A 57671-nucleotide genomic window follows, 5' to 3' on the forward strand; every position below is an offset into this window, starting at 1 on the left:
GGATACAATATCTGTATATGGAACTTTTATTGTTTTTGGACCTATTTTCTTTTCTGTTAAGCTACCAAATTTCTTTAGTTTTTGTGCCTGAGCGTTAAAAGAACTTCCAAAAGCTACTAGTACAATTGCAATTAAAATTTTTGTTTTCATTTTTATGTATTAATCGTTCTTTTTTTTAGGTGTTATATCATACCATTTATTCTAATGTAAATACTACTTTTACTAGATGTTTTTGTATTTCGTTTGGTCTATATGAGGCGATATGCTGGGTTTTTGTATCTGTATTTTCAATTGTTATGATCTTACCAAGCTTCTTACTAAGATGACTAGCGATCTTCTTTCCTTTTATTTTAGCATCTTGGATTGCAGCATTTGTTAAATTAGCCCACTCCTCATTAGTCAATTTTTTAGGAGAAGCCTCAGTTTGTATAACTGTTAGACCAGTAGACTTTTGTTTGATAACTTTTAAGATCTCTTCTTCAGAACTAGATGTGTAATTGTAATAGGCTACATCGCCTACTTCTGAATATGATGATGTATATACTTTATAAAGATTATTCTTGTTGAATTTGCCAAAATCAACTCCTATACCCTTTAATTTATCACTATATAGTTGTGTCACTTCTGATAAGCTTTTTGGTTCTGTTTGTTGATATCCGTTTGATACAATCTCTTTTAGTGCTATCGTAATTCTATAGTTGTTGATAACTATTTTTTTATCTGTTTCTCCTATTATAGACAGTGTACTATTGTTATTTTCTTGAGCGATAGCGGATGTAACTCTTAGAAGTATGAATGCTATAAAAATAATTTTTTTCATTTTCTTAAATATTTAATATGATTTGTTCTGCTCTTATTTGTGATACAAGATTTTTATAAATACAATGCCAGTTATTAAAATAATAAGCTCTATAAAATGATATCAAGGAGTTTTTTTTCTTTATTAAGGAGTTAATTCCCCGAGACTTACATAGAAATGAGTACGTTTTTTCTTCTTTTATGGTTTTGTCTCGAGGATATTATGATGTATAGTTCTATTATTATAGAGTTTCATCTCTTGTGGAGAAAGTTTATTTCTCCAGAGATTATTAATCTAATCATATCTTATACAAAGAATAAGAAAGATGCTACGATCATCCAGCATCCTACAATGATTCCTAAGACTCCTAATTTACCTTGTTTTGGAGCTAATTTTTCTCTTAATTGGTTTGCTTTTTCTTTGGCAGCTTCATTTTTGGACAAGAAAAACTTATTGATCAAACCAAAACCAAGCATAAAACCAAGTATAGCTTCTATAACGTTTCCTGCCAATAGTGTTACCCACCAAATAGGATATGATGTAAGCCAACCGAGGTTTAAGATAGCAGTTATCACTCCCCAAACTCCCCAGAAACAGAATACAAGTCCTATCCAACCTTGATACGGTTCAATTTTCTCCAAAAGTTCTTTGGCGTTAGGTTTTTTAGATAATAGTAATGATGGTACTGCGATAATACTTAATAAAATTAATGTGATTCCCCAAGTCATAATTTTTAGTTTTTAAAGGGTTAGTATTAGGTTGTTTAGTACATTCTTTTGGTTTACTTATAATACTTATACTGATATAAGATTCTATATTGTTATGTAAAGAATTACACTGCAAAGATGGGGAGGATGATAGTGTAGAAATACACCCTTTATAGTGAAAAAATATACCCTGAAAACAGGGGGGAGGAATAATATGGGAATAAAATATCGATTTGTACAGTACTATCTCTAATTTAGTAACATTACGATGTAGTATACCCAATCATGATTAGAAAATTACTAAGAAAGAAAAAAGACTATTTTATTATGATTACTTCAATGTATGGTACGCTATGTCTAGATATGTTGTTTAGTAGCGACATAATGCTCTTAGATTGTGTACAGATAGGCAATGACCTTAGACTTGCCTCGAGGTAGTTTACTCACTAAGTGAGATGTGTTAATGCCCCGAGGTAGTTAGTTTACAAAAAAGATATTGTTAATACTTTATGTATTTCATTTTTAAGGCATGTTTTGTTAATCCGGCAAGGTTTCTGACATTAAGTTTGGCGATAAGGTTTTTTCTATAACTCTCTATAGTGTGCTTGCTTAAAAATAGTTGATCTGCGATCTCCTGGGTGGTAAACTCTTGTGCAATTAGTGTGATGACATCGATTTCTCGTTGTGTTAATTTTACTTCTTCTTGTTGTTTCTTAGAGAACTTATTCTCTAGATAAATATCTTTTATTTCTTTAGAGAAATATTTTTCTCCTTTTAGGATTGTTGTTATCGCTTTTAGGAGTTCTTCTTTTTCGGCATTTTTTGGTACATACCCATCAGCACCATGTTCTATAAGGTTGTCAATCTTATCGGCATCGTTATGCATACTAACGATGAGTGTTTTTATATTTTTATTTTGCTCTTTTATAATTTTATTAAGAGCAATACCATCTAGCTCGGGCATAGATATATCTGTTATAATAAGATCTATCTTTTCATCGGGGTTAATTTGGAGATATTTAGCGATGTGTTTTCCATCTTTAGCAGTAAGTAAAATGTTGTACTCTTTTTCTGATTGAAGAATGCTTAATAAGCCGTCTAAAAACATTTTATGATCATCAACTATGATTAAATTATAAGCCATTAGGTGTGTGGTGTTATTGTTGATATTTCTATATTAATAATGGTACCTCTACTGATTCTAGAATCGATATGAAGAGTTCCAGATATTTTGTTTAATCTACTGATTATATTTTTAAATCCAATCCCTTTAGTAGTATCTTCTGTTTTAAAACCTACACCATCATCTTCGAATAGGATGCTTAGAGTGTTTTCTACCAGATTTAATTGCAATTCTGCTGTAGAGGCTTTAGCATGTTTAATGGTATTGGTGATTAATTCTTGGATGATTTTAAAAGTTTGGAGCTGTAATGTCTCATTTAAATCATCAATCTTAGTTCTGGGATATGCTATAAAAGACATTTGTAAACTACTGGCTTCTGCAATATTATTAAAATATTCTTCGAGAACATCAGAGAAATTGTTTTCACTAAATTTTTTAGGGATTAAATTATGGGATAAATTGCGTACCTGCTCATAGGTGTCATCTAATTGCTTATTAATTGTTTTTATGGATGGTGTATCTTCATTTACAGTAGTACTATTTAATTGTAGTTTTATAGCAGCAAGATTTCCTCCTATACTATCGTGTAACTCTAGAGCGATACGTTTTCGTTCCTTATCCTGTCCTTCTATAGAAGCTTTGATAAGTTTTAATTCTTGCTCTTTTAATAAAGAAGACATTTTTTGCTCATTTACTTCGTCTTGCTTTTTATTTAATTGACTTTGTGTTTGTAGTTTTTGATAATAGGTTATTAATAGTCCAATTACAGGAACAAGGAGAATTAAAAAAGAATATAGAATGATGTTTTTTGTGCTTTTTTCTCTGATGAGTTTAGCTTCTTGGAGCTCCTGATCTTTTTTTAATAGTGTAATTTCAGCAACTCTTTTTTCTGATGTGTTCTGAAAGGATAAGATTTTATTTTCAGCTTCTTTTTTTTCTACTTCTTGTTGTAGTGTAAGATTTTTAATAGCTTCTTCTTGATTTTTTACCTCTAGTTTTCGATTAGAATTTTCTACTTGTAGAAATCTTATTTCTTTTTCTTTTTGTAGTGTTTTATACTTTATTTCTAGCTCATTGATTTCTTTTTCTTTTTGTAATTTGCTTATTGAATCCTTAATACTAAGAGATCTGGTCGTAAATCCAAAAGCATTTTTATAATCGTTCTGAGCGATAGAAATATCTTTTAATCTATCATAAATAGCTTTTTGCTCGTTTAAAAAACCAAGCGCTATAGCATCATGAAGCCCCGAAGAATACATTACCTGAGCATTTTTATATTTCTTTAAATGAACATAAATATCTCCGATGCTGAGATACCCCGTGAGTGCAAGACGTTTATATCCATTTTCTCTAGCAATTTTGATACTTTCATTAAGTAAAGAAAGTGCTTTCTTTATATTGCCCTGTTGTTGATAGTTTGTAGCCATATTTTGTTTAATCACAGTAATGGCTGTACTGTTTTTGATGTTTTTATTTAATATTAATGCTTTTTCTAAGTATTGATTAGAAGTTTTATAATCTTTTAGACCAGAATAGATACTTCCTATATTGATATAACTCCCATAAGTAATTTCTGGATCACCTCTATAGGTTAAACATTCTTTAAATAGGTTTAATGCATTCTGATAATCTCCCATATCACTATAGGTTAGTGCAAGACCATGAGTATGGGTGTAATATAATCCTATTTCACCAAATTTTTGCGACGCCTCAATACCTTTTAGATGCCATTTTTTACTTTCTTCTAGTAATCCTTTATTTCTGTAGTTCTTTGCAAAAAGATAGTACACCAAGGTATGTCCTTTAGTTTTTAAGGAATCAGATATGTTTTTATTATGTTGTAAAGATTGATTCGTATAATATAGAGAAGAATCAATAGCTGTTTTCTTATTAAAATAATATGCCAGAAGTATATTAGTATTAAATTTTGATGTATTTAATGTTACTGTTTTTAGAAGTTGATGTGCCATTTTGTAGGCTTTTTCTTCTTCATTAGTATTAAAAAGAAAGAAAGCTTTATTAATTAACTTTTTTTCTTTTTCGGTTTTATTTTTTTGAGGGGGTGGAGGTAATGTAGTTCCATCTATCTGTGCTTGTATCAAAAATGATAGCATGAAAAAATTGAATAGTATAAAATTTTGTAAAAACCGTAACATATGCAAATGTATTAATTCTTAGAACTATTAATATCCCTGAAAACAGGGAGTAATGAGTATGGTTTTACTCGATAATCGAGATTTTAATGCTTCGAGACAAGCCCCGAGGTAGTGTACTCACTAAGTGAGATTGTAATACTCTAAGGCTTGCCTAGATACTAAAACTATTTTTTATACGAATGGCTTGTGGCGTGCCCCGAGGTAGTGTACTCACTAAGTGAGATTGTAATACTCTAAGGCTTGCCCAGATACTAAAACTATTTTTTATACAAATGCCTTGTGGCGTGCCCGAGGTAATGTACTATGGATATATTAGATATTTTTTTCTGATAGCTTTAAATTTTTGAAGATCCTTATTCCACGTATTTCTAATCTCTTGGGCAGTTAATCCATCTATGATTTGTTGTTGTAGTTTTTCTGTACCTGCATGAATGGTAAATGATTTAGTTTTGAAGAATTTTTCTTTAGTAGTAGAATTATGATATGCTTCGATTAACCATTCTAAGTTTATAGAGTCTAGAGATGTAATTGATCTTAGATCTTTTCCATAGCATAGTTTTCCTTGTTGTTTAGGGGTTTTAGATCCAAAATTAGGCTGCGGAGTATACGTATAGTTGTATTTTTCTTTAGCTAGATTAGGGGCTCCAAAAATCTGAAATTGCATTTCGGTACCCCGACCTGCATTTATGGTAGTGCCTTCAAAAAAACCGAGACTAGGATATAGGTTAATAGCTTTATCATTAGGTAGGTTAGGAGATGGGCGTATAGGTAAGCTATAAGAAGTATGGTGAGTATAATTCTTAATAGGAATAACAGTAATATCGCAGCTTAAATTTTCTCCAAGCCAGCCTTCTCCATTAATCATTTTGGCATATTCTCCTATAGTCATACCATGTACTAGTGGTATTGGGTGTACGCCTACAAAACTAGAATGTTCTGATTCTAAAGTAGGACCATCGATATAATGTGCATTAGGATTAGGGCGATCGAGGATTAAGATAGGGATTTTATATGTTGCGCAAGCTTGCATAACATAATGTAATGTAGAGATGTAGGTGTAAAAACGTACACCAACATCTTGTATGTCAAAAACAACAATATCAATGTTAGATAAGGATTCTTTAGATGGTTTTCTGTTTTTACCATGTAGTGATACGATAGGAAGCCCCGTTTTAAGATCCTTTCCATTAGCGACAAGCTCCCCAGGATCTGCCTTACCTCTAAATCCATGTTCTGGAGAGAAAATTTTTTGGATATCAATGTTTCTGGATAATAAGGAGTCTACAAGATGTGTATAATTCTTGTTCGTAATACCATCTCTAAAAATAACAGAGGTTTGATTTCCTACAAGGGCTACTTTTTTATGTTTTAGAATAGGGATATAAGTATCCATAAGATTAGCACCTATACGAATAGGTTTTTGTGCTTTTACGGTATCCTGAGTACTATGCAGCTCAGAAAAAGAGCCTTGAATCTCTGAAGAAGTAGATTTTCTTCCATTTACACAAGAAATAAAAATCAGGAAAAGGAATAAAAATGTATTTTTGAATGCATTTCTAATAAAAACCATAGTTAAGCTTGAATTTAGAATATTTTATTGCTAAGCGCCTGATCAAAGGTAAGGAACATAAGAGTAGTATTTCTACTCCAATTATAAAAATTGCAATTTTTGCTATTGCTATTGGGATGATTATGATGTTAATTACAATTGCTACGGGTATAGGCTTACAACGCAAAATAAGAGAAAAAGTAGCGGCATTTAATGGTCATGTACTTATTTCGAGTTTTGATAATAACAGTAGTGTAGAGTCGTTGGTTCCTATTACTAAGGATCAGAATTTTTATCCAGATTTCCCCGAGATTGAAGAGGTCGTACATGTACAAGGAGTGGCAACAAAAATGGGATTGATACGTACCGCAACAGATTTTGATGGAGTAGTTGTAAAAGGGATAGGAGAAGATTATAATTGGAATTATTTTGAAGAGTATCTTGTCGAAGGAAGGCTACCCGATTTTAAAAAAGAACTAAATGAAGAAATTTTATTGTCCTCACATATCGCTAATCGATTAGGTCTTACTATTGGAGATAAAGCAATTACATATTTTTTGAAAAAGAAAGTAAAATCTAATTCAAAACCTTTTATCAGAGCTTTTAAAATTGTAGGAATTTATAGTTCTGGATTTCAGGAGTTTGATGAAACTTTTTTGTTTGCAGATATACGTCATATTCAGAAAATGAATAAATGGAAAGCTAATGAAATAGGTCATTTTGAGGTGTTTATTAATGATTTTAATAAAATTGATCAAGTAGGACAAAAGATATATGAAACGGTACCATCGACTCTAGATAGTCAGACTATTACCTTAAAATATGCAACGATTTTCGAATGGCTAAAGTTATTTGACCTTAATATTATAGGGATTATAGGGATTATTATTTTGGTTGCAGGAATTAATATGATTACAGCGTTATTGGTTCTGATCTTAGAAAAAACACCTATGATAGGGATCTTAAAAGCATTAGGTACTAACGATTGGAGTATAAGAAAAGTGTTTTTGTATAACGCAGGCTATTTAATTCTAATAGGTTTGTTTTGGGGAAATCTTATCGGTATTGGAGTACTACTCCTACAAAAATATTATAGTATCGTAAGTCTTAATCCTGAAACATATTATGTAAGTACTGCACCAGTATACATTGATTTTAGCTATATCATACTACTTAATGTCGGTACTATGATATTATGCTTGTTGATGTTATTGATCCCTTCGTATATCATCGCTAAGATATCACCAACTAAATCAATACGTTTTCAATAAAAAAATAACGCAAAAAACAAACTATTCCTATCTTTATTAAGTGAAATAGTCATAATTTTAGGCTTAAAAATAGCAACAGTGAAGTACGCAAATAATATATTAGAGACAATAGGAAATACACCTTTGGTAAAAATGAATGCTTTGGTAGAAGAAGTTGATGCTTTAGTATTAGCAAAGTATGAAACCTTTAATCCCGGGAACTCTGTAAAAGATCGTATGGCTTTAAAAATGATAGAAGATGCAGAAGCAGATGGTAGATTACAACCAGGAGGAACTATCATAGAAGGTACATCAGGCAATACAGGCATGGGACTGGCCTTGGTAGCTATTGTAAAAGGATATAAATTGATCTGTGTAATGGCAGATAAACAATCTAAGGAAAAAATGGATATCCTTAGAGCAGTAGGAGCAAAAGTATTAGTCTGCCCAACTAATGTAGAACCAGATGATCCAAGATCATACTATTCAGTTTCTAAAAAATTAGCAGAAGAAACACCAAACTCCTGGTATGTAAACCAATATGATAACCCATCTAATGCACAAGCTCATTATGAGAGTACAGGACCTGAAATATGGGAACAAACTGATGGAAAAATAACTCATTTTATTGTCGGAGTAGGAACAGGAGGAACGATATCCGGAGTAGGTAAATATTTGAAAGAGAAAAATCCAGATGTTAAAATATGGGGTATAGATACCTATGGGTCTGTTTTTAAAAAATATCATGAGACTGGAGTTTTTGATGAAAATGAAATATATTCCTATATCACAGAAGGGATAGGAGAAGATATCTTACCAAAAAATGTAGATTTTTCTATTATCGATGGATTTACTAAAGTAACAGATAAAGATGCAGCTTTGTATACTCAGAGATTAGCTAAAGAAGAAGGAATGTTTCTAGGAAATAGTGCAGGGGCTGCTATAAAAGGATTACTGCAGTTAAAAGAACATTTTACAAAAGATGATGTTGTTGTTATTTTATATCATGATCATGGAAGTAGATATGTAGGAAAAATGTTTAATGATGATTGGATGCGAGAAAGAGGTTTTCTAGAAGAAGAAGTATATACTGCAGCAGATTTGGTAAAAAGTCATATCGGAAAATCTTTGATTACTGTAAAAACAGAAGAGTTGGTATCACATGCTATTGAACGCATGCGTAAGTTTCAGATCTCACAAATACCTGTTGTTGATAGCGAAGGATTTGTCGGTTCTGTAGATGAAAGTGCCCTTTTTACGGCATTTCTTGATGATAAAAATATGGATAGTACGCCTATAAAAGATGTTATGAAAAAACCTTTTCCGGTTGTAAATGCTAAAACTTCACTCGATGAAATTTCAAAACTTATAAAAAATGGTAGCGCCGCTGTTTTAGTTGCTTTAGAAAATGGTAAGCATCATATTGTAACAAAATATGATGTTATTAGCCATATAAAATAAATTCTTATCTTTATAAAATAATTTATCTCCCCTTTCTATCCGCATTGTACGCTTATAAAAGGGGTGTTTTTATACTTTATTATTTGTAGCATATTTTCATTAGGATACAATGAAAGCAACAAGTGTAAAATGGAATGATATGCTTAAGTACTCTTTTGACTTTTCTGATATTACGAAGCTAAAGAATTATTTTAAAGATCAATTTAATTCTGGGAACTCTTGTGATCGGATCTATTTTCCATCAGAAATAGCAGAAGGATATGTGTTGTATTATAAAATATCTCCAGAAGTTTTTCTTTTAATAAATAATTATAAAGCAAATACAGATATAAAATATATCAGAACCCCTATTGATGAGAAAGATATTATACTACATTTTAGAAAATATGCTTTAAATCATAGATTAGAAGAAGATCAAATTACTAGTACCTATTCAGATAGATATACTCCAGGCAATATGCGATGCATGGATGCTAGACAAGGAGAGCAAATTTATATAACTAAAGGAGCAGAGGTTAAATCTGCTATGATTGTATTAAAAAGCTCATATACTAAACCGTATTTTATAAAAAATGCAGGAATGGCCGAAAAAGTAGATAGCTATATTAGATATTCTCATCAAGACATTAATAAATTTTACCTTTCCTATAAACAATCAAAACTCTTTGATCAAATTGTAGAACCAGATACAGATAGAGTAGAAAATTATTTATATTTTGTTGCTAGAGGAGTTCGATTACTAGAAACTTTTTGGAAAGATGTTTTAAAATGGGATACAGAAAGTAATCCATTTAATATTAATAGTACACAAGTTGATAATATCTATAGAGTAAGTGATTATCTTAAAGGTAATCTTAAAGAACCTTTTGTAGGTGTCGATCAATTAGCAACTATGGCGAATATGAGTAGAACAAATTTCTTTAATATGTTTAAAGAAATTCATAACCAATCTCCATTAGAATTTTTTAATAATAAAAGGCTTGAAACTTCATATAATATGATAATTGGAGAAGGATTGTCTATAAAAGAAGTTATGAATATTCTTAATTATTCTAATTCTTCAAAATTTAAAAAAGCGTTTTTTAATAAATTTAATATTTATCCTGATATCATTATATAGAGAATAAAGAAAAAGTAAAGCGATAAAATTTACCTTTTAGAGTCTCTAAAAAAATAAAGATGGTCACCAAAAATGGCAACCATCAATAACCTAACACAAACTCAACTTAGCTTAGGGTTTTACTTTATAATCTTAAATATTTTTGAGTGAATTAATTTTCCCTTTAATTCGATACAACAAATAAAAGAAATGAAATTGTTGTTAAGTTTTCCATTAATACATAATATCTTACCATTAGTACATTTTTAAGTGTATTTAACTTATTTTTAAGAATTTTATTAAGAAATCATACTATACCAAGAGGGTTAGTTTGTTATTTAAATGTTAATTTTTGTTTAAGAAAAGAGTTTGTAATTGTTTTTAAAAAAACACGGGGTAAAAAAACAAGTAGGATAGAAAATCAAATAAAATTTTAGTACTTTGATCAGCTATGACAGAAGATTTTATTCAATACTTATGGAAACATAAAAAACTAATACCAAATATTCTTAAAACTACTAGAGATGAAAATCTAATCATCCAACAAGTAGGAAATCATAATACAGATAATTCAGGACCAGATTTTTTTAATGCAAGACTTATTATAGAAAACCAGAAATGGGCAGGAAATGTAGAAGTCCATATCAAGTCAAGTGATTGGTATGTTCATAATCACGAGAATGATCCTGCATATGATAATGTAATTCTTCATGTAGTTTGGGAAGATGATATGGATATTTTTAGAAAAGACAATTCGGTAATACCAACACTACAGTTAAAAGATTATATCCCTCAGGGAATATTGATTCGGTATCAAAATCTTTTTGAGAAAAGAACTAGAGACTGGATCAGTTGTGAAAAACAATTACCCGAAGTCTCAAGCTTTATAATTTCTAATTGGCAAGAAAGATTATATTTAGAAAGATTAGAGCAAAAATCAAATATGATACTAGAACTTCTAAAGGATTCTTCGAATAATTGGGAGGCAGTATTATTTAAACTTCTGGCAAAGAACTTTGGTTTAAAAATAAATGGAGATGCTTTTTTAAGCTTAGCAAATTCAATAGACTTTTCAATAATAAGAAAATGTACAAACCAACTAAATCAATTAGAAGCATTGTTTTTTGGACAGGCAGGATTTTTAGAAAAAGATATAGAAAATGAGTATACAAAGACGCTAAAGAAAGAATATCAATTCTTACAACATAAATTTCAATTAAATACTCGGGGAGTGTTAAGTTTCCAATTTTTTAGATTAAGACCTCCCAATTTTCCTACGATACGCTTAGCACAATTTGCAATGTTATATTTTAGAAATCATCAACTTTTTAATGAAGTCATTAGCATCAATACAGTAGAAGGTTTTTATAGTTTTTTTATGGTCGAAGCAAGTGATTTTTGGAAGAACCACTATACTTTTGAAAAAGAATCAAAAACTAGTAAAAAGAGAATAACAAAACCATTTATTGATTTATTACTTATTAATACGATTATCCCTATAAAATTTATGTATGCCAGAAGCCTAGGGAAAAATATAGAAGAAGAAATTTTTGATTTAATTTGTCAATTAGTTTATGAAAAAAATAGTATTGTCGATAATTTTAAAAAATTAAAAGTCCCAGTAAAGAATGCACTACATTCTCAGGCTGTGATTCAGCTAAAGAATACATATTGTGATCAAAAAGCATGTTTAAAATGCGCAATAGGAAATTATTTATTGCAAGGATAATGGAATCTAGGATAATATAATTATTTTGCAGAATGCTTTATAACCTAAGACATTTTTTAGAACGCAATGGATTTTATGTTTCTTCCAGATTAGCCGATAGGTTAGGGATGCGAGCTAAAAATGTGCGTTTATTTTTTATTTATCTAACTTTTGCTACCGTAGGTTTAGGTTTTGTGATCTACCTTAATATGGCATTTTGGCTGAAGTTAAAAGATTTGATTTATACTAAACGGACTTCTGTATTTGATTTATGATAAGGATGTATAACTGGGGTAGGTCAAAAATATATATAGCTTTAATTTTGATGATAACAGTAATTGTTATTGGAGTATTAGGATTTCGCTTTTTTTCTGATTATTCTTGGGTAGATGCTTTGTATATGACCGTAATTACAATGTCTACTGTAGGTTTTGGAGAAGTACAACCTTTAGATGATAATGCAAAGTTATTTACTGTATTTCTGATTACGATTAGTGTAACCATATTTGCATATGCAGTATCTGTTATAACAGAATATATTGTAAGTAAGAGTGACCCTAAAAGAGTTCAATATCGAAAAACCCAGAAAATGATACACCAGATAGAGAATCATACTATTATTATTGGTTATGGACGTAATGGTAGGCAAGCAGCAATAAAGCTATTAGCATATGATAAACCTTTCGTTATAGTTGAAAAAGAAGATGAGGTTATAGAAAAATATCAGAATGAAAAACTGTTTTTTCTAAAAGGTAATGCTACTGAAGATGAGGTTTTGATAGAAGCAGGTATAAGAAATGCATCTTGTTTAATATGTACATTGCCAGAAGATGCTGATAATTTATTTATAGTGCTTTCTTCAAGACAGATTAATAAAGACCTTAAAATAATAAGTAGAGCCTCCCAAGATACTTCTTATAAGAAAATACGATTAGCAGGTGCTGATAATGTGATTATGCCAGATCGCATAGGAGGAGATCATATGGCTTCATTAGTCGTAGTACCTGATCTAATAGAATTTTTAGACAACCTTTCTATTGTAGGAAAAAGATCAATAAATATAGAAGAGATCTCTTTTGAAGATATGTTTGAAGATCAAAAAGAAAGGACGATATTAAATATAAATATGAGATCTAGAACAGGATGTACTATTATTGGATATAAATCTCCAGATGGAGAGTATGTTGTAAATCCCGAAGCAAATACTGTTCTAAAACCAGGTTCTAAAATAGTGGTTCTTGGTCGTCCAGAACAAATTAATCTCTTAAATAAGGAGTTTGGTATTTAATGATAAGAAAACATTTAACCTAAAAAAAATTGTAAACAACCGTTTTTTTTAGGATCTTGCTCGCATCTAAACAATTAAATTTAATTAACTCATAATACTATGAAGAGAATTCTTCTTTCGTTCTTAGCTCTTACTATTCCATTTTTAACATTTGCACAAGAGACCGTAGAAAAAGGTCTAGATAAAAAAATTGATGAGGCTTTTAAGCCTATTTCTGATTTTTTTTCCAACGTAATCTTTTTTGAAGTTTTTGAAGGAGCTCCTTTTGTTATAGTATTATTAGTATTAAGTGCATTGTTTTTTACACTTTATTTTGGTTTCCCTAATATTCGATATTTTGGAAGAGCAATAAATGTGGTAAGAGGTAAATATGATGATGTAGAAGGGCATGGTTTAGGAGACTCTGCCGCTGCTGTAGATGGAGACATTAGAGATACCATAAGAGATGAATCTAAAGAAGGAGAAGTTTCACATTTTCAGGCATTAGCGACAGCGGTTTCAGGAACAGTAGGAAATGGAAATATTGCAGGTGTAGCCTTAGCAATAGCCTTAGGAGGACCAGGAGCAACATTCTGGATGATTATTTGTGGATTATTAGGAATGTCTACAAAATTTGTAGAATGTACCCTTGGAGTTCAGTATAGAGATGTAGGAGAAGATGGTACTGTATATGGAGGACCAATGTATTACCTAAGTAAAGGACTTAAGGAAAAAGGATTTAAGGTACTAGGAAAAATTACAGCAGTTATATTTGCTATATTTTGTATCGGAGGTTCTTTTGGTGGAGGTAATGCCGCTCAGTCTAATCAAGCTACAGTTGTTTTAAAAGAGCTTTTAGAACTTCAAAGTACAGGAGCAGGTTTTTGGATAGGAATAATATTAGCAGTTCTTGTAGGGATTATTATCATCGGAGGGATTAAACGTATCGCTTCGGTAACAGAAAAAGTAGTTCCTTTTATGGCTGTATTGTATATTATTGCATGTTTATACATCATTTTTGGAAATATTTCATTAGTAGATGATGCCATAGCATTAATCATTAGCGAAGCTTTTAATCCCACTGCAATAGGAGTAGGAAGTATTATAGGAGTTTTATTAGTAGGCTTTAAAAGAGCAGCATTTTCTAATGAAGCAGGAGCAGGATCAGCATCTATTGCACACTCAGCAGTAAAAACAAAATACTCAGCCAGTGAAGGACTAGTAGCATTACTAGAGCCATTTATTGATACGGTGGTTATTTGTACGATGACTGCATTGGTAATTGTTATTTTTAATTTTGGAGGCTTCTTTGATTATGGAGGGATTCCAGGTGCTATTGAACAAGCAGATGGAACTTTTAATGTTCTAATTGATGGAGTAAACTATATAGATGTTAAAGGGAAGGTGCTTATAGATGGAGAATTAAAAGAAGGAGCTGGTATAACAGCTTCAGCTTTTGCAAAATATATACCATATTCTAATATTTTCTTAACTATAGCAGTAGTGTTATTTGCAGTATCTACAATGATATCATGGTCATATTATGGTTTACAATCATGGAAGTTTTTATTCGGTAGAGGTAAAGCAGCAGATTTAACATATAAATTATTATTTTTAACATTTGTGATTATCGGAGCAGCAGCAAGTATGGGGTCAATATGGGCATTCTCAGATGCTATGATATTTGCAATGGTATTTCCTAATATGGTAGGGTTGTTCTTCCTGTTTCCAACAGTGAAAAAGGAATTGATACGATATTTTGATGCGATAAAAGGAGCAAACAAATAATAAGTAGCTTTTTATTTTATAATGAATTATAAAAAATCCCATCTTGAAATACATTCACGTTTTCGGAATGGGATTTTTGTTTTATCACTTATAATAGTGGTACTAGTTCTGGGATATTGTTTTTACCCAATTCCTGTTGCAGTAAAAAAACATAATTTTGTAGCGCTACAATCATTTCAGCAACAAGTAGATTCTCTTAAAGAAATTTCAGCCAAACAAAGAAAAATATATCGGATACAACCTTTTAATCCTAATTTTATTTCAGATCATAAAGGATATATGTTAGGGTTTTCTTCAGAAGAATTGGATAGACTTTATGCTTATAGAAAAGAAGGGAAATGGATCCGTTCGATTACCGATTTTAAAAAAGTTACAAAGATTTCAGACTCACTTCTCACAATAGTAGCCCCACTATTTAAATTTCCAGATTGGACAAAAAATAAAACGACAACTAGGAAATACAAGAAAAAAGTATTTCCTATTAAATCATATGCTCAGAAAGCAGATTTAAATACAGTCTCCGTAGAACAACTTAAGAAGAGCGTTGGTCTACCTGATTTTATAGCAATTAAAATAATTAAATATAGGAATCGTATAGGAGGTTTTGTAAACGATATACAATTAGGAGATCTAAATCTGTATGAATATCAAAAAAATAAAACGCTATCGATGTTTACCGTTAAAACTTCTAAGAAAATAAAAAGAGTCAATATAAATAAAGCGTCTGTTGAAGAATTAATTGAAGTACCATATATTGATTTTGAAACCGCTTTAGATATTAGAGATTATATTGATCATAATGGGCAAGTTTCAAGTTTTGATGAATTAGGAAAAATCAAGAGTTTTTCTTTAGAAAATAAAGATAAAATAGCATTATATTTGACAATAAAATAAGAATTATTGAAAAATGCTGTAAAATTTGATAAATCGTTAATTTGTGATTTTTGAAATCTAGATAGGTTTTGATAGATGAATAAGTACGACAAATCATATATATGCACAGTAATAAGTTAATTTAAAAAATAAAGTTATCATATGAATAACATGTATTTTACAGAAGAGCACGAATTATTTAGGCAAAGCCTTAGGGAGTTTTTAAAGAAAGAAGTTGCGCCAAATATAGAAAAGTGGGAAAAAACAGGAAGTATAGATCGATTTATTTGGGAGAAATTTGGAGAAATGGGATACTTTGGTATAGCATATCCAGAAAAATATGGAGGGTTAGATCTTGATCTTTTTTATACAGTTATATTCTTAGAAGAATTACAAAAAATTAACTCAGGTGGCTTTGCAGCTGCAATGTGGGCTCATGCATATCTCGCAATGACACATATTAATAAAGAAGGCGATCACAATATAAAAGAAACATATTTACGCCCAAGTATATCTGGAGAAAAAATAGGATGTTTGTGTATAACAGAGCCTTTTGGAGGATCTGATGTTGCAGGAATGAGAACAACAGCAGTTAAAGACGGAGATCATTATATTATTAATGGATCTAAAACATTTATTACTAATGGAGTTTACAGTGATTACCTTGTAGTTGCTGCAAAAACAAAACCAGAATTAGGTAATAAGGGAATAAGTATCTTTGTAATCGATAGAGAAACAGCAGGAGTCTCAGCAACTAAATTAGATAAATTAGGTTGGAGAGCTTCTGATACAGGAGAAATAGCCTTTGATAATGTGAGAATTCCTGTTAGTAATTTGATGGGAGAAGAAAATAAAGGGTTTTCATATATAATGCAGCATTTTGCATTAGAAAGATTGATTATGGGAGTTAATGCACATGCACGAGCAGAATATGCATTAGAGTATACCATAAGATATATGTCAGAAAGAGAAGCCTTTGGAAGAACGATAGATAAATTTCAGGCCTTAAGACATACTATAGCAGATATAGCAAGTGAAGTAGAAATGTGTAAAGAATTTAATTACTCCATAGCTAAAAGGCTTAATGATGGTCAATATGTAGTTAAAGAAGCCAGTATGTCTAAATTGCTTTCTACAAAAATGGCAGATGAATCCATATATAAATGTCTACAATTATTAGGAGGATATGGATATATGGAAGAGTATCCTCTAGCAAGACTATCTAGAGATAGTAGGTTAGGACCTATAGGAGGAGGAACCTCAGAGATTCTAAGAGAAATTATAGCTAAAATTGTTATTGATAAAAAAGAATACAAAGCGGCAACATAAAGATCTGTAACCATTCAGTAAATAGAATTAAATACTGATAAAGTCATCTAATAAAGTTTTAGATGGCTTTTGTTTTGATGTAAAGTTAAGAATAGAGTAGATGAAGATTAATTATATCAGTTGCACCTTGAATTTACTGTAAAAGAAAATCAGCTATTTTTTATTTTAAAGCATAAGCGAAAAAGAGAATTTTATTGCGGTAAATCCAAAGTATACAATACAACTTCGTTATAAAATTTGAAAAAGCAATAAAGAAAGATATTTTCTTGATGTTAACATAGCACCACATGATGAAATTAAAAAACTCAGCGGAGAGATAATGTTTACAGCAGTTTTAAGAAGGGATGGGTTTTCTATGACATAATTCGGGTTAAAGATCCTAGGTTTCTATTAAGGTTTAAAAAAAAATATTAAATTATTTATTTAATAACGTTTTGTGGGTAATAGTTTTATGTTATATTTGCGCCCTAATTATTTCTAAAGAAAGGAGGTGCCACTATGTTAATTATACCAGTTAAAGACGGAGAAAATATAGATAGAGCGTTAAAGCGTTTTAAAAGAAAATTTGATCGAACAGGAACAATGCGTCAGCTTCGTAAGCGTCAAGCGTTTTCAAAGCCTTCTATAGAAAGAAGAGCACAGATCCAAAAAGCGCAATATATTCAGCACTTAAGAGATCAAGAAGAGATTTAAATGTTAATAGCGTCGCTATTTTGAGTTCTTTGGGAGCAAAGAATAGACTTCGTTTTTCGTTATAAATTTTAACCGTTAGAAGAGTAAAAGTTTCATACTTTTGTTTTCTAACGGTTTTTTTTATGTTTATTTCAGAGTTTATAGACTACTTATTTCTTGAAAAAAAATATTCTAAGCATACAGTAACAGCTTATAAAGCAGATTTATTGTCTTTTTTTGAATTTTATGAGATAGAGTATGAAGGTGCAAAAGTGATAGAGGCTAATTACTCGCAAATCCGATTTTGGATAGTGAACTTGGTTGATGATGGGGTTTCTAATAGAACGGTTAATAGAAAAGTGTCTTCTCTTAAAGCATATTATCGATTTTTGCTTAAAGTAGGGCAGATAGACAAGACGCCTTTACTGAAACATAGAGCTTTAAAAGAGTCTAAAAAACTTCAAGTACCCTTTTCTTTGCAAGAAGTTCAAGATGTTTTGAGTATTCTTACGGATAAGGAAGATTATGAAAGTGTTCGAGATAGATTGATTGTAGAGCTTTTTTATGCAACAGGGATCCGAAGAATAGAATTGGTAGATCTTAAGATTTCTGATATTGATTTAGCTAATAAGCAGATTAAGGTTTTAGGTAAGCGAAATAAGGAAAGATACCTGCCGCTTCTTTCGTCGGTCTGTGAGACTATAAAAACGTATTTAGTTTTAAGATCTGATTTGGTTATAGAGTCAGAAGTTTCTTTTTTGTTTTTGACAAAAAAAGGAGTTAAAATCTACGAAACACTTGTGTATCGTGTCATAAATAGCTATTTTAGTAAGGCATCTTCAAAAGTAAAAAAAAGTCCGCATATCTTAAGACATTCTTTTGCGACACATTTGCTAAATGAAGGAGCAAACCTAAATGCTGTAAAAGAATTGCTTGGTCATTCCAGTTTAGCTGCTACTCAGGTGTATACGCATCATAGTGTGTCTCAGTTATCGAAAGTGTATAAACAATCTCATCCTAGGAATAAAAAGTAAAGGACAAGTTGTTGGCTTGTCAATCTTTTTGGCTTATTAAAAATTTCGTTCAACCAATTAAATCAAGTAAGTATGAAAGTGAACTTGCAATCCGTAAATTTTAATGTAGATCAAAAATTGGTGGATTTTCTCCAGACTAAGTTAGATAAATTAGAAACTCATTTTAATCGAATAATTTATGCAGATGTTTTTTTGAAAGTTATGAATACAAGTAGTAAGGAAAATAAAATTACTGAAATTTTATTAAGTGTTCCTGGAGATGAGTTTATGACTAAAAAGATTAATAAAACCTTTGAAGAAGGTGTGGATGAGTGTGTTAGTTCACTTGAAAGGCAGTTAAAAAAACGTAAAGAAAAATTAAATGCACATTTTTGATTATTTTTCTCGAAAATTATTTTGTGAAAGTAATAAAATAGTATACATTTGCAGTCCGTTAGAAATAGCGGACTTTTTTATGTTCTAAAACATAGTGAAAAGCCGATGTAGCTCAGCTGGCTAGAGCAGCTGATTTGTAATCAGCAGGTCGTGGGTTCGAGTCCCTCCATCGGCTCTAAAAAACTTAAATATTTAATAAATAAATAAGTTTTTTAATTAGAGTTTTGAATTGTGAAATAAATTACTATTTTTGCGCACTCAAAATTCATAAGTTCATTAATAAAATATTGATTTTTTTCAATTGGGGAGATACTCAAGCGGCCAACGAGGGCAGACTGTAAATCTGCTGACTACGTCTTCGCAGGTTCGAATCCTGCTCTCCCCACTTAATTTAGAATATTTTTAGGTACTTGATTTAAAGTAGTAAGAAAGCTTCTGTAAAGTAATTCTAATGTGAAAATAAAGTTTTGAAATAATTTTTTAAATATTATTTTGAAATTTACAAGCGGGAGTAGCTCAGTTGGTAGAGCGTCAGCCTTCCAAGCTGAATGTCGCCAGTTCGAACCTGGTCTCCCGCTCTATTTTCATAATTAATTAAATTTTTATAATTAATTAATGAAAAACAGGTTGAAAAACTTGTACTGAGTAGAGTCTGATTAAGCCTCAGTTTCTAGCTCTAAAATTAGAGCAAATCTTGATTTACTAGTTAATTTAAGATTGGATTTTTAATATAAATGTAATGATTGATTGGATTTCTTTCTAATAGTAATGAAAGTGCTCTGGTTTTTCATTATATCTGTTAAAAAGCCGGTGTAGCTCAGGGGTAGAGCGTTTCCTTGGTAAGGAAGAGGTCACGAGTTCAAATCTCGTCATTGGCTCTAGGTTCAGAATTTTATAATTGAACACTAATATATAACTAAGATTAAATAAATTAATTATGGCAAAGGAAACTTTTGATCGTTCCAAACCACACTTAAATATTGGTACTATTGGACACGTTGATCACGGTAAAACGACTTTAACTGCTGCGATTACTAAGGTATTAGCTGATGCAGGTCTTTCTGAAGCAAGAGATTTCGATCAAATCGATAATGCTCCTGAAGAAAAAGAAAGAGGTATTACTATCAATACATCTCACGTAGAGTACCAAACACAAAATCGTCATTACGCACACGTAGATTGTCCAGGTCACGCCGATTATGTAAAGAACATGGTTACTGGTGCTGCTCAGATGGATGGAGCGATTTTAGTAGTTGCTGCTACTGATGGTCCTATGCCGCAAACTCGTGAGCACATACTTTTAGGACGTCAGGTAGGTATTCCTAGAATCGTTGTATTCCTTAATAAAGTGGATATGGTTGATGATGAGGAATTATTAGAGCTTGTAGAGATGGAAGTTAGAGATCTTCTTTCTTTCTATGAATATGATGGTGATAACGGTCCTGTAATTTCAGGTTCTGCACTAGGAGCTCTTAATGGTGAGAAAAAATGGGTTGATACAGTAATGGAGCTTATGGCTGCTGTAGATGCTTGGATTGAACTTCCTGAAAGAGATGTAGATAAGCCTTTCTTAATGCCGATAGAAGATGTATTTTCTATTACAGGTCGTGGTACTGTAGCAACAGGACGTATCGAAACTGGAATCGCTAATACAGGAGATCCTGTTGAGATCATTGGTATGGGTGCTGAGAAATTAACATCTACAATTACAGGTATCGAAATGTTCCGCCAAATCCTTGATAGAGGAGAAGCAGGAGATAATGCAGGTATCTTATTAAGAGGTATTGAAAAAACTCAGATATCAAGAGGAATGGTAATCGTTAAGCCGGGTACTGTAACTCCACACCAAAAGTTTAAAGCAGAGGTGTATATCCTTAAAAAAGAAGAAGGTGGACGTCATACTCCATTCCATAATAACTACCGTCCTCAGTTCTATGTACGTACTACTGATGTAACAGGAAATATTGCACTTCCTGAAGGAGTTGAAATGGTAATGCCTGGAGATAACTTAACAATCACTGTTGAGCTAATTCAGACAATTGCTATGAATGTAGGACTACGTTTTGCTATCCGTGAAGGAGGAAGAACAGTAGGTGCAGGTCAGGTAACTGAAATTTTAGACTAATTACAATATATTGTAAATAAAAGTTGAGGTATTCGTCAATACGAATACCTTGACTTATGTTACGGGTTTAGCTCAGTTGGTAGAGCACTGGTCTCCAAAACCAGGTGTCGTGAGTTCGAGTCTCTCAACCCGTGCTAAGTCAATCAACATTTTTACTTAAAGTTGATTGTAATAATGAAGTTTTATAGCGAAATTAGGGTTTATCTAATTTTGTTTAAAAAATAAATAAGAAGATGGCTGGATTAATAAATTATATTACAGAATCATATAGCGAGCTAAAGAATCATGTAACGTGGACTCCGTGGGCGGAAGCACAAAAACTTACTTTAGTTGTAATCATTTTTTCGGTTATTTTCTCTTTGGCTATATGGGGTATTGATACTACGTTTAGTAATGTAATAGAATACTACTTTACTTTGGTTAAATCTTAAATAGTTAAAATGGCTGAAGTAGATAACTCCAAGAAATGGTACGTGGTAAGGGCAGTAAGTGGTCAAGAAAATAAAGTTAAAGACTATATTGAGCGCGAGATAGCTCATATGGGACTTGAAGATTATATTTCTCAGATTCTTGTTCCTACGGAAAAAGTAGTGCAAATCCGTAATGGAAAAAAAATAAATAAAGAAAGAGTATATTTTCCAGGTTATGTTATGATAGAAGCAAACCTTTCTGGAGAAGTACCTCACATAATTAAATCTATTAATGGTGTGATTGGATTTCTAGGCGAAGTAAAAGGAGGAGATCCTGTGCCATTAAGAAAATCTGAAATTAATAGAATGTTAGGTAAAGTTGATGAACTAGCAGTTAAAACTGATAACGTAGCAATTCCTTATACTGTTGGAGAAACAGTAAAGGTAATTGATGGTCCGTTTAATGGATTTAATGGTACAGTTGAAAAAGTAAACGAAGAAAAGCGTAAACTAGAAGTAATGGTTAAGATTTTTGGAAGAAAAACACCACTAGAGCTAAGTTATATGCAAGTAGAAAAAATATAATAATTGTTACATTATAGATCCAGAGTTGTTCTTTTGCTTCCACTTATAGAACAATTCTAATTTAAAATTAGAAAAATGGCTAAAGAGATAGGTAAAGTAGTAAAATTACAAGTGCGTGGAGGTGCAGCAAACCCATCCCCACCAGTTGGACCTGCTTTAGGTGCTGCCGGAGTAAATATCATGGAATTCTGTAAGCAATTCAATGGTAGAACACAAGATAAAGCTGGTAAGGTATTACCAGTTGTAATTAATGTGTATACAGACAAGTCTTTTGACTTTGTTATAAAAACTCCACCAGCAGCTGTTCAGATACTGGAAGCAGCAAAACAGAAAAAAGGTTCTGGAGAGCCTAACCGTAAAAAAGTAGCAAGTGTTACTTGGGATCAAGTTCGTACAATAGCAGAAGATAAAATGCAAGATTTAAATGCATTTACTGTAGAGTCTGCTATGAAAATGATCGCTGGTACTGCTCGCTCAATGGGTGTAACTGTAAAAGGAGAAGCTCCTTTTTAATCCAAAAACGTTTACAAAATGGCAAAAGTAACTAAAAAGCAAAAAGAAGCACACGCTAAGATTGATAATAATAAAGCGTATTCATTAGATGAAGCTTCTGCTTTAGTAAAAGAAATAACAAGCGTAAATTTTGATGCTTCTGTAGATCTTGCTGTTCGTTTGAACGTAGATCCACGTAAAGCGAATCAGATGGTACGTGGTGTGGTAACATTACCTCACGGAACAGGAAAAGATGTTAAAGTATTAGCATTAGTAACACCAGATAAAGAAGCCGAAGCTAAAGAAGCAGGAGCTGATTTTATAGGTTTAGATGAATACCTTGAAAAAATTAAAGGTGGTTGGACAGATGTCGATGTAATCATCACCATGCCTAGTGTTATGGGTAAATTAGGACCATTAGGAAGAATATTAGGACCTCGTGGATTAATGCCTAACCCAAAAACAGGGACAGTAACTATGGATGTTGCAAAAGCAGTATCTGATGTTAAAGCTGGTAAAATTGATTTTAAAGTTGATAAAACTGGTATTGTTCATGCAGCAATAGGAAAAGCATCTTTTGATGCAGATAAACTAGAAGGAAATGCTAAAGAATTAATAACAACATTAGTAAAGTTAAAACCACAGACTGCAAAAGGAGTATATATTAAATCTATATATATGTCTTCTACAATGAGTCCAGGTATAGAAGTTGATTCTAAAAACTTTGCTGGGTAATTAAGATAAACGATTATGACAAGAGAAGAAAAATCACTAGTAATTGAAGACTTAACTGCTCAGTTAGCTGAAAATGCTGTTATATATTTAGCTGATATTTCAGGATTAGATGCAGGAACAACTTCAAATTTACGTAGAGCTTGTTTTAAAGCCGACGTATCATTAAAAGTAGTAAAGAATACACTCCTTGCAAAAGCGATGGAGAATTCTGATAAGGATTTTGGAGATTTACCAACCACATTAAAAGGTAATACTTCAATATTATTTTCTGAAACCAGTAATGCACCAGCAAAGGTTATCAAAGAATTTCGTAAGAAATCAGAGAAACCACTATTAAAAGGAGCATTTGTAGAAGAAGCAGTATATGTAGGTGATGAAAACTTAGATGCTTTAGTTAATATTAAGTCTAAGGAAGAAGTTATCGGAGATATTATCGGTCTATTACAGTCTCCTGCTAAAAACGTAGTTTCTGCGTTAAAATCAAGTGGAGGTAAAATAGCTGGTATCCTTAAAACATTATCCGAAAAAGAAGGATAATAACAGTAGTGTACGCACTTTTTAACAATTATATTTCAATTACAAAAAAAATTATTTAAAACGATAGAAAATGGCAGATTTAAAAGATTTCGCAGAACAATTAGTTAACTTAACAGTAAAAGAAGTTAATGAGTTAGCTGATATATTAAAAGAAGAATATGGTATCGAACCTGCTGCTGCTGCAGTAGCTGTTGCTGGTGGTGCTGCCGCTGGTGGTGATGCTGCTGAAGAAAAAACAGAATTTGATGTAATCCTTAAGGCTGCAGGAGGTGCTAAATTAGCAGTTGTAAAACTTGTAAAAGAACTTACAGGTCTTGGTCTTAAAGATGCTAAAGGGTTAGTTGATGAAGCTCCTAAAGCAATCAAAGAAGGAATATCTAAAGATGAAGCAGAAGCTCTTAAAGCTCAATTAGAAGAGGCTGGAGCTGAGGTTGAGCTTAAATAAGCTTACCATTATTGACATATAGGTTTAGACCCAGAGAATGTTCTCTGTGGTCTAAACCATTTTGCGTATATAAACATTAAGTGTTAAAATACGCACCTTTTTTAAAATTTTAATTTAATTCCGTCCATTGATGTTAGCAACGCAAACTGAAAGATTGAATTTCTCTTCTGTAAAGAATAGACCTGATTATCCAGATTTCCTAGATATTCAGATTAAATCCTTCCAGGATTTCTTTCAATTAGAAACAAAATCTGAAGAAAGAGGAAACGAAGGTCTATATAATACCTTCATGGAAAACTTCCCGATTACAGACACACGTAATCAATTTGTACTAGAATTTTTAGATTATTTTGTAGATCCTCCAAGATACGATCTTCAAGAATGTATCGAAAGAGGTCTTACGTATAGTGTACCTTTAAAAGCACGACTTAAACTATTCTGTACAGATCCAGAACACGAAGATTTTGAGACTATTGTTCAGGACGTTTATTTGGGTACCATACCTTATATGACACCTAGTGGTACTTTTTGTATTAATGGTGCCGAGAGAGTTGTCGTATCTCAATTACACCGTTCACCTGGAGTATTCTTTGGACAATCATTTCATGCAAATGGAACTAAATTGTATTCTGCAAGAGTCATCCCTTTTAAAGGATCTTGGATAGAATTTGCTACCGATATTAATAGTGTAATGTACGCTTATATCGATAGAAAGAAAAAATTACCAGTAACTACACTTTTCCGCGCAATAGGATTTGAGCGTGATAAAGATATTTTAGAAATATTTGATCTTGCAGAAGAAGTAAAAGTTTCTAAATCTGGATTAAAAAAAGTATTAGGGCGTAAGTTAGCTGCTCGTGTATTAAATACATGGCATGAAGACTTCGTGGATGAAGATACAGGAGAAGTAGTATCTATAGAACGTAATGAGATTGTTTTAGATCGAGATACGATTTTAGATAAAGATCATCTTGAAGAGATTATAGAATCTGGAGCAAAAGCAATTTTACTTCATAAAGAAGATAATCAAAAAGGTGATTATGCAATTATTCATAACACATTACAGAAAGACCCTACGAACTCTGAAAAAGAAGCAGTAGAGCATATATACCGTCAATTGCGTAATGCAGAACCGCCTGATGAAGAGACAGCAAGAGGTATTATTGATAAATTATTCTTTTCTGATCAACGATACAACTTAGGTGAAGTAGGTCGTTATAGAATGAATAAAAAATTAGGGCTTAATATCGAAATGGATAAGCAAGTGCTTACCAAAGAAGATATTATTACCATCATAAAATATTTGATAGAATTAATTAATTCTAAAGCTGAGATAGATGATATTGACCACCTTTCTAATCGTCGTGTTAGAACTGTAGGAGAACAATTATCACAGCAGTTTGGCGTTGGTTTAGCTCGTATGGCTCGTACCATTAGAGAACGAATGAATGTTAGAGATAATGAAGTGTTTACGCCAATTGACTTGATCAATGCAAAGACCTTATCATCTGTAATTAATTCATTCTTTGGGACCAATCAGTTATCTCAATTTATGGATCAAACGAATCCATTAGCAGAGATTACACATAAACGTAGACTTTCTGCACTAGGGCCAGGTGGTTTATCTCGTGAGCGTGCAGGGTTTGAAGTACGTGATGTACACTATACACATTATGGACGTTTATGTCCTATTGAAACTCCTGAAGGACCAAATATTGGATTGATATCTTCTTTAGCCGTTTTTGCTAAGGTAAACTCAATGGGATTCTTAGAAACCCCTTATCGTAAAGTAACTGATGGTAAGGTGGATATTGCTGAATATAGATACTTAAGTGCAGAAGAAGAAGAAGAAAAACTGATAGCACAAGCTAATATCCCTATGACGGATGAAGGTAATGTTACTGCAGAAAAGGTAATTGCACGTATGGAAGGAGATTTCCCTGTGATTGATCCTACTAATGTAAATTATGCCGATGTTGCTCCTAATCAAATTGCTTCTATTTCTGCATCGTTAATTCCATTCTTAGAACATGATGATGCAAACCGTGCTTTGATGGGATCCAATATGATGCGTCAGGCAGTACCATTATTAAGAGTAGATGCACCTATTGTAGGAACAGGACTAGAACGTCAGGTAGCTTCAGACTCTAGGGTATTGATTAATTCAGAAGGAAACGGAGTTGTTGAATATGTAGATGCTCAGAAGGTCACTATCAAGTATGATAGAACTGAAGAACAAAGAATGGTAAGTTTTGAAAGTGATTCTAAAACATATGAATTAATAAAATTCAGAAAAACCAATCAAGGAACTAATATTAACTTGAAACCTATAGTAAATGTAGGAGATCGTGTTAAGAAAGGAGAGGTTTTATGTCAGGGATACGCTACAGAAAAAGGAGAATTAGCTCTTGGTAGAAATATGAAAGTAGCCTTTATGCCTTGGAAAGGGTATAACTTTGAGGATGCGATTGTAATTTCTGAAAAAGTAGTAAGAGAAGATATTTTTACTTCTATTCATATTGATGAGTATTCTCTTGAAGTTAGAGATACTAAACTAGGAAATGAAGAATTAACGAATGACATTCCTAATGTTTCAGAAGAGGCTACCAAAGACCTTGATGAAAACGGAATGATAAGAGTTGGTGCTGAAATTAAACCAGGTGATATTCTTATTGGAAAAATTACTCCAAAAGGAGAAAGTGATCCTACTCCTGAAGAGAAGTTATTAAGAGCAATCTTTGGAGATAAAGCAGGTGATGTTAAAGATGCTTCATTAAAAGCTTCTCCATCATTGCATGGTGTAGTAATTGATAAAAAATTATTTGCTCGTGCGATAAAAGATAAAAGAAAACGATCTCAGGATAAGGAAGATATAGAGATTTTAGAAAGATCATATGATACTAAATTCGAATTATTAAAAACCGAATTAGTTGATAAATTATTCCTTATTGTTGGAGGTAAAACTTCTCAAGGAGTTATGAACGATCTTGGAGAAGAAGTACTTCCAAAAGGGAAGAAGTATACTCAAAAAATGCTGAATAGTGTTGATGATTATGCGCATCTTACCAGAGGAATGTGGACTACTGATGATGATTTAAACCGTATGGTTGCGGATCTTATTCATAATTATAAGATTAAAGAAAATGATTTACAAGGTAATCTACGTAGAGAGAAATTTACAATTTCTGTAGGAGATGAATTACCTTCTGGAATTATAAAACTAGCAAAAGTTTATATTGCCAAGAAACGTAAACTTAAGGTAGGAGATAAGATGGCAGGTCGTCACGGTAACAAAGGTATTGTTGCCCGTATCGTAAGAGAAGAAGATATGCCGTTCTTAGAAGATGGAACACCAGTTGATATTGTATTAAACCCATTAGGTGTACCTTCTCGTATGAATATTGGTCAGATTTATGAAACAGTATTAGGATGGGCAGGACAAAAGTTGCATAGAAAATTTGCTACGCCAATTTTTGATGGAGCAACATTAGATCAAATAAATGGATTTACAGATGAAGCAGGAATTCCAAGATTTGGACATACTTACTTATATGATGGAGGAACAGGAGACCGTTTTGATCAACCAGCAACTGTTGGAGTGATTTATATGCTTAAACTTGGGCATATGGTAGATGATAAAATGCACGCTCGTTCAATAGGTCCTTACTCGTTGATTACTCAACAACCGCTTGGAGGTAAGGCTCAGTTTGGAGGGCAACGTTTTGGAGAAATGGAAGTTTGGGCGTTAGAAGCTTATGGTGCTTCTGCAACCTTACGAGAGATATTGACAGTAAAATCTGATGATGTTATAGGAAGAGCTAAAACATACGAAAGTATTGTTAAAGGTGAACCTATGCCAGAACCTGGATTACCAGAATCATTTAATGTATTAATGCATGAATTAAAAGGTCTGGGTCTAGATATTAGATTAGAAGAATAATAATAAAATAATCAAACTGTCACCTGAGCTTGTCGAAGGAGACAGTTTGTATATCAAATTATTATTCAATTTTAAATTACAATAATTCTTTAGCAACCATATATTATGGCAAGAAATAATGATAAGAATACAGTAAAGAGATTTAATAAAATCTCTATAGGTTTAGCATCTCCTGAGTCGATTTTAGCAGCATCTAAGGGAGAAGTATTAAAACCCGAAACTATCAATTATCGTACTCACAAACCTGAGCGTGATGGTTTGTTCTGCGAGCGTATTTTTGGACCTGTAAAGGACTTTGAATGTGCTTGTGGTAAATATAAAAGAATTCGCTACAAAGGTATCGTATGTGATCGATGTGGAGTAGAGGTTACCGAGAAAAAAGTACGAAGAGACCGTGTAGGTCATATAAACCTTGTTGTTCCTGTAGCACATATTTGGTATTTTCGTTCTTTACCAAATAAAATAGGATATTTATTAGGCCTTCCTTCTAAGAAGTTGGATATGATTATTTACTACGAACGTTATGTAGTGATCCAACCAGGTATTGCGAAAAATGAAGAAGGAGAAGCCGTACAGAAAATGGATTTCCTTACTGAAGAAGAATATTTAAACATATTAGATAGTCTTCCTCAAGAGAATCTTTATCTTGATGATACAGATCCTAATAAATTTATAGCTAAGATGGGGGCAGAATGCCTTATCGAAATTCTTAGAAGAATTGACCTTGATGAATTATCTTATGAATTAAGGCATAAAGCGAATAATGAAACATCTAAGCAACGTAAAACTGAGGCCTTAAAACGTCTTCAGGTTGTAGAATCATTACGTGATGCTAATAAAAATAGAGAGAATAATCCAGAGTGGATGATTCTTAAAGTTGTACCAGTAATTCCACCAGAATTGCGCCCGTTGGTACCATTAGATGGAGGTCGTTTCGCGACATCAGATTTAAATGATTTATATCGACGTGTAATTATTCGTAACAACCGTTTAAAACGTTTGATGGAAATTAAAGCTCCAGAAGTTATTTTACGTAATGAAAAACGTATGCTTCAGGAATCTGTTGATTCATTATTTGATAATACACGAAAAGCTTCTGCTGTTAAAACAGACTCTAACAGACCACTGAAATCGTTATCTGATTCTTTAAAAGGTAAGCAAGGACGTTTTCGTCAGAACTTACTTGGTAAACGTGTAGATTATTCAGCACGTTCTGTAATTGTTGTAGGACCAGAATTAAAATTATTTGAGTGTGGTCTTCCAAAAAATATGGCTGCGGAACTTTATAAACCATTTGTAATCAGAAAATTGATTGAACGTGGTATTGTAAAAACAGTAAAATCTGCTAAGAAAATTATAGACAGAAAAGAACCTGTTGTTTGGGATATATTAGAAAATGTTTTAAAAGGACACCCTGTATTACTAAACCGTGCTCCAACACTTCACCGTTTGGGTATTCAGGCATTTCAGCCTAAACTAATTGAAGGTAAAGCAATACAATTACACCCATTGGTTTGTACTGCATTTAATGCCGATTTTGATGGAGATCAAATGGCAGTACATTTACCTCTTGGACCTGAAGCAATTTTAGAAGCTCAGCTATTGATGCTAGCATCACATAATATTCTTAATCCAGCTAATGGGTCTCCAGTGACTGTACCTTCTCAGGATATGGTACTAGGACTTTATTATATGACTAAGCCTCGTAGATCTACTCCAGAATTAAAAATAGAAGGAGAAGATTTAACTTTTTATTCTCCAGAAGAAGTAGTGATTGCTTATAATGAGAAACGACTTAATATTAATGCTAATATTAAAGTACGTACTAAGGATATTGATGAAAATGGAGAACTGGTTACTAAAATTATAGAAACTACTACAGGTAGAGTTTTATTTAATGATAAGGTTCCTGAAAAAGCTGGATATATTAATGAGGTACTAACGAAAAAATCTCTTAGAGATATTATCGGAGGTATATTAAAAGTAACCAGTGTTCCCGAAACAGCAGCATTCTTAGATGAAATCAAAACTTTAGGATACAACTTTGCATTCCAAGGAGGATTATCATTTAGTTTAGGAGATATTATTATTCCAAAAGAGAAGCATACTATGATTGCTAGTGCTAACACTCAGGTTGATAATATTGTTGCTAACTATAATATGGGATTGATTACTAATAACGAACGTTATAATCAGGTAATTGATATATGGACATCTACAAACGCGGAATTGACAGAATTATCGATGAAGCGTATTCGAGAAGACCAACAAGGGTTTAACTCGGTATATATGATGCTTGATTCTGGAGCAAGGGGATCTAAAGAGCAAATTAGACAGCTAACGGGGATGCGTGGATTGATGGCAAAACCTAAGAAAGCTAGTTCTGCTGGAGGTGAAATTATTGAAAATCCAATTCTTTCTAACTTTAAAGAAGGACTTTCTATTTTAGAATACTTTATCTCTACTCACGGTGCTCGTAAAGGTCTTGCAGATACGGCTCTTAAAACTGCGGATGCTGGGTATTTAACACGTCGTTTAGTTGATGTAGCACAGGATGTAATCGTTAATATAGAGGATTGTGGTACACTTAGAGGAGTAGAAGTATCTCCATTAAAGAAGAATGAAGAAATTATAGAAGGATTAGCTGCTAGAATAGTAGGTAGAACTTCATTAATAGATGTTATTAATCCTTTAACAGAAGAAGTATTAGTAGAAGCAGGAGTAGAAATTGATGATGCTACAGCTAAAATTATAGAGAATTCTCCTGTAGAATCTGTAGAAGTTCGTTCAGCATTAACTTGTGAAGCTAAAAAAGGAATCTGTGTAAAATGTTATGGACGTAACCTAGCAACTGGTAAAACTGTTCAGAGAGGAGAAGCTGTAGGAGTTGTAGCTGCTCAATCTATTGGAGAACCAGGTACTCAGCTTACCTTACGTACATTCCACGTGGGAGGTATTGCAGGTAACATTTCTGAAGAAAATCAATTGAAATCTAAGTTTGGTGGAAAAGCTGAAATAGAAGAACTGAAAACAGTAAAAGGAGAAGATAACGAAGGTAATGAAATTGATGTAGTAATTTCTCGTACCTCAGAAGTTAAGATTATCGACCCAAAAACTAAAATTGTTTTAAGTACAAACTTAATCCCTTATGGTTCTCAATTATTTATTAAAGATGGGGATGTGCTTGCAGCAGAGCAAGTTATATGTCAGTGGGATCCATATAATGGGGTAATTATTTCTGAGTTTGCTGGTCGAGTAAGATACGAGAATATAGAGCAAGGAATTACATATCAAGTGGAGATTGATGAACAAACTGGTTTCCAAGAAAAGGTGATTTCTGAATCTCGTGATAAGAAAAAAATACCTACGTTACATGTACTAGGAAAAGGAGATGAAGTATTACGTTCTTATAACCTTCCGGTTGGGGCTCACCTTATGGTAGATGATGAGGATAAGATTAAGGTAGGTAAGATTTTGGTTAAGATTCCACGTAAGTCTGCTAAGGCAGGGGATATTACTGGAGGTCTTCCAAGGGTAACAGAATTATTTGAGGCACGTAACCCTTCTAATCCTGCAGTGGTTAGTGAGATAGATGGTGTAGTATCATTTGGAAAAATTAAACGTGGTAATAGAGAGATTATAGTAGAATCTAGAATAGGAGAAATTAAAAAGTATCTTGTTAAACTTTCTAATCAAATTCTGGTTCAGGAAAATGATTATGTACGTGCAGGAATGCCATTATCAGATGGTTCTACTACTCCAGAAGATATTCTTAAAATTAAAGGACCTTCTGCAGTGCAACAATACTTGGTTAATGAGGTACAAGAAGTATACCGTCTACAAGGGGTGAAAATTAATGATAAGCACTTTGAAGTGGTAGTACGACAGATGATGCGTAAAGTAAGAATTCAGGATCCAGGAGATACTATTTTCTTAGAGAATCAATTAGTGCATAAATCTGATTTTATAGAAGAAAATGATGGAATGTTTGGGATGAAAGTTGTTGAAGATGAGGGGGAAAGTGAGAGACTTAAACCAGGACAGATTATTTCTCTTCGCGAATTGAGAGATGAAAATTCTTCTTTACGTAGAGATGATAAAAATTTAGTCACTGCAAGAGATGTGTCTCCTGCTACAGCAACTCCAATACTGCAAGGTATTACTAGAGCTTCGCTACAGACTAAATCATTTATCTCTGCAGCATCATTCCAAGAAACAACAAAAGTATTAAATGAAGCTGCAGTAAGCGGTAAAGTTGATACACTTGAAGGTCTTAAAGAGAATGTAATTGTTGGACATAGAATTCCAGCAGGGACAGGAATGAGAGATTATGAAAGTATTATTGTTGGTTCAAATGATGAGTTTGAAGAGCGAATGGAACAGCGACAAGAAGTTAATTATAACTAATATGAATGAATAGCCTGCCTTTTTAGGCAGGCTTTCTTTTTTTTTGACCAAAGCATTTTTTAAAAATAAATAAGAGATATGGTAGATAATGAGAATCAAAATCAGTTAAATATTGAATTAGATGAGGCTACAGCAGATGGAGTGTATAGTAATCTTGCAATTATTAATCATTCAGTTTCAGAATTTGTAGTTGATTTTGTAAATATTATGCCAGGTAGACCTAAGAGTAAAGTAAAGAGTAGGATTATCTTAACTCCACAACATGCAAAAAGATTATTAAAAGCTCTTCATGATAATATAAACAGATTCGAAGCAGCACACGGAGAAATTAAAGACTACGAGCAACCACCAATTCCGATGAACTTTGGTCCTACGGGAGAAGCATAGATGAATTATAATATTAGATTTTTTTATTATATGTATAATTTAATTTCATTCATTATTATAATGAATGAAATTTATTTGTTTTAGGATATGAAGTTAGATCTTCTTTTCGCTTTTCATCCAAAAAATATGTACATACAAAAAAATAATTTTGATTAGTAATTTTATTTTATAAGGGTACTATTTATCACTTAGAATATCTACCCAATTGTCAAGTAGCTCATTAGAAATCTTGTTAAACTCTTTTTTCATAAAAGGATGAATTATAATGTTGTGAATTTTCTTTTTATAAGCAAAGTCAAACATCATTATGATTTTTGTTTTGTTTTCAGAAATCTCTACAACTTTCCAGGTTCCTTTTAATAATTTTAAAGGATAGGGGTAATCCTTAGCATTTGTATGCACTCGAAAAGAGTATTGCTCTCCTTCTTCCCATAAAATAGCAGTTTCTGTCCAACTGTCAGCTTTATGTGAACAGCTTCTAACCATACCTTCTCCTTTACCAGATATAATCTCTACACGATCAATATTAGGAGCAACTTTGTGATAATTTGCAACATCCGAAATTACCTCCCAAGTACTTTTTTTTGAAGCGTTCACAATTCTTTTATATTCTAGATGTTTAACTTTTTTTTGACTTACATTATCTATTTGAGCAAGCCCTATAGTTTGTCCAATACCAAACAACAGAATTATAAAAGCAATAATAGAAATAGTTTGATATCCTATAGTTGAAATATTAAATGGTTTTATTATCACTATAACTACACTGACCAATACCCATATTATATCTTGGGTTATAATATAAAAGACTGCATCAGGTTTAGGATTTTTAATTTGAATATATACAGAATACGAAAAATAGAGAAGTCCTATCCCAATTACCCAAAAAATAACTGAATTTTGCTTGTTAAACCAACTTGCTATTGTTTTATTAAATAGTATAAGAGAAATACCTGTTATAAATGAAAAAATAGTATTGCATAGTAATACAGTTTGTAAAAAGCTCATGATGTATTATGTTTTTGTTTCTACAAATGTCCTATAGTATGTATTATTTCCTCTTGATAAATGTTAAGAAATTGACTGCGTCCAATTTTTTCTTAATCTACTTAATGATTCTGGAGTAATCCCAAGCATAGAAGCGATATACTGAAGCGGAACATTATTAAACAGAGTAGGTTCATCATTAAGTAAAGATTCAAACCTTTGTTTTGCAGTTGTATGCAATTGCGCAAACATACTACGTTCTAATAATGCAAAAGAATGTGCGAGTAATAAATTATCAAACTCAAGCCATTTAGGTTGTTGTTTACAGATACTAAAATGATTATCTCTACTAATAACGCATAATGTACAATCAGTCAATGCTTGAATATTCCAATAATTTTCGGATTTGAAAATAAAACTAGAAAGTGAAGTAATAAATTTTCCGCTACTACCAATCCAAAAAGTAATTTCTTTTCCTTCTACTATATCATACATTCTTAAATACCCTGATTCGATAAATGCCATTTTTCGGCAGATTTTTCCTGATTCAAGAAAAAAATCTCCTTTTTTTATTTTTTTAATTTCAAAAGAAGAGATTATAGAGTTTAAAGAGTTGTTATCAATATAGATTTTATCTAGGATACATTTTTTTAGCAGTTCCATTGACTAGTGTTTTAAAAATATGAGTATTTAAATATTGGTATCTTTATGTTTGATTCTAAGTCTATTGATTTGTTTTTCATTTTTGATTTTATTTAAAACTATGGATTTTTAAATCTATAGTGGTTTATTTTATAAAAAGGCTATTTTTTTTCTTCAAGATGTTTCAATAAAAATAGGGACTTAATTACGGTTTAATTTTGTTTTTTAGCTTTAATTTTTTTTAAAGAACACATTTAACTTTTTCTATTTTATAAAAAATATCGTATAAATGTTTTTATAATTTACAAGTAATTATATGAAATATTATTTTGGGCTTAAAAATAGATAATTAACTGTTTAGTAACTTCTTATCATAAACTTTGTCTTTCAATTTGTTAAAAAGAAGTACGGTTTATTACCTCTTGAAGATCTGTAAAAACCTTATTTTAAAACACTCTTTTTGTGGGTTTAATATATTGATAATCAGTTGATTTTTTGAGGAAAAACAGTATCTGATTTACATTAAAATCTATTAAATTTACAAAGAAGAGGTACATGATAGATTTGAAAAATTATACTTCATAGTTTATTTTATATTTCGAAACCCACATTTGTCAAATAATTTGTTGTTCATTAATTAGAGTGTTTTAATCAGTTGTAATCCCAGATTGATTAATTAACTAGATAAGAGACATGAACTTATATGGCTTTGACACGATTTTTATTTGTAGTAGTGTTTGTTATAAAAGCACCTTTTACTTATTCACAAGAGAATGATCCTTGGGTACTAGGTATAGGTGTAAATGTGGTGGATAACTCTGGTAGTCGTTTTGGAGAGTTACTTGATATAGAGAATAACTGGAATTTTTCTCGTTTGATTAAGACAACTATAGAAAAAAGATTTGAGTATGATTATGGAGCAGAGCTATCACTATCTCTTAATGAGTTTAGTAAGGGTAAAAAAGTGAATGATAATTATAATACAGAGGCAATTAATTATTTCGCAATTGATTTTATGCTAAAGAATTATACGTCTAATTATTGGCAAGATGCAAGGCATGCTAATTATACTGGTTATTTTATTGGTGGATGGGGAGGTAATTTTTTTGATAGTGTTATTAATAACAGCATCAATTTTGGATTTGGTATAAATATAAAATTAGGCATGTATTTATGGCTTAATTTTCAAACATTAGGGAAATTCTCAATAGATAATAATACTCCTGGAAATGCGAATCATTTACAGCATTCTGTTTCTATGATATTCTGGTTGTGAATAGTATTAAAATAATATAAATTAATTAATTAGATATATGGAACCCAATTATTTTGTGCATAGAACTGCTGAAATAGATGAAAGATGCACGATAGGAAATGATACTAAAATATGGCATTTCTCGCATATTATGACAGACTGTATTATTGGTGACCATTGTAATATTGGTCAAAATGTAGTCATCTCTCCAAAAGTTATTTTGGGTAACAATGTAAAAATACAAAATAACGTATCTGTTTATACAGGGGTTATCTGTGATGATGATGTATTTCTTGGTCCTTCTTGTGTATTTACAAATGTAATTAACCCTAGAAGTAGTGTTAATAGGAGGGGGCAGTATAGTAAAACTCATATAGGAAAAGGCGCAACGATAGGAGCTAATGCGACTATAATATGTGGTAATAATATAGGGACATATGCTTTTGTAGGTGCAGGTGCTGTAGTTACTAAAGACGTAAAACCATATGCGTTGGTTGTAGGAAATCCAGCTAAACAAATAGGATGGATGAGTGAATATGGACACCGATTGGAGTTTAACTTAGAGGGAATAGCAACCTGTTCCGAAAGTGAAGAAATATATAATTTAAAAGATCAACAAGTTTTTAAAACATATTTTGTCAAAAAAGAAGTATGATTTCTGTTCTACCCCTTTTTTAATAAGTACAGATAAAGAATATAAAGTGTTAAAAAACAAATAATTATTTATATGATGATGAAAAAAAACTTTGCATTGATTGGAGCAGCAGGTTATGTAGCACCTAAACATCTTAAGGCAATTAAGGATACAGACAATAACCTTTTAGCAGCACTTGATAAATTTGACAGCGTAGGGATATTAGATAGTTATTTTCCTAATACTGATTTTTTTGTAGAGTTCGAGCGTTTTGATAGGCATATTGAAAAACTAAAAAGAAGAAAAGGTGTCCTTTTAGACTATGTAAGTATATGTACTCCAAATTATTTACATGATGCTCATATAAGAATGGCACTTCGTAGAGGAGCAAATGCAATATGCGAAAAACCTCTTGTTTTAAATCCCTGGAACATACAACCTCTTATAGAAATAGAAAAGGAGTCAGGAAAAAGAGTACATACAATCTTACAATTACGATTACATCATAGCATTATGGCACTAAAAAAGATGGTAGATGAGGGGCCTAAAGATAAAATATACGATGTTGATCTTACTTATATAACTTCTAGAGGTAGTTGGTATACTAATTCTTGGAAAGGAGAAATAGGTAAGTCGGGAGGAGTTGCAACTAATATTGGGGTCCATTTTTTTGATATGTTACATTGGATATTTGGAGGGGTTACAGAAAATATAGTGCATAAGAGAGATGAACATAATGCATCAGGATATATGGAACTAGAAAGAGCTAGAGTAAGATGGTTTCTTTCTATTGATTATAAAAATATACCAGAGTCTATTAAAATGAGAAATCAAAGAACTTATCGTTCTATAGAGATTGATGGAAATGAAATTGAATTTAGTTCAGGTTTTACGGAATTGCACACTAAAAGTTATGAAGAAATTTTAAAAGGAAATGGGTTTGGATTAATTGATGCCAGACCTTCAATACAAATAGTGCATGATATAAGAGAAGCAGAATTAAGCCCTCTAAAGAATGATTATCACCCTTTATTGATCAGTAATGCTAAGAAAGTACAGTATGTGTAATTTTTACAGAAATTATTTAGATCGGCATATTTAGGTTTAATCAATAGTGTTTTATGAATTAGTAATAGTATATGACGATGATAAAAAATTTAATTGTTTTTGGGACAAGACCGGAGGCTATAAAAATGATCCCATTAATAAAAGAGTTTTCAAAGCATAGAGGTATTTTTGAGACTAAAGTTTGTAGTACTGCTCAGCATAGAGAAATGCTAGATCAAGTGTTATCATTTTTTGAAATTACACCAGATTATGATATGGATGTAATGACGCCAAATCAAACGTTATATACTTTAACTGCTAGAATAATAATAGGATTAAAACCTATTTTAGAAGAATTTAAACCCGATTATGTATATGTACATGGTGATACAACTACCACTATGTCTTCTAGTATAGCAGCATTTTATTCAGGAACAAAGGTATGTCATATAGAGGCTGGATTGAGAACTTTTAATAAAAAGTCTCCTTTTCCAGAAGAGATGAATAGATCCATTACTGGGCGTATTTCTGACTATCATTTTGCGCCAACAGTAAAATCAAAAGAAAACCTACTAAAGGAGAATATCTCTGATGAAAGAATTATTGTTACAGGAAACACAGTTATCGATGCTTTAGAATATAGTGTAAATAAGGTAAGATCTTCTAGATATAAAGATGCAGAGATTGAAAATCTAAAACAAATAATAGATCCGGATAAGGACTTAATATTGGTAACGGGTCATAGAAGAGAAAATTATGGACAGGGTATTCATAATATATGTATGGCTTTACAGAAAATAGCTTTACAGAATGAAAATGTACAAATTATATATCCTGTACACTTAAATCCTAAAATACAAAAACCTGTTTATCAGTTATTATCTAATGTACAAGGGATAGAACTAATCATACCATTGAGCTATCCAGCTTTTATATGGTTAATGGATAAAGCATATTTGATTATCACAGATAGTGGAGGGATACAAGAAGAAGCGCCAAGCTTAGGAAAACCTGTTTTAGTAATGCGTGATACAACCGAAAGACCAGAAGCGGTAGAATCAGGTACAGTTGTATTAGTAGGTACAGAGGTAGAAAAAATTGTATCAGAAACAGAAAGTCTATTAAGAAATAAAAATAGATATACTAAAATGAGCTTGTTACATAATCCATATGGTAATGGAGATGCTAGTCATAAAATTGTAGGTTTTATAAAGGATATACACGCTAAGGATGAAACAAAACTAATTCTTAAGTAGATAAATGATACTACATATACTTTTAATGAGAAATATTAATTAACCATTAGTAAATGAATAATGTAATATCAAGAGTAGTTGCAAATGACTTATGTATTGGATGTGGGATGTGTGCTGCTGTTTGTCCTTCTCATAATTTAGGAATTAGATTAAACCAGCAAGGTACTTATGAGCCTTTTTTAGAAAAAGATCAATGTGATGATAAAGGAAATTGTCTAAAGGTGTGTCCTTTTAATCCATTTCCAGAAAAAAAAGTAGCCACAGAAGATGCTATACTGTCTACAATAACAAAAGAAAATGATTCGCCTAATTATTCTAAGTCTTTTGGGGGGTATAATTCTTTATATGTAGGATATGCAAAAGAGTATAGAAGAGAGGCTTCTTCTGGGGGAATTGCTACTTGGTTGCTTAAACAATTACTGAAACATAAAATAGTGGATAAAATTATTGCTACTATAGAAAATGATAAGGACGATTCAGTATTTTATAAATACACAATAATTGATACTATAGAGGATATTAACCTTACTTCAAAAACAAAATATTATCCAATGCATATTGGTGATATAGCAAGATTAATCAAGGGAACAAACGAGTCATATGCTATAATAGGGTTGCCGTGCACTATAAAAGCTATTCGATTGGCACAAGTATCAGAACCAGAAAACTGGAAGACAATAAAGTTTTGTATCAGTATTTTCTGCGGTGGGTTAAAGAGTACATTTTTTACGGAATACTTAGCTTCTAAGATTGATGTTAGGTATGATGAGATTATAAAGCCTGAGTATAGGGTGAAAAATATAAATTCTACTGCAGGAGATTATTCATTCTCGTGTAGTAAAAAAGGGGATGATAATACTCCTTTATTATTGCCTATGAAAAAAGTAGGGGATATGTGGGGTACAGGATATTTTAAACCTAATCCATGTGATTTTTGTGAAGATCTTTCTGGAGAATTAGCAGATATCTCTTTAGGAGATGCATGGATTCCTCCTTATAATAAAGATGGAGCAGGGCATAGCCTTATTATCACCAGAACTCAATTTGCAGAACAGTTAATAAGCACTGGTATGAGTGCTCAGCAATTGATATGTGATGGTATTCATCAAAAACAAGCATCTCTTTCGCAAGAGGGGAATTATAATCATAGAAGAGTAGGGTTGTCTTATAGATTAAAATGGGCAAAAAAAAGGGGAGATATTATTCCTCCTAAGAGAACTAGAAGAATATGGATTGAGAATCCCTTAAAATCAAAAATCTTTAAACTTAGACAGAAACTTCAAAAAGAGAGTACCATTTTTTGGATTGAAGAGAGAATTGAAAAAGGGAAAAACTTTGAAGAAAAAATATCAAAAACCAAAGCAGAGTTAGCGTATTATACTAAAATAGAGCATTTGTTTAGAAAAAAATATTGGATAAGAAAATTAATCAGAAAATGAAAAGAATCTTATTATATGGCATATTAGGAGTCTACAATTATGGATGCGAAGCAATTGTAAGAGGGACAGTAGATAACTTAAAGAAAGCTTTCCCTAAAGCCTCAATAACATATGCATCTATTAATGTAGAAGAAGATAAAAAACGGTTAAAAGGCTGTGATGTAGAAATTATAGAAAGACCTGTAAAAGGAGCTATAAAAAGAAGAATAATCAGAAAATTAGTATCATACATAGGTATTGATTATAAGGTGTATTATGATTCTTTTAAAATCATTGATGATTATGATATTATTGTATCTATTGGTGGAGATATGTATACCCTAAGTGCTAAGGGAGTGTATCCATATTCTTTAATGAAACTAGGAGACATTGCAATAAAGAAAGGTAAAAAATATATCATATGGGGAGCCTCAATAGGTCCTTTTGATAGCTATCCTAAAATTTTAAAAAAGATTCAAAAACATCTTAGAAATGTATCATTAATCATTAGTAGAGAGCATGAAACCATTAATTATTTAAAAAGTATAGGTATTCATGAAAATGTTATTTTTTTACCAGATCCTGCTTTTTATGTAGCTACAGCAAATGAAAAATTGATAACAGAAACTCGAACAAAAAAGAATACGATAGGAATAAACTTAAGTCCATTATCGACGTTTTATTTTACAGATGATCTCCAAAAGATGATTGCTCAGCAAGTGGATACTATTCTAAAAATAATAAGAACGTTTAATTGTGATATCGTTTTATTACCTCATGTAATATCAGAAGATATTAATGATGATGATTATCGGTATCTTTTAAAAATAAAAGATATGGTATCAAGAATATATCCTCAAAATATAAGAATTGTAGAAGATGACCCTGGTTTTATAGGAATTAAGGAAGAATTAAAAAAGTGTGATATTGTTATAGCTGCCAGAATGCATTGTGCTGTAAATGCCGTAGCCACAAAAATCCCTGCAATATTCTTATCATATAGTAGAAAATCTTTTGGAATGGCTAATCTGATATATAAAAACAATGATTATGTCGTCGGATTAGAAACATTTAGTGATGCAAATAGTATTATTGATAAAATTAAAGAAATCTCTAAATTAGAAATCTCAAATTTTCAATCTAATGTTGATCAGTTAAAAAAGATAGAGCAGATAGATAAGGTCAAAGAATATATATAAAAATTCAGTATAGAACTATGATAATTAACTATATAAACCCTATTTGAAAACAGTTGTACAAAAAATAAAGAACTTTCAGTTTTCTAATGATCTAAAAGAGTTAATACGCAATTCATTTTGGTCGTTATTAGGCGGAATTATTTCTAAAGTAACTTTATTTATAGCATGGGTAATGGTTGCTAAAATATTGGGTAAAGAGGGTAATGGGCAAGTGGGTATTGTAAAATCTACCATCAATATGTTTGTACTATTTGTAGGCTCAGGTATAGGATTAACCGTAACTAAATATATACCGCAATTATTATCAGAGAATCTTCATCGGATTAATAAAATTATAAGCCTTTCATTTGTTGTATCTATTATTGTAGGATTGTTTCTTAGTAGCGTACTTTTTTTTGGAGCTGAATTTTTATCGACTACTATATTAAACTCTCCAAGTTTAGTAATTACATTAAAAATCAGCGCTTTCTTATTATTTTTAAATGCTATAAATGGAGTTCTTTCAGGAAGTCTACAGGGATTTAAAGGTTTTAAAGATTTAATGATTATTAATAGCATTTATGGGGTAGTACTTTTTGGGTTACTCTATTATGGAGCATTATTGTATGGTATAGAGGGGACTTTTTTAGGATTTGTTCTAGGAACATTTTTTCAGGTGATCTTAAGCTTTTATTTTTTGAGAAAGCATATGCATAAGAATACAATCAAATTTACATTTGCTTTTAAAGAAGAGTATAGGGTTTTAAAAAAATTTACATTACCAGCAATCTTAACTGGATTAATGGTTATTCCGTTTAAATGGTTAGTAGATACAATTATGGTCAACTCAGATAATGGCTATGCATATTTAGGTTTATATGCAGCTATTGTACTATTTCAGACCTTATTATTGATGATTACCAATACTATAAATGCTCCTTTGATAACTATAATGACAAAAAAAAATAGTTCGGGTAGTATTGATAGAATAAATGTTGTACTCCCATGGGCTATAGGGATATTGGTATCATTACCTATTTTGTTTTTCTCATACTTTTTTGGTAGTATTTTTGGAAAAGAATATGTGTTAGATGATAACTATAGGGTAACTCTTTTTTTAGTAGTATTTACTACAGTGGTGATGTTGTATAAACAGGGACTTGCCAGAATTATGATTGTAAACAATCTAATGTGGTTTAGTTTTTTAAGTAATATGATATGGGGAGTTGCCTTACTTGTTAGTTTTTATTGTTTTTCTGATAAAACTCCTAAAAGTCTAGCTATAAGTTATCTGATAGCATATAGTATTAATACGATTATTGTTTTTCCTATTTATATCAAAAGAAAAATTATTCCGATACATTTAATAAAATCTACAGATTCATTCATTATCTGGATCCTTTTTATAACAATAGTAGTAAGTGTTTATTATTATCCGGATATGAGTATTGGTCTAAGGTTAATTAGTATGATTGGTAGTATGCTCGTATTTTCATTCTTTTTTTACCGTTTAATTATGATTAAAAAGAAGACTGTCTGACCAAACTATAAGCAAGTATTAAAGAAATGAATGTTATATTTTATATCTCTAGATCAAGTCCTGTAAGCGATGCTACAAAAGTGTATTTAAAAACGCTTCATATGGCATTATCGGAAGAAGCAGAGATCGTAATTACTTCTTCTCTTGGAGATTTAGTAAAAGATACTTTAGTAGTAACGTATACTGCCAGAAGTTTTTTAGAGGTTAAACTTTATAAACCAGGATTAACTGTTTTTAATTGGTATCAGGGGATTAGCCCAGAAGAATCTCTAAGTCTAGGAGGAAAGAAAAGAGGATATATAAAACATTCTTTTTTAGAAAAAATAGCTTTGATGTTCTCTGCATTTAATTTTTTTGTCTCAGAAGCAATGAGATCGCATTATAAAAAGAAGTACTATTATAAAAAAAGTAATTATAGTATAATGCCATGTTTTAATAGCAATCTACTTCCTGAGATTATTAAAAAGAATTATAAAGAACCTTCTTTTGTCTATATTGGTTCGATGTCTAGTTGGCAATGCATTGATGAAACATTAAGTGTGTTTAAAAATATTAGCTCACGGATACCTAATGCAACATTAACATTATTAACTGCTCAGAAAGATATTGCGTATAATAAGCTAAAAATACTGGATATTGATGATGTCGTACGTGTAAAATATGTGCCGTTACAGGATATTGCTAAAGAGTTGTTAGCTTATAAGTATGGGTTTCTATTACGAGAAAACCTTAAACTGAATAATGTGTCAACACCTACCAAGATGAGTACGTATATGGGGAGTGGTGTTATTCCTATTTTTTCGGATACGATAGATGATTTTAGACATAGATTTTCTAGTTTAGAATATACAATAATGATAACCTCTTCTTCTATTAATGATATTGTAGATCAGATCATAGATTTCGAAAAAAATGTGATCATAGATATAGAACAGATTTATAAAGAATACGAATCTGTATTTGATACTTATTATAATAGAGAAAAGTATATCACTGCTATTAGAGAAAAAATACCATACATTCTCGGTAATAGGTAGTGTATATTCTGCTTGCATGATGATCTGCTAATTGCAGCTATACCGGAATCCTATCCTAATTCCCAATAGAGTGGAGGGATATGCTATAGGTTAATCGACTAACTTTTTCTTTTTCTTCCGATGGCTTCTAAGAGTTGAGGGCTATCCTTTAGTGCTATCACTGCAATGTTATAAAAGTCTCTCATCCAATCTTCCATTTTGGCAAAGATTATATTCTTTTGTTTAGTAGCATCTTGTGATTCGCCTACTTTTTGAATATATACTGCACGTGCTTTTTCTACCTTTTCTATCTGCAGTTTACTAGCATGGATATCTTCTGCAGTTATTTTTAATGGTTTTAATTTTTGTAATATGTCTTTATCTATATTGGTATAAAACCTACGTATCATTTCTATCCAGTTTATATATGCATTGGGAACTACGGTATCTATTCCTAATTTTTGTAGTATTTCAGGGTTTTTGCGCAATATAGCTTTTGATTTTTTTCGATGTTCTTTAAACTGTTTGTCTAAGTGTTTTTTTTCTTGTTTAAAAAGTGTTGATGCTGCTACCGTTTTTTCGTTTTCTTTTTTATTAAAATCATATCCATTACGAGTTTGTATGAGTAATTCTTTTCCTTCTGCAATTTTAATAGCATCATAACTAAGGTCTGCCATCTTTATAGCGATTTCTGATTGTTCTTTAACATTTTCTAATGCGATACGATATTGTTCTAGTAGTTTTGGTTGTGATTTTTTTGAAATTATCATACTTATATTTTAACTTTTATACTGTTTATAGGTAGTTGTTTTTATTGATTGTCTTTATAATCCATAAATTTTAGCAAGCACTACTGTTCTAATCTACTAATTATATATCCCGTTAGAGTAATCATGTTTTCCGAAATAACAATCATGAGTTCCGACAAAGTAATCATGCTTTCCGATAAAGTAATTATGAGTTCCGACAGAGTAATTATGCTTTCCGATAAAGCAATCATGAGTTCCGACAGAGTAATTATGAGTTCCGAAATAACAATCATGCTTTCCGATAGAGTAATTATGCTTTCCGAAATAGCGATTATATATATTACTATCTTTAATTAAGAGCAAGTATACAGCATATGAGTTTCATTTTTCGAAACTGAGAAAAAAATATTTTTATCTTAGGATAGTTATCAAAATAAACTGTAAATACTTATTCTATCTTGAAACTATTATAAATAGGAGTCATATTTTTAAGTTTTCTGATTTTACACGAGGTAGGTGTATATTATTTGTAATCAATTAGAAATAGCCTAGATTTGTAATAAATACATGGAATGTAATAGCAATTGCTATTACAACATTGTTAGCCACAAGCAGAGCAAAATGCGGATAACTTTAATCATATTAATTGGAATACACGGGATTATCCATTTATTTGGTTTTTTTAAAGCATTTGGTATATCTGAATTTCAAGCGATTTCACAACCGGTTTTAAAAACTTACGGAATATTTTGGTTACTAGCATTTGTTCTATTTGCTATAACAATTGTTCTAGTTCTTATACATTCCGATTATTGGTGGTTAAGTGGGATTTTGGCAGTTATTATTTCGCAAATACTAATTTTTAATTATTGGTCAGAAGCAAAATTTGGGACAATAGCTAACCTAGTAGTTCTAATAGCAGCAATTATTGGGTATTCAAGATTCAAATTTGAAGATAAAATCAAAAGAGAAAGAACCGTGTTATTCGAAAATTCGCAGCTCAAAAGCCAAGAAATTGTTACTAAAGAAGCTATAAAAGATTTACCTCTAATAGTTCAAAAATGGTTAATTAGCAGTGGAGTAATCGGCGAGAAAATGGTTTCAAATGTGTATTTAACTCAAGAATTACAGCTTAAACTCAAACCTGAACAAACAGACTGGTATAATAGTACAGCAGAACAATATTTTACCATTTCCCCGCCTTCGTTCAGCTGGAACATTAAGACAGAAATGAATGCGATATTGAGTGTAGTAGGTAGAGATAAATTTGAAAACGGCAAAGGCGAAATGTTAATAAAGCTCCTTTCACTCATCCCAATTGCAAATGCAAGGAATAGCGAAAAAGTAAATCAAGCAACTTTACAGCGGTTTTTGGCAGAAATTGTTTGGTTCCCTTCAGCTTCTCTTAACCAGTACATAAAATGGGAGTCTATAAACGACTATTCTGCCAAAGCGACAATGGAATATAAAGGAACTAAAGGTTCGGGTGAATTTTATTTTGATGAAAATGGAAATTTTAAAAAAGTTGCGGCAATGCGTTACAAAGATGCAACTGATGCAGAGCCTACCAAATGGACTGTTATCGCAACCAAAATTGAAGATAGAAATGGAATAAAAATACCTACAGAATGTGAAGCAAATTGGTATTTGGAAGATGGCAAATGGAATTGGTTGAAATTAAAAATAAGAGATATTAAATATAATGCGAAAATAATGCCAGTGGCTAACAATGTATATAAAAAATAGGCGAAACAGCAATAAAATAAAGAACTTGGCTTGTATCAAACTTTGTGTTTAACTGAAAGCTCAGTACTTCAAAATCGCCTACTTTTCATATACGTAACCGTTGTAGCTAATTTGATGAACGAAACAACATATCACCTTAACCAAGGAATTGAAACGATTTTAGATATTCATTTATATCTTATAATCGGGTTAATAATTTCTACAATATTTTCGTTTTCTATATTAAAAGGAACAAATAACAGATTAGGGAAATCGATTATTCTAAACTCTTTCTTTTATATATCAATATTAATTTTCTATCAATTATCAATTGAAAAAAATCTTCATATAGCTATTTTTAGTGCCGAAAAAAAAGAAGAACCTTGGCTGGTAATATCTTTTATAATCACATTTATAATCATTACATATTTTCAAGTTTTGATATTTAGAAAATGGTTTGAAAAAAAAATAAAAAGCCAATTATTTATCTCAAATTTTATTTTCCTAACAACTATTTTGATTGTTTTCTATCCAAAAAATTATACAAATGAGAATATTATTGATTACGACAGAATTTTATTTCTACCAGACAAAAATGAATTTGAATTACTAAATAATACTATTATAAGAATTGACACAGCTTGTACTTCGAAAGATAATTACATTAACGGAAAAGTAAATAATTCTTATAATTTTAGAGTACCGATAATTAGTAATAAGAATGAAAGAATGAAGTTTGGGTTCCAACTTCTAAATAAATCAAATCAATTTGGAACATCAGAAAATGGGAGTGATTGTAAAGTATTACCATTAAAAAAGTTGAATGACAAAATTATTGTTTTAATTAAACAAAAGAATCCAAATAAAAATATAGGTTGGAAAAAACCAATTATAACAGATACAATAACATACAGAAAAATAAAAGAGGAAAAACGAAAAACTGGTTATTATGGAGATGCAGATTGTGATTGTATTGAACATTAAAAAACTAGCTACAACACCGTGTATAATTAATTGCTGGTTATAGCCTACTTACGAAAGTCCTCGCGGACTTTCTATCTGTGATTTATTTGCTAACTTTAGTGCTTAAATCACGCAACTAACCATACACAAACACGTTGTGCATAATTGAAGAAAAATGTTGTTTCAAAAGAAAATTAAGCCTAAAAAAATAAAAGATAAGAATACTAGAGAATTACGTTCTTCTGGAATTGAAGTAATTGAACACCTACCCTATTTGGATAGTCCTGAATTTAGAGAACCAAAAGAAATTGCTCGTAGAACAATGGTTCTCACAGCATTATTTCAGTTGCATCTTCAAGCACCAAGAGAAATAATAAAAAAATGGCTTAAAGAAAACGGACTTTTAACGAAACTAAACGCTGAGGAATTAGAGTATTTGGAAACAGAATATTCTGACTTGCCCGAACAAACTCAAACCGATATTTATTGGTTTGTAGAAGCTATTTGGGCTTTCGCTTGGGTAGGTGGATTTCATAATAATCTGACTTTGAATACTGGTGTGGAAGATTCACTTGCTTCTTTAATTCCAAACATTGCGAAAAACGAACCAGCTGAAAAATTTATATCTGAATTCAAATTGAGAAATCAAGTGGATATCTTTAAAATGTTAGACAAGTTTTATCGTGCTCATTGGTTCGCTCGAAATAACAACTTAACTGGAAAACAATCGGACAAAGTTGATTTGGACATAATATTGGAAAGAAGAAAAGCATTAGAATATACAGTTTACAAAGAATTTGATTGGGATGAAATTTCACTTAACACCTAAAACAACTATGCACAACACAGTGTATAAAACATAGCTAATAAGTGCTAAACCGAAAGGTTTGTGTATATTTATAAAGACCGCCAAATTTTTAATTTGGATTTTAAAAAGAGAAAAATTAAAAACAAAATATAAAAATTTGGCTCTGTGTTAACCCGAAAAGTTAGCGTCTTTTTACACGCTACGTTTCATACACAAGACCGTTGTACTCAATTGCTAATTAGAATTCAAAATGGGAATATTTAAGAACATATTTAAAAAGAATAAATCAATACCTGAGTTTGACTTTATTGAAACGTATGAGCACAAAGACAAATATTTTTCAAGAATAAAAAAATGGAATTGGATTAACTCTGAACAAATTTCAATATTTGAAAAAGATGAAAAAGGAAAAATAAAATGAAAGCAAGTAAAGTAGAAAATAATTCAAAATCTGTAAATTCAAGCAAAACTCCTTTTTTCAATAGAAATGGAGAGAATTCTTTTTTTGGGAATAAAGATTTTTTCTTCAGCCCTTCTACCCCTTTACAGACTAAACTAATCGACGGAGAAAATCAAACTTTTTCTGATATTAAGGATAAAGGGAAAGATGATTCTGGCATTTCAGAATATGTAGTTCAATCAGGTGACGGAGCTTATAGAATTGCAAAAAAGAATAATGTAAATGTTCATGAATTCTTGAAATTAAATGGATTAAAATTAACAAATAAATCAAAGGTAGTTTATTTGAAATCAGGGAAAGAAAAGGTTTTTGAAATAGGAGAAACAGTTAAAATACCACCAAATACTGATAGGAGTTTAGACGCTAAAAAAATATCAACTGAGAAAGAACCCAAACCTGAACCGAAAACCAAAATCAACATCTTTGTTACACCTAAATCTGATAAAACAACCGAAAGTAGTATGGATGATTTAGGTGCCTGGGCAAATGATGGAATTGATGATGCTACACAATTAAATGAAAAAGGGGCAGATAATGCCACAGAATTTTCCTTTAGAAAAGTGGGCTATATTGATAATCTACGAACTATTAAAATAGAAAATTTAGACGACCTAATTAAGCAATTAGAAAATATGAAGGCTGGAACTGAAGTTGGTATAAATTATCTTTATTTTAGTTCTCATGGAAGTTATAATTCTCCTTCTTTCTATATCGGTTCTCATTATGATGGGAAAGGGAAATGGAGTTCAAAAAATAAGATTAGCATGGGAAATGTAAGCAAGCTTAATAAACTTAGTAAATTCCTTAGCCCAAAAACAAAAGTGTTAATTATGGCTTGTCATACAGGTGGAGGAAAAAACACAAAACAGTCTGAGAAATTCGTACAAGAATTAGCAAATCAACTAAATGCGACTGTATACGCAAATAGAAGCTGGGGGTTAGCATCATCTGGAAATTTTGAAGATAATCTTTATGCATACACTAATGCGTTATATGGAGACGAAACTCAAGATTTATATAAGAAGAAACCCAATGCATTCAAGTTTATGGGAACTATGTTGAAAGCAATGCCTCAAAAGAAAGGTGAAAAATCAGTTCCAGAAATTACAAATGCCCTTATCTTAAAAAGAGATGGTACTTTCAAGGTAATGGAATCTAATTACAATAAAGTCATCAAAAAGGTTTTAGATAAAATCGCTAAAGGAGGCACCTATAAATCAAAAAAAGAAATGGTCGATGATAAAGAAATCAAATAACTTAAATTTAATCCATCTCATAATTGGATTACTTATCGTTGGTTGCGTCGATGCCAACAAAAAAAATGGCAGAATGGAATTAACAGAAATTGTAAAAAAGCATAATTCAGAAATGGTAAAATTTTTCTCAGATATTAATCTCTTCACTATGAAGGGAATTTCTCCATTCAATTCTTCTAAAGAGGTAAACTTCCCTTTTATAGCCATTGAGGACAAAGAAGAAGAAAAATTATTATCATTTTACTTTAACAGTTCAGTTTCAGATACATACTCATTTAAATGGGATGGACAAAATTATCTCTGGTCTGAAAGTTATTTAGATGATGATGCAAGTAAATGGTTAGAGTATATATTAATCACTTCAAAGTCAATTTTTAAAGTAAATGCTTTTATTGATGAAAAAGATAGAAGTATGTTTATTAACGATATAATAGAGTTTAAATCAAACAGCAAGATAATGTACTTTTTCCCAGAAAAATCAATTCAAATTAGAGAAGTTAAAGAAGTTGTCAGCTTAGATTTAGAGAAAATCTCTAATTTAATCAAAAAAATAAACTACAACTATGATGAAATAAATAAAGAATTAGTAATTAAAAAAATCATCCTGCAAAACTTAATTGATGATGACAATAAATCAACATGTAAAGTTTTAAATCAAAAATATTTCTCCTTCTTGTGGGATATTTTTTTAAATAGAGAAAGAGGTGTTTTAGTTAAGGAAAATGAATGCTAAAAACGCCGCCTAACAATGCATAAAACGTTCATTGCCAGTAAAATCTGGCAATGCCGTTTATGCGAGACCGTTAGCCATTATTTATGAACGACAAAACTATAAAAGAAGTAATAGAATCTGAATTAAAGATTTACGACCGATTATTCCCCTTTGGTTTTATTTTATTAATGTCTATATTTTTTGTTATAGTTGGATGGAGTAAAGAAATCAGTTTTTTTGGAGTTAAATTATCATTACTGAATTTCGCCTATATTTATTGCGTAGCCGCACCTTTTTATTTTGCATATATAGATAGAGTATTTGATTCTATTTTTGGTGTTATTTCTTTATCCAAAAACAAAAATGATGATTTATATTACTCAATAACTGCAAAAGGCTTATTCAATATTTATTACTCACCTACAATGCGAATTCCACTAAATGGTACAATTAATAAGTTATTATTATTTATTGTAATGTTTACTTCTTTATCAATAATGTTGTCGTTCATAAGAGAAACTGAATTGAATAAATACATATTAGGAATCTTAGGCTTGTATTTAGGAAAGTCTCACATATCTATTATTAGAAATATAATCCGAATTGACAAATACTTACTTTCTACAAAAGATAAAGTTATACCAACAACAGGAATTTCCTTTACAATAGCAATAATTGCATCAATTGTTATGTGTTTTTATTTAAATTAAAGAGCAATTGTAATGGAAAAAGCGAATAAAGTATGGCTAACTGAACTTGGAACTGAAATTGCTAAAGCTTTAACTGATGAGTCATTGATATTAGAAAGAAAGATTGAAATAGGGAATAAAAACAATGGCTAACAATGTGTATAATTCATTGCTGGCTATTGCCTACTTACGAACCTGAGTTCGACGTAAGAAAACAGATTTTATAGTATAGAAAAAGCAGAATATTTAGTAAATTAAAGTGCTGAATTCCAATTAACTAAAATTATTCTGCTTATGATTTCTAAAGATAAAATTACTGAAATATTTTGTTCTATTGATGATTTTTGTGCTGTTTATGAGCCTGCTATGCGAAAAAGACAAGTTACCACAGGTAAAAAGACCAGAAATCGAAAATTTAGGATGTCTACAAGCGAGATAGTAACTATTACGATATTGTTTCATTTAAGTGGGATACGAACTTTTAAACATTTCTATATTTTATATGTGCAACAACAATTACAAAGTGAATTTCCTAATACTGTTTCTTATAATCGTTTTGTAGAATTAATGCAATCTAATCTAATGCCTTTGACTCTGTTTTTGAAGACTTGTTGTTTGGGAGAGTGTACAGGTATTTCTTTTATAGATTCGACTCCAATTAGAGCTTGCAAGAATAAGAGAATTAGCAATAATAAAGTCTTTAAAGATATTGCTACTATAGGAAAATCAACAATGGGATGGTTCTATGGTTTCAAGCTTCATATCATTATTAACGATAAAGGTGAACTCCTTGATTTCATTATTACTCAGGCCAATGTAGATGATAGGACGCCTTTGAAAAGAGACAACTTTCTAAAGAAAATATTTGGAAGTTTATATGCCGATAAAGGCTATATATCTAAGGAATTAACTTCGATATTATTCGATCAAGGATTGCATTTAGTGACTAATATTAAAAATAATATGAAAAATGTATTAATGACAATGAGAGATAAGATACTACTAAGGAAAAGATCCGTAATTGAAACTATAAATGATCAATTAAAAAACATTGCTCAAGCAGAACATTCCAGACATAGAAGCTTTGGTAATTTTATTACCAATCTTGTCGCTAGCCTTATTGCTTATTGTTTTCAAGAAAAGAAACCAGCTATTAAATTTGAAACTGAAAACACATCACAATTAGCACTGTTTTGCTAAAATCCTTAGATCGAGTTCAGGTTACGAAAGTCCTCGCGGACTTTCTATCTGTGATTTATTTACTAACTTTAGTGCTTAACACGCAACGAAATCATACACTAGACCGTTGTAAACAAGTAAAAACTATAGAGTGCAAAATAACACTATGAAAAAAGATTATTTATATCGAATATTTGGAGGGATATTAATTTTGATATTTCTATTCTTAACATTTTTCGAATATGATAGGATTTTACACCCTGCATCAGAATTTATAGCTAACGGGAAGTACATTGATTATTCAATATTGTTGTATTCAAGTCGTTGGATAATTTATTTTCTACTCTTTCTAGCTGGATTTTTCACTTTCCTTAAATCAAAAAAATCATATCTGATTTTATTAATATTTAGCCTAACAGCCTTACTAGAAATTTACATTAATGAAGTTTTCTACATCGTAAAAAGTTTATCTGGATATCCAAAATATTTTCTATTAGGTAGTTCCATAATGTCAATAGTGGTTATTGCCATAAATGCATTAAAAACGAAAAAAATAAGTTTTATTGATTTTTTTCTAAGCAGTATTTTGGCTATACTAATTGTGTATCTACCCAATACTTTAATTACATATTATTTTTAATCTAGCTCTATGATAATGGTTAAAAACACCAGATATACTGTAATTCTATTATTCCTATTTATTTTTTCGAGCTGTAATAATAAATCAGAAGAAGAAACTGAAATGACAGTTGAAAAATGGGAAAATGATATTGAAAATCTCTTTAATACTTTAAAATCGAAGCATATAAATCTTTATCACAGCTTACCTGAAATTGAAATGGAACAAGCGGTAGACAGCTTACTAAAAAATCTTCCTGATCTTTCAGATGATCAAATTTTTATACGTCTTTCAAAAATAATAAGATCATTAGATGATAGTCACACTGGAATATGGGCTCAACCCAAGTTTTATAACACCTATCCTTTAGAGTTTTTTATTTTTAGCGATACGGAGATAAGGGTCTTAAGAACTCCAAAAGATTACCCGGAACTATTAGGAGCGAAACTAGTCGGTATAGATAATACTACCTTGAACGAAATAATAAGCAAAGTACTTCTCGTGATTCAATGTGCAGATAATTGGTATTCTGAAAGGGATCGATTAGCTAGATATCTAAAATATTCCAAAGTCTTAAAAGCATTGGAAATCACCAATGAAGGCGAATCTGCTAACTTTGAGTTTATATTAGAAAATGGCACATATAAAACAATTAAACTAGAAGCACTTCCACAAACTGAATATCTGGCATCCCTTAAAGATCCAATTAATCTAGAAAGTCCATTCAGTTTTGAGGAATCTTTGATAGGAACTCCCTATTTATGGTATCAACCAATCGATAAGCTCAAAACAGGATATCTTTATTTTGCAGCATACCCAAGCGCGTTGCAAATGAGACGATTTGCTGTTGCCCTATCAAGAGATGTAATTCAAAGAGGTACTAAAAATATTATTATTGATGTAAGAGATAATGGCGGAGGGAATTTCTATGTTGGTTTAGAACTTATAAAATTACTATCATCCACTGATCAAATTGATTGGAAAAATGGAGTTTACGTTATAACGGGAAGAAAGACATATTCAGCAGGAATGAGTAACACTGCTCATTTTAAGGAATTATTAAATGCAAAAATTGTTGGAGAGCGCACAGGAGGAAATCCAAACGATTATCAGGATGCCGAAATGTTTCAATTACAAAACTCAAAATTACAGGTGCAATTTTCCAAGAGATATTACAGATTTCAAGATACTATTTCGAATGGAATCATTCCTGATGTTCATATCAAACCAAGTTGGAAAATGCTAAACAATAAAATTGATGCTAATATAAAATGGGTTTTAGAGGATATTAAACAGAATGAGGACAATAAAAGCCAGTTTACAACAATGTATAAGCGACATTAAAACGACCGCTTATACAGTCCGTTGGCAGTAATTCCGAACATAAACAAACTAAGTTAATTGTTATTGATATATATATGAAAAAACTACATTTTTTATCAACCATATTATTGTTTTTTGTTATAACAAATGATTTATATTCTCAAAATAAGTCAGTTGATAATTTATATAAAAAATTTCCTGAAATCTATAATGGTTATACATTTAACGAATACAATGTAAATAAAGACTTTACAGATATTTTATGGTCTTTAAAATTGAATTCTGGGAAATACATTTATGATGAACAACACTACAGTAGAAATTATTATTTGATATCAATTGGGAAAAGTAATATTGATACAATTACTATTAATGCGGGGAATAAGAAAAAAAGAAGAGTTCTTGTATATAGAAATAAGAAACTAGAAAGAGAATTTGCTTATAATAGTATTAATAAATTAAAATTTAGTTCAATATTTTTTTATAAAAAAAACAAAGAAATTCAAGTTAAAGATTATAGTAATCTGAAACAAAAAGATAGTATTATAACTTATTTGAAAAATAATAAAAGAATTAGAACAGAAAAGTTTATCAATAATAGACTAATTGAAGAAAATATATACGAAAAAGATAAAGTAATAATTAGTAAACAATATTTCAAAAAAAACACCTATGAGATTGTAGAGTATTTAAACGATGACTGGGTAATCAAAAAATACTTTGTAAATGATAAACTTAAAGTTTATGAAAAATTGAACCTTTATACTTCTTCGAGTGATAATCCTCAAAAGATAAGTGTTAAAATAGAATACGACAAATATGGAAAAGAAATAAAAAAAACTCATTCTGAGTACGCTAAAGAAACTATATTCACTCAAAACTCAAAAATAGTTAGAGTCCGTAAAAATGATGGTACAATTCATATTACAGAATATAACCCTAATGGAAAAATTATAAAGACCTACATTCAAACTCCTAGTCAAACTGAAAACCCAGAAGATATAGATTAATTAAAAACTACTGCCAACAAAGTATAAAGCACACAACACTATGTATATTTCATTTGGCAAATAGTTTGTCTTCGCTATCGCTACGCAAACGATTATCACCAAACAAAAACATACATTTAACGTTGTAATGCATTTACTCTAAACTATATGAAAATAAGAATACCAAAATTAATTATTTTAGTTTTTACACTTACCCTTTTAAATTGCAAATCGGAAAGCAATAATAACCATATGGAAACTATAAAGAAAAACCATAAGTCAGTGGATGTTCTATGGAGAAAATTTTTAATAGAGAACCCAAATAACAGAACAAAAGGAACACCTTTATCGTTCTATTTTTGTGATAACAAAAAAGATGCTAATGAATGTGCTGAATTGGTTGTAAAAGGCATAAAACAAGCTACCGCAACATCTTTGTGGTGGTATAAAAAGAATAATGAACAACTTCCCAAAGTTGGTGACCAATATATTGTAACTGATTGGAATGGAAATGCAAAGGCTATAATTAAAACTACTAAAATCGAACAAGTTCCTTATAATAAAATTACTCCAGAATTTGCAAAAATTGAAGGTGAAGGCGATAAATCTTTAGACTATTGGAAAAGAGTTCACGAAGCATATTACAAGAGAGAAATGGAACCTCACGGAGACAAGTTTGATGAAAATATGATTATCGTATGTGAATACTTTAAAACTATATATTTAAAATGATTAATACAAAAAACTACATATTAAAAGAAATAGAACAATCAGACATAAACAATATACACAAAGGACTATCGAACCCTGAAATAACAAAATACTATGATGTTCATTTTTCTACATTAGAAGAAACAAAATAACAAATGGAATGGTATAATAACTTAAAAAAGGAAGGTACTGGAATTTGGTGGGGAATTTATGATAAAAAAAGTAATCAATTTTGTGGTGCAGGAGGTTTTAACAGTTTGGAGAAAGAACATCAAAAAGCCGAAATTGGTTTATGGTTACTAAAAGAGCATTGGGGAAACGGAATTTTAAAAGAAGTTATGCCAAAACTATTTGAACAAGGCTTTACTGAATTAAACTTAAATAGAATAGAAGGTTATGTAGTAAGTGAAAATACAAAATGTAAAAGTGCATTGGAGAAAATTAATTTCAAATATGAAGGAACAATGCGTGAATGTGAAATTAAAAACGGAGAAAAAATAAATGTTGATTTCTATTCAATATTAAAAAGTGAATGGAATAAATAAAAACGCATTACAACAATGGCTATAAGTAATTGCTTGGGTATGGTAAGTTCCAATCGGAAAATTCGGAGAATTTTCCTCAGTTTAATGACTTTTGCTATCTTAGTGCTCTTAAGCAATTACTCATAGCTGAGACCGTTGTAAAACATTCCCCACATCAGAATCCGATTAATTCCTCGAGCTAACGAAGCGAAAAATTAATCTAAATGTTGGTGAAAATTAATAGATTTGACAAAAACATAATTAACTGAATATCAATAACAAAATTTGACGTTAGTCGAGATTAAAAAATGAAATCTTTAAAATTTATTCTAATATTAATTTCACTAAGCATCTTTGCTTGTTCTGAATCTAAAACAAAAGATTCGAAGAAGGCTAATGATTATATGAATATCGAAGTAATTTCGAAATCTAGTATTTTATCAAAACAGCAAACTGTTGATTCATCAAGTATACTTTTAACAATTGAACGTGGAGCTTTTCATTATGATAAATTTATACTGAAAGACACCATAATTACCTTTTATCCATCTTCAGAAAATTGGGGCAAAGAAAATGACAAGTACAACCAAGTTTCTGAACAAATAATTAGTAAACAAACACTAAATAAATTTATAGAAAAAATTATTGAAGATGGTTTTTTCGAACTAAGAAATTCATATTCAAGTAATACTAGTTGCAATAGTCATTTAACAGTTACCTTTAAGTTTAACAATCAAA

Annotated in this window: 52 protein-coding genes and 5 tRNA genes (2 of these 57 cut by a window edge); 48 read left to right on the forward strand and 9 right to left on the reverse strand. The window is 31.0% G+C overall.

What is annotated here, in order from left to right:
- From N456_RS01640 to N456_RS01665, 6 genes are all read right to left on the reverse strand, one after another.
- Window positions 1–150, reverse strand: partial view of a Lipl32 family lipoprotein gene (locus N456_RS01640; RefSeq protein ID WP_062053219.1) — the beginning only. The gene continues 534 nt to the left of window position 1, outside the view; only the first 150 of its 684 coding nucleotides appear in the window; it begins with the start codon at window positions 148–150; its stop codon lies beyond the left edge, outside the window.
- Between the two features lie 46 nt (window positions 151–196).
- A complete protein-coding gene (locus N456_RS01645) occupies window positions 197–820 on the reverse strand; it encodes a PI-PLC domain-containing protein (protein WP_062053221.1) in 624 nt (207 codons plus the stop codon).
- Between the two features lie 284 nt (window positions 821–1104).
- The gene (locus N456_RS01650) at window positions 1105–1527 is read right to left on the reverse strand and encodes a hypothetical protein (protein WP_062053223.1); all 423 of its coding nucleotides are present in this window, start codon (window positions 1525–1527) and stop codon (window positions 1105–1107) included.
- 478 nt (window positions 1528–2005) lie between these two features.
- A complete protein-coding gene (locus tag N456_RS01655) occupies window positions 2006–2650 on the reverse strand; it encodes a response regulator transcription factor (RefSeq protein WP_062053225.1) in 645 nt (214 codons plus the stop codon).
- Window positions 2650–4743, reverse strand: coding sequence for a tetratricopeptide repeat-containing sensor histidine kinase (locus tag N456_RS01660; protein WP_062053227.1), 2094 nt, complete (start codon window positions 4741–4743; stop codon window positions 2650–2652). The genes N456_RS01655 and N456_RS01660 overlap by 1 nt, the downstream gene beginning before the upstream one ends.
- 343 nt (window positions 4744–5086) lie before the next feature.
- Complete coding sequence (locus N456_RS01665; protein ID WP_062053229.1) at window positions 5087–6355, reverse strand: exo-beta-N-acetylmuramidase NamZ family protein; 1269 nt, start codon at window positions 6353–6355, stop codon at window positions 5087–5089.
- Between the two features lie 8 nt (window positions 6356–6363).
- On the opposite strand from N456_RS01665, the gene N456_RS01670 reads away from it, so the two are divergent.
- The 27 genes from N456_RS01670 (at window position 6364) to N456_RS01800 (ending at window position 33253) form a co-directional block, all read left to right on the forward strand.
- Window positions 6364–7605: an ABC transporter permease gene (locus N456_RS01670; protein WP_062053231.1), complete on the forward strand. Its 1242-nt coding sequence runs from the start codon at window positions 6364–6366 to the stop codon at window positions 7603–7605.
- A gap of 78 nt (window positions 7606–7683) precedes the next feature.
- On the forward strand, window positions 7684–9045 hold the full coding sequence (locus N456_RS01675) for a pyridoxal-phosphate dependent enzyme (protein WP_062053233.1): 1362 nt from the start codon (window positions 7684–7686) through the stop codon (window positions 9043–9045).
- Window positions 9046–9154: 109 nt separating this feature from the next.
- On the forward strand, window positions 9155–10165 hold the full coding sequence (locus N456_RS01680) for a helix-turn-helix domain-containing protein (RefSeq protein ID WP_062053235.1): 1011 nt from the start codon (window positions 9155–9157) through the stop codon (window positions 10163–10165).
- Window positions 10166–10595: 430 nt separating this feature from the next.
- The gene (locus N456_RS01685; protein WP_062053237.1) at window positions 10596–11873 is read left to right on the forward strand and encodes a DUF2851 family protein; all 1278 of its coding nucleotides are present in this window, start codon (window positions 10596–10598) and stop codon (window positions 11871–11873) included.
- A gap of 32 nt (window positions 11874–11905) precedes the next feature.
- Window positions 11906–12127, forward strand: a complete 222-nt coding sequence (locus N456_RS01690; protein WP_062053239.1) for a PspC family transcriptional regulator — start codon at window positions 11906–11908, stop codon at window positions 12125–12127.
- A gap of 5 nt (window positions 12128–12132) precedes the next feature.
- Window positions 12133–13140, forward strand: a complete 1008-nt coding sequence (locus N456_RS01695) for an NAD-binding protein (RefSeq protein WP_062053241.1) — start codon at window positions 12133–12135, stop codon at window positions 13138–13140.
- A gap of 99 nt (window positions 13141–13239) precedes the next feature.
- The gene (locus tag N456_RS01700) at window positions 13240–14907 is read left to right on the forward strand and encodes an alanine/glycine:cation symporter family protein (protein ID WP_062053243.1); all 1668 of its coding nucleotides are present in this window, start codon (window positions 13240–13242) and stop codon (window positions 14905–14907) included.
- Window positions 14908–15003: 96 nt separating this feature from the next.
- Window positions 15004–15801: a ComEA family DNA-binding protein gene (locus N456_RS01705; protein WP_062053245.1), complete on the forward strand. Its 798-nt coding sequence runs from the start codon at window positions 15004–15006 to the stop codon at window positions 15799–15801.
- A gap of 141 nt (window positions 15802–15942) precedes the next feature.
- Window positions 15943–17109, forward strand: coding sequence for an acyl-CoA dehydrogenase family protein (locus N456_RS01710; protein WP_062053247.1), 1167 nt, complete (start codon window positions 15943–15945; stop codon window positions 17107–17109).
- A gap of 498 nt (window positions 17110–17607) precedes the next feature.
- Entirely contained in the window at window positions 17608–17802 is a 195-nt protein-coding gene (gene rpsU / locus N456_RS01715) for a 30S ribosomal protein S21 (protein WP_062053249.1), read from the forward strand.
- 122 nt (window positions 17803–17924) lie between these two features.
- Entirely contained in the window at window positions 17925–18815 is an 891-nt protein-coding gene (locus N456_RS01720) for a tyrosine-type recombinase/integrase (RefSeq protein WP_062053251.1), read from the forward strand.
- 72 nt (window positions 18816–18887) lie between these two features.
- The gene (gene hpf / locus N456_RS01725; RefSeq protein ID WP_062053253.1) at window positions 18888–19190 is read left to right on the forward strand and encodes a ribosome hibernation-promoting factor, HPF/YfiA family; all 303 of its coding nucleotides are present in this window, start codon (window positions 18888–18890) and stop codon (window positions 19188–19190) included.
- 101 nt (window positions 19191–19291) lie between these two features.
- Window positions 19292–19365 (forward strand) — tRNA-Thr (locus N456_RS01730).
- Between the two features lie 128 nt (window positions 19366–19493).
- Window positions 19494–19575, forward strand: a tRNA-Tyr gene (locus N456_RS01735).
- A gap of 120 nt (window positions 19576–19695) precedes the next feature.
- Window positions 19696–19768, forward strand: a tRNA-Gly gene (locus tag N456_RS01740).
- Window positions 19769–19996: 228 nt separating this feature from the next.
- A tRNA-Thr gene (locus N456_RS01745) sits at window positions 19997–20068 on the forward strand.
- A 59-nt stretch (window positions 20069–20127) separates the two neighbouring features.
- Complete coding sequence (gene tuf, locus N456_RS01750) at window positions 20128–21315, forward strand: elongation factor Tu (protein WP_062053255.1); 1188 nt, start codon at window positions 20128–20130, stop codon at window positions 21313–21315.
- A gap of 61 nt (window positions 21316–21376) precedes the next feature.
- A tRNA-Trp gene (locus N456_RS01755) sits at window positions 21377–21449 on the forward strand.
- Window positions 21450–21548: 99 nt separating this feature from the next.
- Entirely contained in the window at window positions 21549–21746 is a 198-nt protein-coding gene (gene secE, locus N456_RS01760) for a preprotein translocase subunit SecE (RefSeq protein ID WP_062053257.1), read from the forward strand.
- Window positions 21747–21755: 9 nt separating this feature from the next.
- A complete protein-coding gene (gene nusG / locus N456_RS01765; protein WP_062053259.1) occupies window positions 21756–22310 on the forward strand; it encodes a transcription termination/antitermination protein NusG in 555 nt (184 codons plus the stop codon).
- 75 nt (window positions 22311–22385) lie between these two features.
- Window positions 22386–22823 (forward strand): 50S ribosomal protein L11, encoded by a 438-nt coding sequence (gene rplK / locus N456_RS01770; RefSeq protein WP_062053261.1) that lies wholly within the window; start codon window positions 22386–22388, stop codon window positions 22821–22823.
- An 18-nt stretch (window positions 22824–22841) separates the two neighbouring features.
- Window positions 22842–23537 (forward strand): 50S ribosomal protein L1, encoded by a 696-nt coding sequence (gene rplA, locus N456_RS01775; RefSeq protein ID WP_062053264.1) that lies wholly within the window; start codon window positions 22842–22844, stop codon window positions 23535–23537.
- Between the two features lie 15 nt (window positions 23538–23552).
- Window positions 23553–24074, forward strand: coding sequence for a 50S ribosomal protein L10 (gene rplJ, locus N456_RS01780; RefSeq protein WP_062053266.1), 522 nt, complete (start codon window positions 23553–23555; stop codon window positions 24072–24074).
- Between the two features lie 70 nt (window positions 24075–24144).
- On the forward strand, window positions 24145–24519 hold the full coding sequence (gene rplL / locus N456_RS01785; RefSeq protein WP_062053268.1) for a 50S ribosomal protein L7/L12: 375 nt from the start codon (window positions 24145–24147) through the stop codon (window positions 24517–24519).
- A gap of 130 nt (window positions 24520–24649) precedes the next feature.
- The gene (gene rpoB, locus N456_RS01790; protein WP_062053270.1) at window positions 24650–28459 is read left to right on the forward strand and encodes a DNA-directed RNA polymerase subunit beta; all 3810 of its coding nucleotides are present in this window, start codon (window positions 24650–24652) and stop codon (window positions 28457–28459) included.
- Window positions 28460–28564: 105 nt separating this feature from the next.
- A complete protein-coding gene (rpoC, locus tag N456_RS01795; RefSeq protein ID WP_062053272.1) occupies window positions 28565–32866 on the forward strand; it encodes a DNA-directed RNA polymerase subunit beta' in 4302 nt (1433 codons plus the stop codon).
- A 78-nt stretch (window positions 32867–32944) separates the two neighbouring features.
- Window positions 32945–33253 (forward strand): DUF3467 domain-containing protein, encoded by a 309-nt coding sequence (locus N456_RS01800; protein ID WP_062053274.1) that lies wholly within the window; start codon window positions 32945–32947, stop codon window positions 33251–33253.
- Window positions 33254–33430: 177 nt separating this feature from the next.
- Here the strand turns inward: N456_RS01800 and N456_RS01805 are convergent, their stop codons facing one another.
- Both N456_RS01805 and N456_RS01810 read right to left on the reverse strand, forming a co-directional pair.
- Window positions 33431–34261 carry a type II toxin-antitoxin system RatA family toxin gene (locus N456_RS01805; protein ID WP_062053276.1) on the reverse strand — a complete coding sequence of 277 codons (831 nt, stop codon included), beginning with the start codon at window positions 34259–34261 and terminating at the stop codon, window positions 33431–33433.
- Between the two features lie 63 nt (window positions 34262–34324).
- Complete coding sequence (locus tag N456_RS01810) at window positions 34325–34903, reverse strand: Crp/Fnr family transcriptional regulator (RefSeq protein WP_062053278.1); 579 nt, start codon at window positions 34901–34903, stop codon at window positions 34325–34327.
- 682 nt (window positions 34904–35585) lie between these two features.
- Here N456_RS01810 and N456_RS01815 point away from each other — a divergent pair.
- From N456_RS01815 to N456_RS01850, 8 genes are all read left to right on the forward strand, one after another.
- Entirely contained in the window at window positions 35586–36158 is a 573-nt protein-coding gene (locus N456_RS01815; RefSeq protein WP_062053280.1) for a hypothetical protein, read from the forward strand.
- A 37-nt stretch (window positions 36159–36195) separates the two neighbouring features.
- A complete protein-coding gene (locus N456_RS01820) occupies window positions 36196–36792 on the forward strand; it encodes an acyltransferase (RefSeq protein ID WP_062053283.1) in 597 nt (198 codons plus the stop codon).
- Window positions 36793–36870: 78 nt separating this feature from the next.
- Complete coding sequence (locus N456_RS01825) at window positions 36871–37839, forward strand: Gfo/Idh/MocA family protein (RefSeq protein ID WP_420834719.1); 969 nt, start codon at window positions 36871–36873, stop codon at window positions 37837–37839.
- Between the two features lie 77 nt (window positions 37840–37916).
- Window positions 37917–39074: a non-hydrolyzing UDP-N-acetylglucosamine 2-epimerase gene (gene wecB, locus N456_RS01830; protein ID WP_062053287.1), complete on the forward strand. Its 1158-nt coding sequence runs from the start codon at window positions 37917–37919 to the stop codon at window positions 39072–39074.
- Between the two features lie 53 nt (window positions 39075–39127).
- Entirely contained in the window at window positions 39128–40513 is a 1386-nt protein-coding gene (locus N456_RS01835; RefSeq protein ID WP_062053289.1) for a Coenzyme F420 hydrogenase/dehydrogenase, beta subunit C-terminal domain, read from the forward strand.
- Entirely contained in the window at window positions 40510–41691 is a 1182-nt protein-coding gene (locus tag N456_RS01840; RefSeq protein WP_148639144.1) for a polysaccharide pyruvyl transferase family protein, read from the forward strand. Before N456_RS01835 ends, N456_RS01840 begins: the two co-directional genes overlap by 4 nt.
- A 43-nt stretch (window positions 41692–41734) precedes the next feature.
- The gene (locus N456_RS01845; RefSeq protein ID WP_062053293.1) at window positions 41735–43210 is read left to right on the forward strand and encodes an oligosaccharide flippase family protein; all 1476 of its coding nucleotides are present in this window, start codon (window positions 41735–41737) and stop codon (window positions 43208–43210) included.
- Between the two features lie 26 nt (window positions 43211–43236).
- A complete protein-coding gene (locus N456_RS01850; RefSeq protein ID WP_062053295.1) occupies window positions 43237–44247 on the forward strand; it encodes a hypothetical protein in 1011 nt (336 codons plus the stop codon).
- A gap of 98 nt (window positions 44248–44345) precedes the next feature.
- Here the strand turns inward: N456_RS01850 and N456_RS01855 are convergent, their stop codons facing one another.
- A complete protein-coding gene (locus N456_RS01855; RefSeq protein WP_062053297.1) occupies window positions 44346–44996 on the reverse strand; it encodes a PQLLE family protein in 651 nt (216 codons plus the stop codon).
- 600 nt (window positions 44997–45596) lie between these two features.
- Between N456_RS01855 and N456_RS01860 the strand changes: the two genes are divergently transcribed.
- From N456_RS01860 to N456_RS01920, 13 genes are all read left to right on the forward strand, one after another.
- Window positions 45597–46721 carry a DUF6920 family protein gene (locus N456_RS01860; RefSeq protein ID WP_062053299.1) on the forward strand — a complete coding sequence of 375 codons (1125 nt, stop codon included), beginning with the start codon at window positions 45597–45599 and terminating at the stop codon, window positions 46719–46721.
- 114 nt (window positions 46722–46835) lie between these two features.
- Complete coding sequence (locus N456_RS01865) at window positions 46836–47684, forward strand: hypothetical protein (protein WP_062053301.1); 849 nt, start codon at window positions 46836–46838, stop codon at window positions 47682–47684.
- 154 nt (window positions 47685–47838) lie between these two features.
- The gene (locus N456_RS01870; protein ID WP_062053303.1) at window positions 47839–48492 is read left to right on the forward strand and encodes a DUF4272 domain-containing protein; all 654 of its coding nucleotides are present in this window, start codon (window positions 47839–47841) and stop codon (window positions 48490–48492) included.
- A 396-nt stretch (window positions 48493–48888) separates the two neighbouring features.
- Window positions 48889–50187 (forward strand): LysM peptidoglycan-binding domain-containing protein, encoded by a 1299-nt coding sequence (locus N456_RS01875; RefSeq protein ID WP_062053305.1) that lies wholly within the window; start codon window positions 48889–48891, stop codon window positions 50185–50187.
- A gap of 73 nt (window positions 50188–50260) precedes the next feature.
- The gene (locus N456_RS01880; protein WP_148639145.1) at window positions 50261–50920 is read left to right on the forward strand and encodes a hypothetical protein; all 660 of its coding nucleotides are present in this window, start codon (window positions 50261–50263) and stop codon (window positions 50918–50920) included.
- Between the two features lie 83 nt (window positions 50921–51003).
- Complete coding sequence (locus N456_RS01885) at window positions 51004–51609, forward strand: hypothetical protein (protein WP_062053309.1); 606 nt, start codon at window positions 51004–51006, stop codon at window positions 51607–51609.
- Window positions 51610–51882: 273 nt separating this feature from the next.
- A complete protein-coding gene (locus N456_RS01890) occupies window positions 51883–52788 on the forward strand; it encodes an IS982 family transposase (protein WP_062053312.1) in 906 nt (301 codons plus the stop codon).
- Between the two features lie 721 nt (window positions 52789–53509).
- Window positions 53510–54730, forward strand: a complete 1221-nt coding sequence (locus N456_RS01900) for a S41 family peptidase (protein WP_205410241.1) — start codon at window positions 53510–53512, stop codon at window positions 54728–54730.
- Between the two features lie 74 nt (window positions 54731–54804).
- Window positions 54805–55719: a hypothetical protein gene (locus tag N456_RS01905; protein ID WP_062053317.1), complete on the forward strand. Its 915-nt coding sequence runs from the start codon at window positions 54805–54807 to the stop codon at window positions 55717–55719.
- Window positions 55720–55950: 231 nt separating this feature from the next.
- Window positions 55951–56430 (forward strand): ASCH domain-containing protein, encoded by a 480-nt coding sequence (locus tag N456_RS01910; RefSeq protein ID WP_062053545.1) that lies wholly within the window; start codon window positions 55951–55953, stop codon window positions 56428–56430.
- On the forward strand, window positions 56427–56561 hold the full coding sequence (locus N456_RS25095; RefSeq protein WP_262482797.1) for a hypothetical protein: 135 nt from the start codon (window positions 56427–56429) through the stop codon (window positions 56559–56561). Before N456_RS01910 ends, N456_RS25095 begins: the two co-directional genes overlap by 4 nt.
- Window positions 56562–56564: 3 nt before the next feature.
- Complete coding sequence (locus tag N456_RS01915; protein WP_240315465.1) at window positions 56565–56954, forward strand: GNAT family N-acetyltransferase; 390 nt, start codon at window positions 56565–56567, stop codon at window positions 56952–56954.
- A gap of 287 nt (window positions 56955–57241) precedes the next feature.
- Window positions 57242–57671: the 5' portion of a DUF6438 domain-containing protein gene (locus N456_RS01920; protein ID WP_062053318.1), read on the forward strand. Its footprint extends 119 nt past the window's final position; only the first 430 of its 549 coding nucleotides appear in the window; it begins with the start codon at window positions 57242–57244; its stop codon lies off the right edge, out of view.

Origin of the sequence: Aquimarina longa SW024, assembly GCF_001401755.1 — a bacterium.
GTDB classification, from domain to species: Bacteria; Bacteroidota; Bacteroidia; order Flavobacteriales; family Flavobacteriaceae; genus Aquimarina; species Aquimarina longa.

Excerpts from the sequence above, each read along its gene's own strand:
- N456_RS01645 (WP_062053221.1), bottom strand. The coding sequence starts at position 820 with ATGAAAAAAATTATTTTTATAGCATTCATACTTCTAAGAGTTACATCC.
- N456_RS01650 (WP_062053223.1), bottom strand. The coding sequence starts at position 1,527 with ATGACTTGGGGAATCACATTAATTTTATTAAGTATTATCGCAGTACCA.
- N456_RS01655 (WP_062053225.1), bottom strand. The coding sequence starts at position 2,650 with ATGGCTTATAATTTAATCATAGTTGATGATCATAAAATGTTTTTAGAC.
- N456_RS01660 (WP_062053227.1), bottom strand. The coding sequence starts at position 4,743 with ATGCTATCATTTTTGATACAAGCACAGATAGATGGAACTACATTACCT.
- N456_RS01665 (WP_062053229.1), bottom strand. The coding sequence starts at position 6,355 with ATGGTTTTTATTAGAAATGCATTCAAAAATACATTTTTATTCCTTTTC.
- N456_RS01680 (WP_062053235.1), top strand. The coding sequence starts at position 9,155 with ATGAAAGCAACAAGTGTAAAATGGAATGATATGCTTAAGTACTCTTTT.
- N456_RS01685 (WP_062053237.1), top strand. The coding sequence starts at position 10,596 with ATGACAGAAGATTTTATTCAATACTTATGGAAACATAAAAAACTAATA.
- N456_RS01690 (WP_062053239.1), top strand. The coding sequence starts at position 11,906 with ATGCTTTATAACCTAAGACATTTTTTAGAACGCAATGGATTTTATGTT.
- N456_RS01695 (WP_062053241.1), top strand. The coding sequence starts at position 12,133 with ATGTATAACTGGGGTAGGTCAAAAATATATATAGCTTTAATTTTGATG.
- N456_RS01700 (WP_062053243.1), top strand. The coding sequence starts at position 13,240 with ATGAAGAGAATTCTTCTTTCGTTCTTAGCTCTTACTATTCCATTTTTA.
- N456_RS01710 (WP_062053247.1), top strand. The coding sequence starts at position 15,943 with ATGAATAACATGTATTTTACAGAAGAGCACGAATTATTTAGGCAAAGC.
- rpsU (WP_062053249.1), top strand. The coding sequence starts at position 17,608 with ATGTTAATTATACCAGTTAAAGACGGAGAAAATATAGATAGAGCGTTA.
- N456_RS01720 (WP_062053251.1), top strand. The coding sequence starts at position 17,925 with ATGTTTATTTCAGAGTTTATAGACTACTTATTTCTTGAAAAAAAATAT.
- hpf (WP_062053253.1), top strand. The coding sequence starts at position 18,888 with ATGAAAGTGAACTTGCAATCCGTAAATTTTAATGTAGATCAAAAATTG.
- tuf (WP_062053255.1), top strand. The coding sequence starts at position 20,128 with ATGGCAAAGGAAACTTTTGATCGTTCCAAACCACACTTAAATATTGGT.
- secE (WP_062053257.1), top strand. The coding sequence starts at position 21,549 with ATGGCTGGATTAATAAATTATATTACAGAATCATATAGCGAGCTAAAG.
- nusG (WP_062053259.1), top strand. The coding sequence starts at position 21,756 with ATGGCTGAAGTAGATAACTCCAAGAAATGGTACGTGGTAAGGGCAGTA.
- rplK (WP_062053261.1), top strand. The coding sequence starts at position 22,386 with ATGGCTAAAGAGATAGGTAAAGTAGTAAAATTACAAGTGCGTGGAGGT.
- rplA (WP_062053264.1), top strand. The coding sequence starts at position 22,842 with ATGGCAAAAGTAACTAAAAAGCAAAAAGAAGCACACGCTAAGATTGAT.
- rplJ (WP_062053266.1), top strand. The coding sequence starts at position 23,553 with ATGACAAGAGAAGAAAAATCACTAGTAATTGAAGACTTAACTGCTCAG.
- rplL (WP_062053268.1), top strand. The coding sequence starts at position 24,145 with ATGGCAGATTTAAAAGATTTCGCAGAACAATTAGTTAACTTAACAGTA.
- rpoB (WP_062053270.1), top strand. The coding sequence starts at position 24,650 with ATGTTAGCAACGCAAACTGAAAGATTGAATTTCTCTTCTGTAAAGAAT.
- rpoC (WP_062053272.1), top strand. The coding sequence starts at position 28,565 with ATGGCAAGAAATAATGATAAGAATACAGTAAAGAGATTTAATAAAATC.
- N456_RS01800 (WP_062053274.1), top strand. The coding sequence starts at position 32,945 with ATGGTAGATAATGAGAATCAAAATCAGTTAAATATTGAATTAGATGAG.
- N456_RS01805 (WP_062053276.1), bottom strand. The coding sequence starts at position 34,261 with ATGAGCTTTTTACAAACTGTATTACTATGCAATACTATTTTTTCATTT.
- N456_RS01810 (WP_062053278.1), bottom strand. The coding sequence starts at position 34,903 with ATGGAACTGCTAAAAAAATGTATCCTAGATAAAATCTATATTGATAAC.
- N456_RS01815 (WP_062053280.1), top strand. The coding sequence starts at position 35,586 with ATGGCTTTGACACGATTTTTATTTGTAGTAGTGTTTGTTATAAAAGCA.
- N456_RS01820 (WP_062053283.1), top strand. The coding sequence starts at position 36,196 with ATGGAACCCAATTATTTTGTGCATAGAACTGCTGAAATAGATGAAAGA.
- N456_RS01825 (WP_420834719.1), top strand. The coding sequence starts at position 36,871 with ATGAAAAAAAACTTTGCATTGATTGGAGCAGCAGGTTATGTAGCACCT.
- wecB (WP_062053287.1), top strand. The coding sequence starts at position 37,917 with ATGATAAAAAATTTAATTGTTTTTGGGACAAGACCGGAGGCTATAAAA.
- N456_RS01835 (WP_062053289.1), top strand. The coding sequence starts at position 39,128 with ATGAATAATGTAATATCAAGAGTAGTTGCAAATGACTTATGTATTGGA.
- N456_RS01840 (WP_148639144.1), top strand. The coding sequence starts at position 40,510 with ATGAAAAGAATCTTATTATATGGCATATTAGGAGTCTACAATTATGGA.
- N456_RS01850 (WP_062053295.1), top strand. The coding sequence starts at position 43,237 with ATGAATGTTATATTTTATATCTCTAGATCAAGTCCTGTAAGCGATGCT.
- N456_RS01855 (WP_062053297.1), bottom strand. The coding sequence starts at position 44,996 with ATGATAATTTCAAAAAAATCACAACCAAAACTACTAGAACAATATCGT.
- N456_RS01860 (WP_062053299.1), top strand. The coding sequence starts at position 45,597 with ATGCGGATAACTTTAATCATATTAATTGGAATACACGGGATTATCCAT.
- N456_RS01865 (WP_062053301.1), top strand. The coding sequence starts at position 46,836 with ATGAACGAAACAACATATCACCTTAACCAAGGAATTGAAACGATTTTA.
- N456_RS01870 (WP_062053303.1), top strand. The coding sequence starts at position 47,839 with ATGTTGTTTCAAAAGAAAATTAAGCCTAAAAAAATAAAAGATAAGAAT.
- N456_RS01875 (WP_062053305.1), top strand. The coding sequence starts at position 48,889 with ATGAAAGCAAGTAAAGTAGAAAATAATTCAAAATCTGTAAATTCAAGC.
- N456_RS01880 (WP_148639145.1), top strand. The coding sequence starts at position 50,261 with ATGGAATTAACAGAAATTGTAAAAAAGCATAATTCAGAAATGGTAAAA.
- N456_RS01885 (WP_062053309.1), top strand. The coding sequence starts at position 51,004 with ATGAACGACAAAACTATAAAAGAAGTAATAGAATCTGAATTAAAGATT.
- N456_RS01890 (WP_062053312.1), top strand. The coding sequence starts at position 51,883 with ATGATTTCTAAAGATAAAATTACTGAAATATTTTGTTCTATTGATGAT.
- N456_RS01900 (WP_205410241.1), top strand. The coding sequence starts at position 53,510 with ATGACAGTTGAAAAATGGGAAAATGATATTGAAAATCTCTTTAATACT.
- N456_RS01905 (WP_062053317.1), top strand. The coding sequence starts at position 54,805 with ATGAAAAAACTACATTTTTTATCAACCATATTATTGTTTTTTGTTATA.
- N456_RS01910 (WP_062053545.1), top strand. The coding sequence starts at position 55,951 with ATGGAAACTATAAAGAAAAACCATAAGTCAGTGGATGTTCTATGGAGA.
- N456_RS25095 (WP_262482797.1), top strand. The coding sequence starts at position 56,427 with ATGATTAATACAAAAAACTACATATTAAAAGAAATAGAACAATCAGAC.
- N456_RS01915 (WP_240315465.1), top strand. The coding sequence starts at position 56,565 with ATGGAATGGTATAATAACTTAAAAAAGGAAGGTACTGGAATTTGGTGG.